General features: G+C 68.9%; 57 protein-coding genes (2 of these 57 cut by a window edge). 30 read left to right on the top strand and 27 right to left on the bottom strand.

The genetic code is table 11. The features are described 5' to 3' along the window. The 4 genes from AORI_RS74990 to rsgA form a co-directional block, all read right to left on the bottom strand. Positions 1 to 134, bottom strand: the 5' end (the start) of a protein-coding gene (locus tag AORI_RS74990) for an SCO4651 family lipoprotein (protein WP_016337076.1). 547 nt of this gene lie to the left of the window's left edge; 134 of the gene's 681 nt are visible here — the first part of the coding sequence; the start codon lies at positions 132 to 134; the stop codon falls past the left edge of the window. Positions 135 to 292: 158 nt separating this feature from the next. Next, positions 293 to 1,168 carry an SCO4651 family lipoprotein gene (locus AORI_RS74985; RefSeq protein WP_016337075.1) on the bottom strand — a complete coding sequence of 292 codons (876 nt, stop codon included), beginning with the start codon at positions 1,166 to 1,168 and terminating at the stop codon, positions 293 to 295. Further along, entirely contained in the window at positions 1,169 to 2,071 is a 903-nt protein-coding gene (locus tag AORI_RS74980; RefSeq protein ID WP_016337074.1) for an SCO4651 family lipoprotein, read from the bottom strand. Positions 2,072 to 2,131: 60 nt separating this feature from the next. Next, the gene (gene rsgA / locus AORI_RS74975; RefSeq protein WP_016337073.1) at positions 2,132 to 3,142 is read right to left on the bottom strand and encodes a ribosome small subunit-dependent GTPase A; all 1,011 of its coding nucleotides are present in this window, start codon (positions 3,140 to 3,142) and stop codon (positions 2,132 to 2,134) included. Between the two features lie 101 nt (positions 3,143 to 3,243). Here rsgA and AORI_RS74970 point away from each other — a divergent pair, with 101 nt between their 5' ends. Next, positions 3,244 to 4,002 (top strand): SOS response-associated peptidase, encoded by a 759-nt coding sequence (locus AORI_RS74970; protein ID WP_016337072.1) that lies wholly within the window; start codon positions 3,244 to 3,246, stop codon positions 4,000 to 4,002. Next, on the top strand, positions 3,999 to 4,607 hold the full coding sequence (locus tag AORI_RS74965; RefSeq protein ID WP_016337071.1) for an alpha/beta hydrolase family protein: 609 nt from the start codon (positions 3,999 to 4,001) through the stop codon (positions 4,605 to 4,607). Before AORI_RS74970 ends, AORI_RS74965 begins: the two co-directional genes overlap by 4 nt. Here the strand turns inward: AORI_RS74965 and AORI_RS74960 are convergent. Together AORI_RS74960 and ybaK are read right to left on the bottom strand one after the other, a co-directional pair. Next, positions 4,557 to 5,120, bottom strand: a complete 564-nt coding sequence (locus AORI_RS74960) for a hypothetical protein (RefSeq protein WP_043848367.1) — start codon at positions 5,118 to 5,120, stop codon at positions 4,557 to 4,559. The two genes, AORI_RS74965 and AORI_RS74960, sit on opposite strands and share 51 nt — an antisense overlap. A 105-nt stretch (positions 5,121 to 5,225) precedes the next feature. After that, positions 5,226 to 5,702 (bottom strand): Cys-tRNA(Pro) deacylase, encoded by a 477-nt coding sequence (gene ybaK, locus AORI_RS74955; RefSeq protein ID WP_016337070.1) that lies wholly within the window; start codon positions 5,700 to 5,702, stop codon positions 5,226 to 5,228. A gap of 189 nt (positions 5,703 to 5,891) precedes the next feature. On the opposite strand from ybaK, the gene AORI_RS74950 reads away from it, so the two are divergent. Together AORI_RS74950 and rsrA are read left to right on the top strand one after the other, a co-directional pair. Further along, entirely contained in the window at positions 5,892 to 6,530 is a 639-nt protein-coding gene (locus tag AORI_RS74950) for a sigma-70 family RNA polymerase sigma factor (protein ID WP_026466946.1), read from the top strand. Continuing rightward, positions 6,527 to 6,850: a mycothiol system anti-sigma-R factor gene (gene rsrA, locus AORI_RS74945; RefSeq protein WP_016337069.1), complete on the top strand. Its 324-nt coding sequence runs from the start codon at positions 6,527 to 6,529 to the stop codon at positions 6,848 to 6,850. Before AORI_RS74950 ends, rsrA begins: the two co-directional genes overlap by 4 nt. Positions 6,851 to 6,919: 69 nt before the next feature. Here rsrA and AORI_RS84805 read toward each other — a convergent pair whose 3' ends face one another. After that, complete coding sequence (locus AORI_RS84805; protein ID WP_369299112.1) at positions 6,920 to 6,994, bottom strand: 50S ribosomal protein bL37; 75 nt, start codon at positions 6,992 to 6,994, stop codon at positions 6,920 to 6,922. Between the two features lie 106 nt (positions 6,995 to 7,100). On the opposite strand from AORI_RS84805, the gene AORI_RS74940 reads away from it, so the two are divergent. Further along, positions 7,101 to 8,624, top strand: coding sequence for a sensor histidine kinase (locus AORI_RS74940; RefSeq protein ID WP_016337068.1), 1,524 nt, complete (start codon positions 7,101 to 7,103; stop codon positions 8,622 to 8,624). A gap of 295 nt (positions 8,625 to 8,919) precedes the next feature. Here the strand turns inward: AORI_RS74940 and AORI_RS74935 are convergent, their stop codons facing one another. Together AORI_RS74935 and AORI_RS74930 are read right to left on the bottom strand one after the other, a co-directional pair. Beyond that, on the bottom strand, positions 8,920 to 9,174 hold the full coding sequence (locus tag AORI_RS74935; RefSeq protein ID WP_007028999.1) for a WhiB family transcriptional regulator: 255 nt from the start codon (positions 9,172 to 9,174) through the stop codon (positions 8,920 to 8,922). A gap of 274 nt (positions 9,175 to 9,448) precedes the next feature. Next, the gene (locus AORI_RS74930; protein WP_016337066.1) at positions 9,449 to 10,375 is read right to left on the bottom strand and encodes a diacylglycerol/lipid kinase family protein; all 927 of its coding nucleotides are present in this window, start codon (positions 10,373 to 10,375) and stop codon (positions 9,449 to 9,451) included. Positions 10,376 to 10,620: 245 nt separating this feature from the next. On the opposite strand from AORI_RS74930, the gene AORI_RS74925 reads away from it, so the two are divergent. Beyond that, positions 10,621 to 11,160 carry a hypothetical protein gene (locus AORI_RS74925; RefSeq protein ID WP_016337065.1) on the top strand — a complete coding sequence of 180 codons (540 nt, stop codon included), beginning with the start codon at positions 10,621 to 10,623 and terminating at the stop codon, positions 11,158 to 11,160. A 5-nt stretch (positions 11,161 to 11,165) separates the two neighbouring features. Here the strand turns inward: AORI_RS74925 and AORI_RS74920 are convergent, their stop codons facing one another. Next, positions 11,166 to 11,645, bottom strand: coding sequence for a GNAT family N-acetyltransferase (locus AORI_RS74920; RefSeq protein ID WP_016337064.1), 480 nt, complete (start codon positions 11,643 to 11,645; stop codon positions 11,166 to 11,168). Between the two features lie 2 nt (positions 11,646 to 11,647). After that, complete coding sequence (locus AORI_RS74915) at positions 11,648 to 12,241, bottom strand: acid phosphatase (protein ID WP_016337063.1); 594 nt, start codon at positions 12,239 to 12,241, stop codon at positions 11,648 to 11,650. 62 nt (positions 12,242 to 12,303) lie between these two features. Here AORI_RS74915 and AORI_RS74910 point away from each other — a divergent pair, with 62 nt between their 5' ends. Beyond that, the gene (locus tag AORI_RS74910; RefSeq protein WP_016337062.1) at positions 12,304 to 12,774 is read left to right on the top strand and encodes a hotdog fold domain-containing protein; all 471 of its coding nucleotides are present in this window, start codon (positions 12,304 to 12,306) and stop codon (positions 12,772 to 12,774) included. Between the two features lie 308 nt (positions 12,775 to 13,082). On the opposite strand, the gene AORI_RS74905 is transcribed toward AORI_RS74910, so the two are convergent. Next, positions 13,083 to 13,754 (bottom strand): hypothetical protein, encoded by a 672-nt coding sequence (locus tag AORI_RS74905; RefSeq protein WP_016337061.1) that lies wholly within the window; start codon positions 13,752 to 13,754, stop codon positions 13,083 to 13,085. Positions 13,755 to 13,921: 167 nt separating this feature from the next. Between AORI_RS74905 and AORI_RS74900 the strand changes: the two genes are divergently transcribed. Next, a complete protein-coding gene (locus tag AORI_RS74900) occupies positions 13,922 to 15,529 on the top strand; it encodes a GMC oxidoreductase (protein WP_016337060.1) in 1,608 nt (535 codons plus the stop codon). A 1-nt stretch (position 15,530) separates the two neighbouring features. Here the strand turns inward: AORI_RS74900 and AORI_RS74895 are convergent, their stop codons facing one another. Continuing rightward, positions 15,531 to 16,136 carry a dTDP-4-dehydrorhamnose 3,5-epimerase family protein gene (locus AORI_RS74895; RefSeq protein ID WP_016337059.1) on the bottom strand — a complete coding sequence of 202 codons (606 nt, stop codon included), beginning with the start codon at positions 16,134 to 16,136 and terminating at the stop codon, positions 15,531 to 15,533. Positions 16,137 to 16,531: 395 nt separating this feature from the next. Between AORI_RS74895 and AORI_RS74890 the strand changes: the two genes are divergently transcribed. Continuing rightward, complete coding sequence (locus AORI_RS74890; protein ID WP_228688242.1) at positions 16,532 to 17,692, top strand: NAD(P)-dependent malic enzyme; 1,161 nt, start codon at positions 16,532 to 16,534, stop codon at positions 17,690 to 17,692. A 96-nt stretch (positions 17,693 to 17,788) separates the two neighbouring features. Here AORI_RS74890 and AORI_RS74885 read toward each other — a convergent pair whose 3' ends face one another. Next, entirely contained in the window at positions 17,789 to 19,192 is a 1,404-nt protein-coding gene (locus AORI_RS74885) for a bis-aminopropyl spermidine synthase family protein (RefSeq protein ID WP_016337057.1), read from the bottom strand. A gap of 91 nt (positions 19,193 to 19,283) precedes the next feature. Here AORI_RS74885 and AORI_RS74880 point away from each other — a divergent pair, with 91 nt between their 5' ends. Genes AORI_RS74880 through AORI_RS74865 form a run of 4 tightly spaced genes read left to right on the top strand, consistent with a single transcriptional unit; the run spans position 19,284 to position 22,637 of the window. After that, on the top strand, positions 19,284 to 20,372 hold the full coding sequence (locus AORI_RS74880) for an ABC transporter ATP-binding protein (protein WP_016337056.1): 1,089 nt from the start codon (positions 19,284 to 19,286) through the stop codon (positions 20,370 to 20,372). Next, complete coding sequence (locus tag AORI_RS74875; protein WP_016337055.1) at positions 20,372 to 21,055, top strand: ABC transporter permease; 684 nt, start codon at positions 20,372 to 20,374, stop codon at positions 21,053 to 21,055. The genes AORI_RS74880 and AORI_RS74875 overlap by 1 nt, the downstream gene beginning before the upstream one ends. Beyond that, positions 21,052 to 21,741, top strand: coding sequence for an ABC transporter permease (locus AORI_RS74870; protein ID WP_016337054.1), 690 nt, complete (start codon positions 21,052 to 21,054; stop codon positions 21,739 to 21,741). Before AORI_RS74875 ends, AORI_RS74870 begins: the two co-directional genes overlap by 4 nt. Before the next feature lie 8 nt (positions 21,742 to 21,749). Continuing rightward, the gene (locus tag AORI_RS74865; protein ID WP_016337053.1) at positions 21,750 to 22,637 is read left to right on the top strand and encodes an ABC transporter substrate-binding protein; all 888 of its coding nucleotides are present in this window, start codon (positions 21,750 to 21,752) and stop codon (positions 22,635 to 22,637) included. 22 nt (positions 22,638 to 22,659) lie between these two features. On the opposite strand, the gene AORI_RS74860 is transcribed toward AORI_RS74865, so the two are convergent. Next, positions 22,660 to 23,175, bottom strand: a complete 516-nt coding sequence (locus tag AORI_RS74860; RefSeq protein ID WP_016337052.1) for a GNAT family N-acetyltransferase — start codon at positions 23,173 to 23,175, stop codon at positions 22,660 to 22,662. A gap of 393 nt (positions 23,176 to 23,568) precedes the next feature. Between AORI_RS74860 and AORI_RS74855 the strand changes: the two genes are divergently transcribed. Both AORI_RS74855 and AORI_RS74850 read left to right on the top strand, forming a co-directional pair. After that, on the top strand, positions 23,569 to 25,134 hold the full coding sequence (locus AORI_RS74855; RefSeq protein ID WP_016337051.1) for a S8 family peptidase: 1,566 nt from the start codon (positions 23,569 to 23,571) through the stop codon (positions 25,132 to 25,134). Between the two features lie 132 nt (positions 25,135 to 25,266). After that, a complete protein-coding gene (locus AORI_RS74850) occupies positions 25,267 to 25,983 on the top strand; it encodes a hypothetical protein (RefSeq protein WP_016337050.1) in 717 nt (238 codons plus the stop codon). Between the two features lie 76 nt (positions 25,984 to 26,059). Here AORI_RS74850 and AORI_RS74845 read toward each other — a convergent pair whose 3' ends face one another. After that, a complete protein-coding gene (locus AORI_RS74845) occupies positions 26,060 to 29,764 on the bottom strand; it encodes a multifunctional oxoglutarate decarboxylase/oxoglutarate dehydrogenase thiamine pyrophosphate-binding subunit/dihydrolipoyllysine-residue succinyltransferase subunit (protein WP_081809737.1) in 3,705 nt (1,234 codons plus the stop codon). A 371-nt stretch (positions 29,765 to 30,135) separates the two neighbouring features. Between AORI_RS74845 and AORI_RS74840 the strand changes: the two genes are divergently transcribed. Next, a complete protein-coding gene (locus AORI_RS74840) occupies positions 30,136 to 30,402 on the top strand; it encodes a hypothetical protein (RefSeq protein ID WP_016337048.1) in 267 nt (88 codons plus the stop codon). Here AORI_RS74840 and AORI_RS74835 read toward each other — a convergent pair. After that, entirely contained in the window at positions 30,399 to 30,968 is a 570-nt protein-coding gene (locus tag AORI_RS74835; protein WP_016337047.1) for a DUF4291 domain-containing protein, read from the bottom strand. The two genes, AORI_RS74840 and AORI_RS74835, sit on opposite strands and share 4 nt — an antisense overlap. Before the next feature lie 74 nt (positions 30,969 to 31,042). Here AORI_RS74835 and AORI_RS74830 point away from each other — a divergent pair, with 74 nt between their 5' ends. Then, positions 31,043 to 31,354 carry a hypothetical protein gene (locus AORI_RS74830; protein ID WP_016337046.1) on the top strand — a complete coding sequence of 104 codons (312 nt, stop codon included), beginning with the start codon at positions 31,043 to 31,045 and terminating at the stop codon, positions 31,352 to 31,354. Between the two features lie 116 nt (positions 31,355 to 31,470). On the opposite strand, the gene AORI_RS74825 is transcribed toward AORI_RS74830, so the two are convergent. From AORI_RS74825 to AORI_RS74815, 3 genes are all read right to left on the bottom strand, one after another. Further along, complete coding sequence (locus tag AORI_RS74825; RefSeq protein WP_016337045.1) at positions 31,471 to 35,136, bottom strand: ABC transporter ATP-binding protein; 3,666 nt, start codon at positions 35,134 to 35,136, stop codon at positions 31,471 to 31,473. Between the two features lie 188 nt (positions 35,137 to 35,324). Beyond that, positions 35,325 to 36,209 (bottom strand): ABC-2 transporter permease, encoded by an 885-nt coding sequence (locus tag AORI_RS74820; protein ID WP_016337044.1) that lies wholly within the window; start codon positions 36,207 to 36,209, stop codon positions 35,325 to 35,327. After that, positions 36,209 to 37,372: an ABC transporter ATP-binding protein gene (locus AORI_RS74815; protein ID WP_016337043.1), complete on the bottom strand. Its 1,164-nt coding sequence runs from the start codon at positions 37,370 to 37,372 to the stop codon at positions 36,209 to 36,211. The genes AORI_RS74820 and AORI_RS74815 overlap by 1 nt, the downstream gene beginning before the upstream one ends. 577 nt (positions 37,373 to 37,949) lie before the next feature. Here AORI_RS74815 and AORI_RS74810 point away from each other — a divergent pair. Genes AORI_RS74810 through AORI_RS74795 form a run of 4 tightly spaced genes read left to right on the top strand, consistent with a single transcriptional unit; the run spans position 37,950 to position 39,586 of the window. Next, positions 37,950 to 38,252, top strand: a complete 303-nt coding sequence (locus tag AORI_RS74810) for a YbaB/EbfC family nucleoid-associated protein (RefSeq protein WP_016337042.1) — start codon at positions 37,950 to 37,952, stop codon at positions 38,250 to 38,252. Continuing rightward, the gene (locus AORI_RS74805) at positions 38,249 to 38,521 is read left to right on the top strand and encodes a hypothetical protein (protein WP_016337041.1); all 273 of its coding nucleotides are present in this window, start codon (positions 38,249 to 38,251) and stop codon (positions 38,519 to 38,521) included. Before AORI_RS74810 ends, AORI_RS74805 begins: the two co-directional genes overlap by 4 nt. After that, positions 38,521 to 38,850 (top strand): hypothetical protein, encoded by a 330-nt coding sequence (locus tag AORI_RS74800; protein WP_016337040.1) that lies wholly within the window; start codon positions 38,521 to 38,523, stop codon positions 38,848 to 38,850. The genes AORI_RS74805 and AORI_RS74800 overlap by 1 nt, the downstream gene beginning before the upstream one ends. Beyond that, complete coding sequence (locus AORI_RS74795) at positions 38,843 to 39,586, top strand: WXG100 family type VII secretion target (RefSeq protein ID WP_016337039.1); 744 nt, start codon at positions 38,843 to 38,845, stop codon at positions 39,584 to 39,586. The genes AORI_RS74800 and AORI_RS74795 overlap by 8 nt, the downstream gene beginning before the upstream one ends. A gap of 34 nt (positions 39,587 to 39,620) precedes the next feature. On the opposite strand, the gene AORI_RS74790 is transcribed toward AORI_RS74795, so the two are convergent. Both AORI_RS74790 and ald read right to left on the bottom strand, forming a co-directional pair. Then, the gene (locus tag AORI_RS74790) at positions 39,621 to 42,347 is read right to left on the bottom strand and encodes an AfsR/SARP family transcriptional regulator (protein ID WP_016337038.1); all 2,727 of its coding nucleotides are present in this window, start codon (positions 42,345 to 42,347) and stop codon (positions 39,621 to 39,623) included. Positions 42,348 to 42,475: 128 nt separating this feature from the next. After that, on the bottom strand, positions 42,476 to 43,591 hold the full coding sequence (gene ald / locus AORI_RS74785) for an alanine dehydrogenase (protein ID WP_016337037.1): 1,116 nt from the start codon (positions 43,589 to 43,591) through the stop codon (positions 42,476 to 42,478). Positions 43,592 to 43,757: 166 nt separating this feature from the next. On the opposite strand from ald, the gene AORI_RS74780 reads away from it, so the two are divergent. The 3 genes from AORI_RS74780 to AORI_RS74770 all read left to right on the top strand — a co-directional run bounded on the left by AORI_RS74780 (position 43,758) and on the right by AORI_RS74770 (position 45,463). Next, positions 43,758 to 44,699: a zinc-binding dehydrogenase gene (locus AORI_RS74780; RefSeq protein WP_043848365.1), complete on the top strand. Its 942-nt coding sequence runs from the start codon at positions 43,758 to 43,760 to the stop codon at positions 44,697 to 44,699. After that, positions 44,699 to 45,118, top strand: a complete 420-nt coding sequence (locus AORI_RS74775) for a pyridoxamine 5'-phosphate oxidase family protein (RefSeq protein WP_016337035.1) — start codon at positions 44,699 to 44,701, stop codon at positions 45,116 to 45,118. The genes AORI_RS74780 and AORI_RS74775 overlap by 1 nt, the downstream gene beginning before the upstream one ends. Positions 45,119 to 45,235: 117 nt before the next feature. Beyond that, positions 45,236 to 45,463 carry a hypothetical protein gene (locus AORI_RS74770; protein ID WP_016337034.1) on the top strand — a complete coding sequence of 76 codons (228 nt, stop codon included), beginning with the start codon at positions 45,236 to 45,238 and terminating at the stop codon, positions 45,461 to 45,463. A gap of 121 nt (positions 45,464 to 45,584) precedes the next feature. On the opposite strand, the gene AORI_RS74765 is transcribed toward AORI_RS74770, so the two are convergent. Genes AORI_RS74765 through AORI_RS74755 form a run of 3 tightly spaced genes read right to left on the bottom strand, consistent with a single transcriptional unit; the run spans position 45,585 to position 47,959 of the window. After that, positions 45,585 to 47,138, bottom strand: a complete 1,554-nt coding sequence (locus AORI_RS74765) for a PucR family transcriptional regulator (RefSeq protein WP_016337033.1) — start codon at positions 47,136 to 47,138, stop codon at positions 45,585 to 45,587. A 36-nt stretch (positions 47,139 to 47,174) separates the two neighbouring features. Then, positions 47,175 to 47,612 (bottom strand): VOC family protein, encoded by a 438-nt coding sequence (locus AORI_RS74760; RefSeq protein ID WP_016337032.1) that lies wholly within the window; start codon positions 47,610 to 47,612, stop codon positions 47,175 to 47,177. Continuing rightward, a complete protein-coding gene (locus tag AORI_RS74755; RefSeq protein ID WP_043848364.1) occupies positions 47,609 to 47,959 on the bottom strand; it encodes a PadR family transcriptional regulator in 351 nt (116 codons plus the stop codon). The genes AORI_RS74760 and AORI_RS74755 overlap by 4 nt, the downstream gene beginning before the upstream one ends. Positions 47,960 to 48,017: 58 nt before the next feature. Between AORI_RS74755 and AORI_RS74750 the strand changes: the two genes are divergently transcribed. The 3 genes from AORI_RS74750 (at position 48,018) to metX (ending at position 50,888) form a co-directional block, all read left to right on the top strand. After that, positions 48,018 to 48,416, top strand: a complete 399-nt coding sequence (locus AORI_RS74750; RefSeq protein WP_016337030.1) for a VOC family protein — start codon at positions 48,018 to 48,020, stop codon at positions 48,414 to 48,416. Positions 48,417 to 48,495: 79 nt separating this feature from the next. After that, positions 48,496 to 49,797 (top strand): bifunctional o-acetylhomoserine/o-acetylserine sulfhydrylase, encoded by a 1,302-nt coding sequence (locus AORI_RS74745; protein WP_016337029.1) that lies wholly within the window; start codon positions 48,496 to 48,498, stop codon positions 49,795 to 49,797. Beyond that, positions 49,794 to 50,888 (top strand): homoserine O-acetyltransferase MetX, encoded by a 1,095-nt coding sequence (metX, locus tag AORI_RS74740; RefSeq protein ID WP_016337028.1) that lies wholly within the window; start codon positions 49,794 to 49,796, stop codon positions 50,886 to 50,888. Before AORI_RS74745 ends, metX begins: the two co-directional genes overlap by 4 nt. Before the next feature lie 116 nt (positions 50,889 to 51,004). On the opposite strand, the gene AORI_RS74735 is transcribed toward metX, so the two are convergent. Together AORI_RS74735 and AORI_RS74730 are read right to left on the bottom strand one after the other, a co-directional pair. Next, entirely contained in the window at positions 51,005 to 51,502 is a 498-nt protein-coding gene (locus tag AORI_RS74735; protein WP_016337027.1) for a hypothetical protein, read from the bottom strand. A gap of 57 nt (positions 51,503 to 51,559) precedes the next feature. After that, a complete protein-coding gene (locus AORI_RS74730; protein ID WP_016337026.1) occupies positions 51,560 to 52,150 on the bottom strand; it encodes an SACE_7040 family transcriptional regulator in 591 nt (196 codons plus the stop codon). Positions 52,151 to 52,301: 151 nt separating this feature from the next. Between AORI_RS74730 and AORI_RS74725 the strand changes: the two genes are divergently transcribed. The 3 genes from AORI_RS74725 to AORI_RS74715 form a co-directional block, all read left to right on the top strand. After that, positions 52,302 to 53,111 (top strand): SGNH/GDSL hydrolase family protein, encoded by an 810-nt coding sequence (locus tag AORI_RS74725; RefSeq protein WP_016337025.1) that lies wholly within the window; start codon positions 52,302 to 52,304, stop codon positions 53,109 to 53,111. A 144-nt stretch (positions 53,112 to 53,255) separates the two neighbouring features. Further along, positions 53,256 to 54,869 carry a carboxyl transferase domain-containing protein gene (locus tag AORI_RS74720; protein ID WP_016337024.1) on the top strand — a complete coding sequence of 538 codons (1,614 nt, stop codon included), beginning with the start codon at positions 53,256 to 53,258 and terminating at the stop codon, positions 54,867 to 54,869. A gap of 2 nt (positions 54,870 to 54,871) precedes the next feature. After that, positions 54,872 to 55,006, top strand: the start of a protein-coding gene (locus AORI_RS74715) for an acetyl/propionyl/methylcrotonyl-CoA carboxylase subunit alpha (protein WP_016337023.1). It continues 1,851 nt past the right edge of the window; only the first 135 of its 1,986 coding nucleotides appear in the window; its start codon is at positions 54,872 to 54,874; its stop codon lies off the right edge, out of view.

The raw sequence follows: 55,006 nt of genomic DNA, 5'->3' as shown, positions 1-55,006 counted from the left end.
TGCGTGCCCGCGGCGGCGACCGTGGCCAGCTGCGCCGCGTCGTTCACCGGTTGCGCGGCCGGTTTCTCTTCGCCGGAACAGCCGGTCAGGAGCAGGAGAGCGGTACAGACGACGGCGAATCCGGTGGCACGCATGGGACTCCCTCGGGTGAATGGTCTGTACCACCACCGTAGTGCCATTCGCGTGAATTTCCACCGTCCGAATGTCGGGGTACGCGTGAAGGCCCCCTTCCCTCGCTCAGCCGAGGGAAGGGGGCCTTCACGCGCAAAGCGGGGCTAGTTGCCCGCCTTCTTCAGTTGCCCGCCTTCTTCAGCAATTCGGTGTAGTCGGACACCTCGGCGGCCGGCGGCGCGGTGACATTCACCGGCGTGCCCCAGTCGCTGTAGGTGTAGGTCGACTTCACCTCGCCGGTCTGCGGCCCTCCCGCCGACTTCATGAACGAGGTCATGTCCATGGTCATCTTCAACGGAAGCTGCTCGGCGTTGATCCACAGCTCTGCCGGAATCCGCAGATCCCTGCCTTCGAGCCGCTTCTCGACCTCCGCCCGCTGGTCGGCGGGGACGTCGTCGCCGAGGAACAACTCGATCTGTTTCTTGACGTCGTACTCGACGAAGTAGTGGTTCACCGGGACGCCGTTCAGCTGGGTCTGCTCGGAACGGACGATGCGACCGGCCTTTTCGACCAGCTCCAGCTGTTTCGCCGGATCGCCCATCTCGAACGACCGCAGCAAGGCCTTCCCCATGGCCTTCGCCCGGGGATCCGTGCTGTTCAGGTCGAGCTTTCCCCAGGCCTTGTCCGTCTTGAGTTCGGCCTGTTCCGCCGGGGGCAGCTTGAGGTACAGCGTCTGGTCGACCAGACGCAGGATGCCTGCTTCGCCCGCGATGGTCATGTTCGCCTCGATCTTCGAGGCCGGACCGTCGTAGTACGCCAGCAGGGTGCCCGTGACCTTGGCGTCTTTGGTGACGGCGTCGATGGTCGTCTTGGAGGACTTGGTCTTCCGCGTCCCCTGCTTCGCGGCCTCGACGAGGCCGGACGCGTCGGTGAACGGGGTGGCCAGCGCGAGCTCGCCGCCCTTGTTCTCGGCCGTGGTGGCCGGGCGGGTGCCGCAGCCCGTGACCACGAGGGTCAGGGCCGCGGCCACCGCGATCACCTTGTGGGTGGCACGCATCTACCGGCCGCCGGCCTTCTTCATGATCTCGGCCAGGTCGCCGACCTGGTCGGCGGGCGGGGCGGTGACCTCCACCGGGCTGCCCCAGTCGGTGTACTTGACCGTGGTCTTGGCGACGCCGTCACCGGGGACGCCCATGGCCTTCATGAACGCGGTCTGGTCCGAGACGACCTGCACCGGCAGCTGCTCGGCGTTGAGCCACAGCTCGGTGGGGATGGTGACGTTCTTGCCCTTGAGCTTCGCGTCGAGCTGCTTCTGGACATCCGCCGGGAACGGGACGCCCACCTCGCCCGCGATGAGGGCGATGGCCTTCTCGACCTCGATCTCGACGACGTAGTGGTTGGTGAGCTCACCGTTCAGCTCGACCTGGTCCGACTTCGTGATCTTGCCCGCTTTCGAGACCTGCTCGAGGGTGCGCGACGGGTCACTGTCCTTGATGGCCTTCGACATCATCTTGCCGAGCATCTGCGAGATGGGGTCCTGGCCGTCGGCGGAGATCTTCACGTACGACTTGTCCGTCTTCATCTCGGCCTTGTCGGAGGCGTCGAGCTTGAAGTACAGCGCGCTGTCGACGAAGAGGACTTCCAGCTTCTTGCCGTCGCTGTCCATGGACATCGAGAACTTGGTGTTCTCTCCGTCGTACATGCCCTGCCCGGTCGCGGTCTGCTTCTGGGTGCCGGCGACGCTTTCCATCGTCACCTTGGACGACTTGGCCTTCTTGGTGCTCTCGCGGGTCAGCGCCGCGAGCTGGATCGGGTCGCCGAGCGGCGACGCGAGCAGGCTCTTCTGCTCGGAAGGAGCAGGAGCGGGAGCAGCCGCGCCGGACTGCTTCTCGCCACCGCAGGCGGACAGCGCCAGGACGGCGGCCGTGGTGACGGCGGCGAGTGTGGTTACGCGCTTCAAGAGGACCCCTCAGAGAAGTTGATCTAATCCGAACGGGGTATCGCACTGGAGCGAAATTAGTTACCGATCGTCGTCGTGTCCGGCTCGGGAACCCAAAAGGCGGCGTAAAGAGTCCAATCGTTCGTGACTAGCGTCACCATCGGTGACCACGTCGTCGAGCGCGCAGTCCGGGTCCGAAGGCGGTCCGAGGTGACCGCAGCCGGAAGGGCACTCTTCGGCGGCCGCGGCGAATTCCTCGAACGCGAGCACGATGTCGTCGGCGGTCACATGTGCCAGCCCGAACGAGCGGACGCCGGGGGTGTCGACCACCCAGCCGCCGCCGGGCAGCGGGAGCGCGACCGCCGCGACGGACGTGTGCCTGCCCTTGCCGACCGCGCTGACCACACCGGTCGCCAGTCCCGCGTCGGGCACCAGCCGGTTGACCAAAGTGGACTTTCCGACGCCGGAGTGCCCCACGAGCGCGGTGACCCGGCCCTTGAGCCGCCCGGTCAGTTCTTCCGGATGCTCGTCGTGCCGGGTGACCACGGCCGGGATGTCGAGGCCCGCGTAGCCGGCGAGGAGTTCGTCGGGGCTGGCGAGGTCGGCCTTCGTCAGGCAGAGGACCGGTTCGAGACCGCCCGCGTAGCAGGCGACGAGACAGCGGTCGATGAAACCGGTGCGCGGCGGGGGATCGGCCAGCGCGGTCACGATCAGCAGCTGCTCGGCGTTCGCGACCACCACTCGTTCGAAGGGGTCGGTGTCGTCCGCGGTCCGGCGCAGCACACTGGAGCGCTCGTCCACCCGGATGATGCGGGCGAGGGTGTCCGGTTTGCCGCTCACGTCGCCGACGATGCCGACGGTGTCGCCGACGACGACCGGGACGCGGCCCAGCTCACGGGCCCGCATGGCGGTGACGACGCGGTCCGGATCCGAGTCGATCGCGCAGGTCCAGCGGCCGCGGTCCTTGCCGATGACCATCGCCGTGGAGGCGTCCGCGTGCTCGGGACGGCGTTTGCTGCGCGGCCTGGTGCCCTTGCCGGGACGGATCCGCACGTCGGATTCGTCCAGCCTGCGCCAGTCCTTGCCCGCCAAACCGCCTCCTGCTCTTCGAACACCGCGGAACAATGATCCCATGCTGCTCGCCATCGTCTGGCCGGCGTGTAACGATGGCTGTCGATTAGGGAGGTTTTCGCATGTGCGGGCGTTATGCCGCCACCAAGGACCCGGCGGCGCTGATCGACGAGTTCGCCGCGGTGGACCTGACCGAGGGCCGGATCCGGACCGATCACAACGTGGCGCCGACCAAGGACGTGCCCACCGTCGTGCAGCGGCATCCGCGCGACGCCGACGGCGCGGTGCTGGAAGACGAGCCCGCCGTCCGGTCGCTGCGCATGATGCGCTGGGGCCTGGTCCCGTTCTGGGCGAAGGACCCCGGCGTCGGCTCGAAGATGATCAACACGCGCGCCGAGACGGCCAAGGAGAAACCGTCGTTCAAGAAGGCGGTCTCGGCGAGGCGCTGCCTGGTCCCCGCCGACGGCTGGTACGAGTGGCGGCGTGACGGCAAGGAGAAGCAGCCCTTCTTCATGACCGGGCCAGGTGACGGATCGCTCGCGTTCGCCGGGATCTGGGAGACCTGGCGGCCGAAGGACGACAAGGACGCCGATCCGCTGATCACCTTCTCCGTGATCACCACGGATTCGGTCGGCAGGCTCACCGACATCCACCACCGCATGCCGCTGCTGATGCCGCGCGAGAAGTGGGACACCTGGCTCGACCCCGACCGGCCCGACGTCACCGAACTGCTCGTCCCGCCCCCGGTGGACCTGGTCGACACGATCGAGCTGCGGCCGGTGTCCAGCCTGGTCAACAACGTCCGCAACAACGGCCCGCAGCTGGTGGACCGCGTCGAACCCGCCGCCGACAGCGCGCTCTTCGAGCTGCCGAACTCATGACGAAGCTGGAGATCGACACCGCCTACGGCCCCGCGCGGGCCGAGCTGCACTGTGCCGAGGAAGGGGTCGCGGTCCTGATGCTCGGCCACGGCGCGGGCGGCGGGATCGGCGCGAAGGATCTGGTCGCGGTCACCCGCGCGGCGCAGGCGGCCGGTGTCCACGTCGCGCTCGTCGAGCAGCCGTACCGGGTGGCGGGCCGCCGGGCGCCCGCCCCCGCCACCCAGCTCGACACCGCCTGGCTCACCGTGGCCGACGAGATCTCCGAACGCTTCGACGACCTCCCGATCGTGTTCGGCGGCCGGTCGTCCGGGGCCCGCGTCGCCTGCCGGACCGCCGCGGCGGGGCAGGCGGTGGCGGTGCTTTGCCTGGCCTTCCCCGAGCATCCGCCGGGAAAGCCGGAGAAGAGCAGGCAAGCCGAATTGGACGCCGTCGAGGTCCCGACCCTGGTGGTGCAGGGTGAACGTGACCCGTTCGGCCTGCCCAAGGCGGGGCCGCATCACGAGATCGTGGTGCTCCAGGGGGATCACAACCTCAGCGCCGACCTCGAAGGCGTGTCACGCGCGGCCGCCGAGTGGCTGCAGCGTGTGCTGCGGCCGCTCACCTGAGAACCGCCGCCGGGCGTAGTGCACGGTGACCGCGGCCAGCAGCGGGCCCCAGAGCAGGAGCGGCGCGTAACAGGCCGCCATGACGACGCCGTAGACCGGTGACGCCTCCCAGCTGCCCGGCGACATCGAAGAGCCGGCCTCTCCCCAGCCGAACAGCCCCTGGATCCCCAGCAAGGTCAGCGCGATCGCGCCCGCGGCCGCCGGGAGGATCGCGGCGAGCGGCGGGATCCGGCGGCCGCGCAGCCCCGGGATCCAGCGCGGCCACACCTCGCCCCACGGCCGGACCAGCCCTAGGGTGAGGAACGCGAGCGCTTCGGCGAGCAGGCTCAGACCGAAGACGTAGGCCGTGCCCCAGCCGGGGATGCCGAATTCGTCGAGCCCTTGGGCGGTGAACCCCACGGGGAGGCCGAGGCCCATCGCGATCCGCCACAGCCCGGAGGGCAGGGTCACCAGCAGCGTCGCGTGGGCGGCGAGGTTCGCCCACTTCGGCACGTCGGGCAGGGTCTTGGCCATTTCGTCGCTCCCGGGAGTCGTCTTTCACTTGCGGATGACGATTCCCGAGCGCGGCCTGGTGATCTTCCCGCCGCGGGCCGACTCCACTCCCTCTCGCGGGTGAGGTCAGCCAGCGATCGGGGCGACCACGGCACCGGTGAGCCGCGCCAGGTCACCGGGCGCGAGTTCGACCTCCAGCCCACGGCGCCCGGCCGAGCAGTGCACGGTCTCGAACTTCTCCGCCGACGAATCGATCACCACCGGCAGTCTGCTCCGGTGCCCGAGCGGCGAGATCCCGCCGAGCACGTATCCCGTCGCGCGCTGCGCGGCGGCGGGGTCGGCCATCTTCGCCTTCTTCCCGCCCGCGGCGGCCGCCAGCGCCTTCAGGTCCAGCTGGCCGGTGACCGGGACCACACCGACGGTCAGTTTCCCGTCGACCTCGGCGACCAGTGTCTTGAACACGCGCGCGGGGTCGAGTCCCAGCGCTTCGACGGCTTCGAGGCCGTACGACTCGGCCCGCGGGTCGTGGTCGTAGGCGTGCAGAACGTGTGCCACTTTCTGCTTCGCCAGCAGCGCCGTCGCCGGGGTTCCCTTGCCTGCCATGGGCGAAGTCTACGAGCGGGCGGGAATGCCCGAATGGGCGTCGCTGTTGAAAGGCACGTGTCCACCACACTCGAAGCCCCCCGAATCCTGATCCCGCGCACGCCGGGCGGCCAGGTGATCCGTCCGCGCGTAAACTCGACGACGTCTCATGCGCACAAGCGCATCGACGCCGATCGGGAAGGGAACGGTTTGCCGAGCACGCAGAATCCCGCGCCGGACACGGGCACGGACGCCGAAGAGGCGGCCGCGCGGGCCGAGCGCTTCGAGCGGGACGCGATGCCCCTGCTCGACCAGTTGTACTCGGCCGCCATGCGGATGACCCGGAACCCCGCCGACGCGGAGGACCTCGTCCAGGAGACGTACCTGAAGGCGTACGCGGCCTTCGCGTCTTTCAAGGCGGGTACGAACCTCAAGGCGTGGATGTACCGCATCCTCACGAACACCTACATCAACGGCTATCGCAAGCGTCAGCGCCAGCCGGTGCAGCAGCCCACCGAGGAGATCACCGACTGGCAGATCGCCAAGGCGGAGAGCCACACCTCCAGCGGGCTGCGCTCGGCCGAGGTCGAGGCGATGGACAACCTGCCCGACGCCGACGTCAAGGAAGCGCTGCAGAAGCTGCCCGAGGAGTTCCGCCTCGCGGTCTACCTCGCCGATGTCGAAGGTTTCGCGTACAAGGAGATCGCCGAGATCATGGACACGCCCATCGGCACCGTGATGTCCCGGCTGCACCGCGGCCGCGCCCAGCTCCGTGACCTGCTCGCCGACGTCGCGCGCGAGCGCGGCTTCATCCGCGCGGGCAAGCAGCAGGAGGTGGCGGGGCGATGAGCGAGGACTACTGCGCCGGAGCGGACGACAAGGTCAGGTGCGAGGAAGCCCTCGCCGACATCTACCTGCTCCTGGACAAGGAGTGCAGCGCCGAGCGCGACGCCGCCCTGCGCAAGCACATCGAGGACTGCCCGCCGTGCCTCGAGGAATACGGCATCGACGAGCACATCAAGCAGCTGCTCGCCCGCAAGTGCGGTGGCGACCACGCGCCGGACGACCTCAAGTCCCGGCTGCGGGCCTCGATCCGCCAGACCGTGCAGACCAAGGGCTCGATCACCATCGAGCGCACCGAGGTCAAGGTCGAGCAGACCTTCGAGTAAGCGCGGCCCAGGACACACGAAGGCCCCCGTACCGGATCGGTGCGGGGGCCTTCGTCGTCTGATCGATGATCAGGAGTTGGGCTTCTTGCCGTGGTTCGCGCCGTTCTTCTTACGGTCGCGACGCTTGCGGGCGCGCTTCGACATGTTTCACTCCTCGTCCGAGTGGCCCGCGCGGGGTGATACGACACCGCTGGGCCAGGGTCAACCTCTCCAGTGTGTCATGCGGCCCTCACCCTGCTTGGATGGGGACGTGTCCACCCTTTCCGATCTGCTCGCGGAGAACACCGGCCTGTCCGGTCAAGCCGCGGACCATCTCCAGACCGTGGTCGCCGAATGGCAGCTGCTGGCCGACCTGTCCTTCGCCGACTTCCTGCTCTGGGTCGCCGTCTCGGAGGAACTGCAACCCGACGGCGGCGACTTCGTGTGCGTCGCGCACGCGCGCCCGACGACGGCGCCGACGGCCCATCCGGAGGACGTCGTCGGCTCCCGGTTCACCGAGGACGAGCATCCGCAGCTGGCCAAGGCGAGCCGCGAGGTGCGGATCTGCCGCGAAGAGGACCCGCATTGGTACCGCGACCTGCCGATGCGGCGTGAAGCCATCCCGGTGGTGTTCGGCGGCACGGTGATCGCCGTGCTCAGCCGCGAGACCAACTTGGCCGCCTCGCGGGTGCCCAGCCCGCTCGAGATCGCCTACCTCGGCAGCGCGGGTGACCTGTGCCAGATGATCGTCGACGGCACCTTCCCCAGCCCGGGGAACCAGACGGACACCCACACCAGCCCGCGGGTCGGCGACGGCCTCATCCGCCTCGACCCGACCGGCACGGTGGTCTTCGCCAGCCCGAACGGGTTGTCGGCCTACCACCGGATGGGGCACGAATCGGACCTCGTCGGCCAGCGCCTCGCGCCGCTGACCAGGTCGCTCATCCGTGACCCGTTCGACGCGACCGAGGTGTCGCACCGGATCATCGAGGCGCTCGACGGCAAGCCCAGCAGCCGGACGGAGGCGGATTCCCGGCGCGGCGCCGTCGTGCTGTTCCGTGCGCTGCCGCTGCGCCCCGCCGGGCAGCCCGCCGGCGCGCTGGTGCTGGTGCGCGACGTCACCGAGGTGAAGCGCCGTGACCGTGCCCTCCTTTCGAAGGACGCGACCATCCGCGAGATCCACCACCGGGTGAAGAACAACCTGCAGACCGTCGCCGCGTTGCTGCGGCTCCAGTCGCGCCGGACCTCCAGCGAGGAGGCGCGGCTCGCGCTCGGCGAATCCGTGCGCCGGGTCTCGTCGATCGCGATGGTGCACGAGGCGCTGTCCATCTCGGTGGACGAGCGGGTCGACCTCGACAAGCTGCTCGACAATGTCCTCCCGATGGTCGGCGAGGTCGCGACGGCCGAATCGCAGGTCGGGCTGTCGCGCACGGGCTCGTTCGGCGTCGTCGTCGCCGAGATCGCGACGCCGTTGGTGATGGTGCTGGCCGAGCTGGTCCAGAACGCCATCGAGCACGCCTTCCCCGACGGACGGCCGGGCAAGGTCGAGCTCGTGGTGGAGCGCTCGGCGCGCTGGCTCGACGTCGTCATCCGCGACAACGGGCGCGGGCTGCCTTCGGGCTTCTCGCTGGAACGCAGCGACGGCCTCGGGCTCCAGATCGTGCGGACCCTGGTGGAGTCGGAACTGCGCGGCTCGCTGTCGATCCGGGGACTGCGCGGGGATTCCGAGGAGGCGGGCGGCCGCCGGCTGGGTACCGAAGCCGCCTTGCGCATCCCGCTGTCGCGACGTCTGTAGTGGACTGTCCCTTTTGATCGTCCTCAATGGACAGTCCCACCCGGACACGTTTTAGGGCCGGCGCCCGAAGAGAAGATGGCGCCGGCCCTGTAACGGTTCCGCGGGAGGACTTGTGAAAAGTCCGCTGAAGCCACACCCCCTCGGGGGCGTGTCGGCCTCGCTTGTTAAGCTCAAGTCGGGTACGTGTCACCTCGCGGCGCAGGGCCATAGAGCCACTGCACCGCGGGATTACCCGAAGCTTGGGGGTGCTACTCGGTTTTCGGTGATGCGATGAAGCGTGCGTGAGTTGAAAAACTCAGGCGGAGGTACGCGTGCCGATGTGCGTACGACGGCGCTTCAGGGCCCGTCGCTCGTCCTCGCTCATCCCGCCCCAGACGCCTGCGTCCTGCCCGCTGGCCAATGCCCAGGCCAAGCAGTCGGAAGCGACGGTGCAGCGGTGGCACACGGCCTTCGCCTGCGCTACCTGCGACAGAGCAGGACCGCTGGTTCCCACGGGGAAGAACAGCTCGGGGTCCTCGTCTCGGCAGGCCGCGTCGTGGCGCCAGTCCATGTTTCTGAGCTCCTTCATAACGGCGCGGTACTCCGCGCCATAGTCGTCATGGCGGTCGTTTTTTTGGGTGCTTGTGAATGCTTTCACGAAGCACCCGTTTCGACAAGGGTTTTCTGAAGATCGGTGAGTCAGCTCACCCGGCCGAGCGACGCTCCTGACCTGCGGTTTCGTTCCGAAACGGCCTTCCGATGGGAAGGCCGATGCGGTGAGCGGAGGTTCTGCGTCGATGAGCGGCAGTTCGTACTTTGCCGCAGGCGATCAGCGGTCCCGGTCGTCAGACGATTACCGTCAGTGCTTCCGGGACGCTGAAGAACTCCACCCTCTTCCGCTGGCCGACGAGGTCGCCGTCCACCTGGAAGTTTACCGGTTCAGCAGCGTCTATGCGGATCATCGGCAGGTCATCGTGACGAAGGAGACGTCGTCCGCGTTGGTCGCTCTTCGTGAGCAATGCCTGCCGTACATGCTTGAACACGGTGGGCAATCCCAGACCGCTCAACGCGAAAAGGCCCAGTCCGGTGTCGAACGAGCTCTCCGGGTTCAGGTGGACGGGACGGTCGCCCAGGTAGCTCCACGGATCGGTGTTCGACACGAAAGCGGTCAGCACTTCGGTGGGCTCTTCACCCGGGATGCGGACCGTGAGAGGCGGGCGGCCGAGCGGAGGCCGCAGATGCGACGCCACCGCGGCCCTCAGATAGAGCCCCGCCGTGGTCTGCTTGCCCCGGCGCTTGGCCACGCGGCCGACGACGTCGGCGTCCCAGCCCAGGCCGGCGTTGAAGGTGAACCAGTGGCCGTCGGCGATCCCGAGGCCGACTTTGCGGCTTCGGTCGTTCTCGATGGCGTTGAGGAGCTGATGCGTCGCTTCCACGGGATCGTGCGCGATCCCGAGCGCGCGGGCGAAGACGTTCGCCGAGCCGCCCGGTACGACACCGAGCATCGGGACGTCGCCGACCCGTGCCGGATCGCCGTCGCTGTCCGCGAGGAGACCGTTGACCACCTCGTTGACCGTGCCGTCGCCGCCGTGGGCGACCACGAGGTCGATCCCGTCGCGGGCGGCGGACCGCGCCACGGCCATCGCATGGCCGCGGTAGTCGGTCTCCACCACGTCGAGTTTGACCTGGCTGGCCAGTGCGTGCGCCAGCACGTCACGGCCACCGGCGGTGGTCGAGGTGGCCTGGGGATTCACGACGAGGATGGCACGCACATACCGCAGGGTAAGTGACTCCGGCCCGAAGAGGGGAGCGTCAGGTGACGCGAAGCTCAGTGGCCCGTGCGTCCTCGAAGCAGCACCTTGTGACCCCTGTGGCGGGCGGCCCTCCTCATCGCCGGCAGCTGTCGCGCGTCGTGACAAGTGCACCCGGGCCGACCGCCCGCTCATCGACGACACCGCCAATTCTTCCCATGTGGCGGCGAGGGGAAACCGGCCGACCGGGTGGCATACGATCGAAAGTGCTCACGTACGGTGACCCGCCCTGGTGGGGCGCCGTGTCCGGAAGCCTGGAAGGCTGTTTCGCCGTGTCCATCGCCGACAAGCTCTCGCCCGCGCCCCGTGAAGTCCGCCTCGCCGGCGCCGTCACCGCGCTGCCGGGGCTCGCCCTGATCGTGTTCGCGATCCTGCTCCTGGTCAACGGCCGGGCCGGACCGGAGAACCTCCTGGCCGAAGTCGCCTACTACCTCGTCCTCGCCGCCGGGACGCTGGCCTGCGCGGCCGGGCTGATGATGGGGAAGACGTGGGCGAGGTCGCCCGGCGTGGTCGTCGCGCTGATCCTGGTGGGTGTCGGCTGGTACGGCGCGGGCCCGTCCGGGCAGCCGTTGTGGGGCGTGCCGCTGGGGCTGGTCGGCGTCGCCGTCATCGTGCTGCTGTTCCGCCGCCCTTCGCGCGCGTGGGCGCTCGGGATGCAGGAGGGCGAGACCGAGGAAGAGGCCGCGGAGCGGGACGGCGCCGCGGGCCGCGCGGCGCGTCGTGAACGCGAGGAACGCGACTCCTGACGCCGCTAGACCTGCGCGGCGAGCGCCTTCAGGGGTTCGTCGGTGAGGCGGTCGACGGTCCATTCGTCCATCGGCACCGCGCCGAGCGACTTGTAGAACCCCTGAGCCGGGTTCCAATTGAGCACCGACCATTCGAGACGGGCGTAGCCGCGCTCGACGCAGACCGCCGCGAGGGTGGCCAGGAGCGCCTTGCCGAGGCCGGAGCCGCGCCGCTCGGGGCGGACGTAGAGGTCCTCCAGGTAGATGCCGTGCACGCCGCGCCAGGTGGAGAAGTTGAGGAACCAGAGCGCGTAGCCGACGATCTCGCCGTCGACCTCGGCGACGTGCCCGAACAGGCCCGGCGCCTCGCCGAACAGCGCGACGCGCAGCTGCTCGGGCGTGAGGTGGCATTCGTCCGGGGCGCGTTCGAATTCGGCGAGGTCGTAGACGAGCTGAACGACGGCGTCCACGTCTTCTTCGCGGATACGCCGGATGCGGTCGTCCATTTTCAGTCCTCTGTGGTGGGAAGCAGGTTGAGGTGTTCGATCTGCGGCTCGCCGCGTTCGTCGCCGAGCACCGCGACGCCTGCCGGGTCGAGTCCGAAGTGGACGCCCGCGGTCGACGGGAGACCGATCCAGCGCGCGACCAGGACGCGGCTGAAATGCCCGTGGCCGACGAGGATGACGTCACCCTTGCCGAGCGGCTCGCGGATCCGGTCGATCAGCTTGTCCGCGCGGGCGTTGACGTCTTCCGCGCTTTCGCCGCCGGGGATCGGGTGTGACCACACCGTCCAGCCTGGGACGGTCTCGCGGATCACCGGGGTCGTGACGCCCTCGTAGTCGCCGTAGTCCCATTCGGACAGCTCTTCGGTGACCTCGTCGACGCGCAGTCCGGCCAGCTCGGCCGTGCGCAGTGCGCGGGTGCGGGGGCTGGAGAGGACGAGCGCCGGGCTGCCGCCGAGTACCGCGCGCAGGGTGCCACCCGCGGCGCGGGCCTGTCCTTCGCCCGCGGCCGTGAGCGGGATGTCGGTGCGTCCGGTGTGCCGCCCGTTGACGGACCACTCGGTCTGACCGTGCCGGAGGAGGAAGAGCCGATGTGCCACGTTGCGAATATAGCCTGCCGTCCGGTTATGCTACTGGTGAGTAACATGATGAGGAGACCGTGATGGCGCAGAATCCGACCTACGCGATGTGGAACCGGCTGGCGGGCAAGCCGGTCGGCAAACAGCTGTTCTCGGCGGCGATGTGCCTGCGTGTGCCGTACTTCCGGACGGTGCTTCCGTCGGTGCGCGACCTGCGTCCCGGCCGGTGCGAGGTGACCTCCCCGAAGTGGTGGGGTGTTTACAACCACATCAAGACCTTTCACGCGATCGCGGCCTGCAACCTCGCCGAGATCGCGATGGGCATGCTCGCCGAGGCGACCGTGCCGACGACGCATCGCTGGCTGCCGAAGGGCATGACGGTCGCGTACGTGGCGAAGGCCGAGACGAGCCTGCGCGCCGTCGCGGAGCTGCCGGAGTTGCCGGAATTCGGCGACGAGGGCTTCGAGCTCCCCGTGCCGGTGACGATCACGGACACGAACGGGAAGCCCGTCGTGACCGCGACCATCACCATCTGGGTGACGAAGAAGAAGTAGGACTCCGGGCCCCCTCAGGCATTTATTGAGGGGTAAGTCAAATGTGGCGCGTTGTGCCGTCTGGGGCTTTTGGTGTCCACAGTGGTCACTTCCGGGTGGCATGCGCCTGTGTTGTGCCTGTATGTCCGGTTTCGCGGGGGAGTCGTGAGTGGCAAAGAGGGTTAGAACGAGCATCGCCACTCACGACCCCGGGTCGAAGGCGGAGGCCTCGATCACGAACACGACACGTTTGACTTGCCCCTCAATAGTCCTCTGAATGCGGTCCTTGCGCGTGCAACTACCGCATTCAGAGGACGAAATGCGGGTGGTCAGAGGGGTTTGAACTGTACGTAGGTCGCCATCGTGAAGGTGTTCTTCCCGCTCGCCGAGGGGAGACCGAGCACCTCGTCGGTCACTCGCGTCAGCGGGCCGCAGCCGCTGGTGCCGGGCAGCGCGAGCTGCGAGTCGACGACGCCGAATTTCACCGTCGTCGGGTTCTGCGAGATCACCTCGAAGGGGACCGCGGGATCGTCCTTGACCACCGAGTGCAGCGGCGCGCCGAGGGTGCCGATCGTGCATTCCTTGGGCAGCAAGGGATGCCGCAGGGCGGCGTAGAGGTCCAGTTCGCCGCGGCGCTCGTCATCGGACTGGAAGTCCGAGTAGCCGCCGTACTTCAGTTGGATGGCCGCGCCGAAAGTGCCGCGGATCCGGGCCGGAGCGTGCCGCAGTTCGCCGAACACCTGCGCGTATTTCCCGTCCACCTTGCCTTCGGAGAACGTCAGCCGCATCTCCCCGAGCGGGATCGCGCGGTCGCCGATGGTAAGGACTCCTTGGGCGACAAAGGCTTCACAACGCCACGTGCCGGGGTCGGCGTCGGCGGGCGGAGCGGGGCAGGCGGAGAAGTCGAAGTCGGGCAACCCCGCCGCGGAGGCGTGGCCGGGGAAGACGAAGAGGGCGGCTGCGGACAGGGCGGCCGCGGTCGCGGCGAGGAGGCGTCTCATGCCTCGAAAGAGTGGTCTGTGCCGGTTTGAGCCACATCGGGGAAGCCACCCAAGGGACCCCTGAATCGCCACGTTCGAGTGAAAATAAACGGTGTTTACCCAGCTGACGCGAATCCGCTTCGGATTCGCTCTTGAAGGCGGCTCGAACAGCGGGCGATCATCGGCGCATGTCCCCACTGTCGCGCCGCAAGTTCCTCGGGTACACCGCGCTCAACTCCGCCGCCGCTCTCGGGCTGACCACGATTTCCACCGCACAGGCCGAAGAAGCATCGCCGGGCTTCTCGACGGCCGTGGTCATCGGCACCGGCTACGGCGCCGCGGTCACCGCGCTCCGCCTCGGCGAGGCCGGGATTCCCACGGTCATGCTCGAAATGGGCAAACTGTGGGCCGACCCGGGCCCGGACGGCAAGGTCTTCTGCGACATGCTCCGGCCGGACCGCCGGGCCGCGTGGTTCAAGAACCGCACACAGGCCCCGCTCGCGTCGTTTCTCTGGATGGACCTGGCGAACCGCGACATCGGGCGGTACCCCGGTGTCCTCGACCGGGTGAGCCACGGCGACATGTCCGTCTACGTCGGACGCGGCGTCGGCGGCGGTTCGCTGGTCAACGGCGCGATGGCCGTGACACCGAAGCGGTCGTACTTCGAGGAAATTCTGCCCGCCGTCGACTCGGACGAGATGTACGGCAAGTACTTCCCGCGCGCCAACCAGACCCTCGGCGTGAACCACATCGACCCGAGCTGGTTCGAAACGTGCCGTTCCTATCGCTACGCGCGGGTGTCCCGGAAGGCCGCGGCGCGCGCGGGACTCAAGACGGTGTTCGTGCCCAGCGTTTACGACTTCGAGTACATGAAGCGCGAAGAAGCGGGCAAGGTGCCGAGGTCGGCGCTCGCGTCCGAGGTCATCTACGGCAACAACCACGGCAAACGGTCCCTCGACAAGACCTACCTCGCGGCCGCGCTGGGCACCGGGAAGGTGACCATCAAGACGCTGCACGAGGTCCGCGGGATCACCCGCCAGACCGACGGCACGTACGTCCTCACCGTGCACGAGACCGCCGAAGACGGCGCGATCGTGGCGAGGAAGCAACTCGGCGCGAAATACCTGTTCCTCGGCGCCGGCAGCCTCGGTTCGACGGAGCTGCTCGTGCGGGCACGCGAGACGGGGACGCTGCCGAGGCTGAACGACGAGGTCGGGCGCGGCTGGGGCACCAACGGCAACGTGATGCTGGGCCGTGCCAACCACGCGTGGGACGTCGGCGGATCGCTGCAGTCGGGCATGCCCGCCCTCGGCATCGACGCGTGGGACGACCCGGTGAACCCGGTCTTCGCCGAGGTCGCGCCGGTGCCTGCCGGAGTCGAGACCTGGCTGAGCCTGTACCTGGCGATCACGAAGAACCCCGAACGCGGCCACTTCACCTACGACGCCGCGAGCGACTCCGCGCGGCTCCACTGGAACGCTTCGCAGGGGAAGCCGTCGATCGACGCGGCGAAATCGTTGTTCGACAAGGTCAACCGGGCCAACCGCACGATCTACCGCAGCGACCTGTTCGGGGATACGCGGTCGTTCGAGAACCGGTTCACCTATCACCCGCTGGGTGGTTTGGTGCTGGGTGAGGCCACCGACCTGTACGGCCGTGTGAAGGGTTATCCGAATCTCTACGTGACCGACGGTTCGCTGATCCCGGGCAGTACCGGGGTGAACCCCTTCGTCACGATCGCCGCGCTCGCGGAACGGAACGTGGAACGGGTGCTGGCCGAAGACGTGGCGCGCTAGCTCAGTTCGCGGTCCGCAACTTCTCGTAGTACGCGACACAGTCGTCGTACCGCGGCAGCAATCCCTGCTCCAAGGCCTCTTTCAGGTAGGGCGCCGCGGTGTCCTTTTCGGACACGACGGGTTCGATGTCCCGGGGCCAGGGCAGGGCGAGCTCGGCGTCCATCGGGTTGACGCCGTGCTCGCCCGCCGGGTTGTACGGCTCGGAGCAGAGGTACGCCATGACGGTTTCGTCTTCGAGCGCCATGAAGGCGTGGCCCACGCCTTCGGCGATGTAGACCGCCTTGTACTCGGCGCTGTCGAGCAGAACGGACGTCCATTCGCCGAAAGCGGGCGAGCCGACCCGGAGGTCCACGAGGACGTCCAGCAGCGAACCGTTCGGGCAGTACACGTACTTCGCCTGCCCGGGCGGGGTGTCCGCGAAATGCACGCCGCGGATGGACCCGCGGCGCGACACGCTCGTGTTGGTCTGCCCGAGACGAAGCCGGTGCCCGACCGCTTCGACGAACGCTTCTTCCTGGAAAGGCGCCACGAACAGGCCGCGGTGATCGGGGAAAACCCGCGGGGTGAACTCGAAACAGTCGGGGATGCTGAGGCGCCTGGCGTGCATGTCCTCAATGCTAACGAGCGCATCCCAAGCCGGACGGACGTCTTGCGAAACCTCTTCTGAGCTGCGGAAAACCGGGCCGGTTTGTGACATCAACCGCACCAGAGGGGCGTACTGGTCCGCACGCCTGTCACAATGATCTGACCGCTGCGTCCGCGGCCGTCGCCACACCCACGGCACCGATGGCCGATTGGACGCTTCGCCGACAGGCCGGCGCTACCGCGCTGGGCTGCCGTGTCGGAGGACGAGTTACCCCAGGTGGCCGGGCCATGCCCAATTTGGCCTGCTCACCGGCCAGTTCCCCCGCTCGCAGTCCCAGGAGAATTCCAATGACCTTCGCTCGAATCGAGACTTCGCCGTCCTTAGACACGGCGGAAGCAATGACGGGAACCACCACGATGACCACGCCAGTGACGGACACCGAGATCTTCGAGGGGCACGAGGGCGGCAAGCTCTCCGTGGCCGCCACGCGACCGATCTCCTCGCCCCGTGACCTTTCGGTCGCGTACACGCCTGGGGTGGCGAAGGTGAGCCGGGCGATCGCCGAGGACGCGGCCAAGGCGAAGCGGTACACGTGGGCGGACAGGCTGGTCGTGGTGGTCAGCGACGGTACGGCGGTGCTCGGCCTCGGTGACATCGGCGCGAGCGCTTCGCTGCCGGTCATGGAGGGCAAGTCGGTCCTGTTCAAGACCTTCGGCGGGCTCGACTCGATCCCGCTGGTGCTCGACACCACCGACGTCGACGAGATCATCGAGACCCTGGTCCGGCTGCGCCCGTCGTTCGGCGCGGTGAACCTGGAGGACATCTCGGCGCCGCGCTGCTTCGAGCTGGAGGACCGCCTCAAGGAGGCCCTCGACTGCCCGGTCATGCACGACGACCAGCACGGGACGGCGATCGTCACGCTGGCCGCGCTGCGCGGGGCGAACCAGGTCCTCGGCAAGGACATCTCCGGCCAGCGCGTGGTCGTCTCGGGGGCGGGCGCGGCGGGGGTGGCCTGCGCCAAGATCCTGCAGAACGCGGGCGTCGCGGACGTCACCGTGCTCGACTCGCGCGGCATCATCCACTCCGGTCGTGAGGGCCTGAACCCGATCAAGCAGAAGCTCGCCGAGACCACGAACACGGCCGGCCTGCGCGGCGGCCTGGGTGAGGCGCTGAAGGGCGCCGACGTCTTCCTCGGCCTGTCCGGGGCGACCATCGACGAGACCCTGCTGGCCGGGATGGCCGACGACGCGATCGTGTTCGCGCTGTCGAACCCCGACCCGGAGGTGCACCCGGTCGCGGCGTCGCGGTACGCCAAGGTCGTGGCGACCGGGCGCAGCGACTTCCCGAACCAGATCAACAACGTGCTGGCGTTTCCCGGCGTCTTCCGCGGCGCGCTGGACTCCGGTGCGCGGGCGATCACGGAGAACATGAAGCTGGCGGCGGCCGAAGCGATCTTCGCCGTCGCGCAGGACGACCTCGGGCCGGACCGGATCGTCCCGAGCCCGCTGGACCCGCGCGTCGCGCCCGAGGTGGCCGCCGCGGTCGCGAAGGCCGCGGAGGCCGACGGCGTGGTGTGACGGTCCCTTTCACGCGCTCGCGAGTGCTAGGAACGGTCCTTTCCTTGCGAATTTCGCAAGGAAAGGACCGTTCCTGGCATCTGGGGGTTGACACGCTCAGCCGAGCAGCTCCGCCAGCCGATGCCGCGGCAGGTCGATCAGCCGCGCGTCCGTCAGCTCCGGCGGAACGTCCAGCGAGACGTTCGCCAGCCGCGCGTGCGCCCTGGTCAGCAGCTCTTCCTGGTGCTCGACGGCGTCCGCGACGACGATGGCGTGCCGGTTGTCCGGGGTGCTCCGCAGCAGCCGCAGCCGGTACTTCGCCCCGACCAGCCGGTTCAGCGCGCCCTGCGCCTCGGCGTTCGTCAGATCGGGATGCGAGTTCGGGACCAGCAGCGCCAGCCGTCGCGCGTTGGTGCCCAGCAGGGTCCGCAGCAGCCACGGGCCGGGGTCGGCCGAGAGGTCCATCGCGACCGCGTCGCCTTCCGGCCCGGAGACGGACCAGTCGACCGGACGTGACTCCAGCGCCAGCCCGCCTTCGGTGGCGATCTCGTGCAGCTTGTCCAGCAGCGACGGCTTGGCCGCGCCGGCGGACTCCACCGACTGCGGGCCGTGCGTGTAGATCGCGGCCTTCCCCTTGCCGCCACGGTTCTTCTTCGACTTCGCGGTCGGCTGGCAGACGTAGAGGTCCGCCGCGCTCCCGATCGCCTGCGCGCCGAAGTAGCGGTTGAAGTCCGGAAGGATCGCTTCGAAGGTCAGCCCGAGCGTCGCGAGCGCCCGCTGCACCTGCGCGCCCAGCGCGGGGTGGCGCGGGCTGTAGCCGTAGGCGAGCAGCAGCCGCCCATCCGAGGGTTCGGCGAGCGCCTGCACCCCGCGCGCCGCGAAGAGGCCCATTCCCTCGGGGGTGTAAGGCGGATCACTGAACACGAGGTCCATCCGCCCGGTCACCGACGGCGGCAGGCCGACCCGCAGATCCGTGTGCAGCGTGCGGATGGAGCGCTCGCTGAGTTCGTCGATGTAGGAGAGCACGCGGTCGTCGAGATCGACGACGGTGAGGTCCGCGTCCGGCCGCAACGCGCGCACGGCCAGCGAAGTGAGGTCGTGGTCGCCCAGGAACAACAGCTTCGCCGTGGCGAGGTCGTAGCGCTCGTCCAGCCACAGCGCCCGGTTCAGCACCGTCTCGGGCGTCGCCTGCACGTGATCGAGCGCGGCCAGCGGCGCGGGCACGTTCTCGACGTAGCTGGTGATGGTCTTCAGCAGGCCGGGATCGGATTTCCGGTCCCGCGCCCCGAAGCGCGCGTACTTCTCCCGGGTGGCGGGGGCCAGCCGGAAGCGGGACTCGTTCCGCTCCAAGTCGTCGCCGAGCGCGTTCAGGACGTCTTCGACGCTCCGGCGTGGCGCGGTGCTGACGCGGACCAGCTCGCCGAGGTCACGCCAATCCGTCCGGAGCAGGGAAATCACCTGATGGAGCGGTCGCACGTGGACACCGTGCGCCGCGAAGACGTCATCGACGGAAGGACTCACGGCACGCAGCCTAGTGACCCGGTCCCTGAGACACCGTGCCAACAGGCAGGATCTGGGCTACGGTTTTTCGACCAGACATGGGGAGAGACACGTGACTATCGAGTTCCGTGGCGTGACGAAGCGGTATCCGGACGGGACGGTCGCGGTCGACGACCTGAACCTCACCGTGGAGGACGGCACCATCACCGTCTTCGTCGGGCCGTCCGGCTGCGGCAAGACCACGTCGCTGCGGATGATCAACCGGATGGTCGAGCCGACTTCGGGCACGGTGCTGCTCGACGGCAAGGACGTCAGCGACGGCGACCCGGCGCTCCTGCGCCGCGGCATCGGTTACGTCATCCAGCACGCCGGCCTCTTTCCACACAGGACGGTCCTGGACAACGTCGCCACCGTGCCGCTGCTGTCCGGCTGGGACAAGGGCAAGGCACGCAAGCGCGCGGCGGAACTGCTCGAGACCGTCGGCCTGCCCGCGGAACTCGGCAAGCGGTACCCCGCCCAGCTTTCCGGCGGCCAGCAGCAGCGTGTCGGTGTCGCGCGGGCGCTCGCGGCGGATTCGCCGGTGCTTCTGATGGACGAGCCGTTCTCCGCCGTCGACCCGATCGTCCGCGAGGAACTGCAGGACGAACTGCTGCGCCTGCAATCGCAGCTGGGCAAGACGATCGTGTTCGTCACCCACGACATCGACGAGGCCGTGCGGCTCGGCGACAAGATCGCGGTGCTCCGCGTCGGCGGGGTGCTCGCGCAGTACGGCACGCCGTCGGAGGTGCTGCGGCATCCCGTCGACGATTTCGTCGCGTCGTTCGTGGGCAAGGATCGCGGCTACCGCGGGCTTTCCTTCCTTTCGGCGGAAGGGATCGTCGTCGAAGAGGTCAAACGGGTCGAGGTCGGCAAACCCGCCCCCGGCCCGTCCGACGACTGGCAGGTCGCGGTCAACGCCGAAGGACAGCCACGCGGCTGGCTGCGCCCGAAGTCCACTGTGGACGGAGAACTCGCGGAGACCGATCTCGTCGCCGGTGGTTCGCTGTACCTTCAGGGATCGCCGATCCGGGGCGCGCTCGACGCGGCGCTTTCGTCGCCCGCGAGCCTCGGTGTGGTGGTGGACGCCGACCAGAAGGTCCTCGGCGTGGTCAGAGCCCAGCAAGTCCTCGAAGTGATCGAAGCGCCGTCGCCGAGTTCCTGATGGGGGACTTCTTCGCGGAGCTCGGCCGCTACCTGGGCAGCGCCAACAACAGGTCGCAGTTCTTCGGCGACCTGCTCGACCACATCTATCTCTCACTGGTCCCGCTGGTGCTGGGCCTGGTGATCGCGGTACTGGCGGGCTGGCTCGGCCACCGGTTCCGGTCCGTGTGCTCCGTACTGCTCGTCCTGTCGAACCTGCTGTACACGATCCCGTCGCTCGCCTTGTTCGTGGTGATCCCGGGCATCATCGGCTCGAAGATCCTCGACAGCGTCAACGTCATCGTGGCGCTCACCGTCTACACCGCCGCCCTCCTGGTGCGCCCGGTGCTGGACGCGCTCGACGCCGTCCCGCCGCATGTCGTCGCCGCGGCCACGGCGATCGGCTACAAACCCGCGCGCCGGTTCCTCACCGTGGAGCTGCCGCTTTCGGTGCCGGTGCTCGCGGCGGGCGTCCGGGTGGCCTCGGTCAGCAACATCAGCCTGGTCAGCGTCGGCGCCCTGATCGGCACCGGCGGGCTCGGCGTGCTGTTCACCGACGGCTTCCAGCGCGAGTACTTCTCGCCGATCGTCGTCGGGATCGTCGCGACCCTGCTGCTGGCGCTGATCGTCGACCTGCTGCTGGTCCTCCTGCGTAATGTCCTCACACCCTGGGATCGGGTGGCGACCACGGCGGGGGCGAAATGATCGTCGACGTGCTGAACTGGTTCGGCGACCCGGCCCACTGGCAGGGCCCGGACGGCGTCCCGGCCCGGCTGCTGCAGCATCTCGGCTACACCGCGCTGGCGCTGGTCTTCGCGCTGATCATCGCGATCCCGCTCGGCCTCTACGTCGGGCACACCGGTCGCGGCGCGGTGCTGCTGGTGAGCGGCGGCAACGCCATCCGCGCGCTGCCGACGCTGGGCCTGGTGACCTTCCTGTTCCTGCTCTTCACCGAAAGCGAGCTCTCGACGATCATCGGCCTCGTTGTGCTCGCCGTCCCGCCGATCCTCGCCGGGACGTACGCGGGCCTGCAGGCGACCGATCACGGCGTCGTCGACGCGGCGCAGGGCATCGGAATGACCGGCTGGCAACGGTTGTGGAAGGTCGAGGTGCCGATCTCGCTGCCGCTGGTGCTCGGCGGCGTGCGGAACTCGGTGCTGCAACTGGTGGCGACGGCCGCCGTGGCCGCGTACGTGGGGCTCGGCGGGCTCGGCCGGTTCCTCCTCGACGGACTGGCCATTTTGGACTATCCGCAGGTGGTCGCGGGCGCGTTGCTGACGACGTTGCTCGCCGTGGCGCTGGACCTCGCGCTGGCGGGTGTCCAGCGAATGCTGGTGCCCAAGGGAGTTCGGCTGGCACAGGCCGCGAGCGGGAAGAAGGCGCGGGTATGAGGCGGAGGATGGCGGCGCTGTTCGCCGGGATCGCTTTGCTGACGGCGAGCTGTGGCAACCCGCTCGCCGGCGGCGCCGAGGGCGGTGCGACCGGGGACATCATCATCGGCGCGTCCGATGTCGGGGAAAGTCTTCTGCTGGCCCAGATCTACGCGGGCGCGCTGCGCAACGCGGGCGCGGAGAACGTGACCGTGCGCCCGCCGGTCGGCAGCCGCGAGGTCGTCGTCAAGGCACTCCAGGACAAATCGCTTTCGGTGGTGCCGGACTACAGCGGGAACCTGTTGCGCTACTTCGACAAGGACACGCAGGCGACCACGCCGCAGGACGTCTACGCGCAGCTGAAGCAGAAGCTGCCGCCGGGATTCGAAGTCCTCGAACAGGCGCCCGCGGAGGACAAGGACCTGCTGGTGGTGCACAAGGAGCTCGCCGATTCGGGGATCCGGACCTTCTCCGATCTCGGCAAGCGGTGCGGGGAATTCGTCTTCGGCGGTCCCGGCCAGTGGAGCAGCCGCTGGAAGGACAAGATCAAGTCGCTCTACGGCTGCGAGTTCGCCGAGATCCGCACCACCGACACCGGCGGCCCGGTCACCGTCGCGGCGCTGAAATCCGGCGACATCCAGGTCGCCGACCTGTTCAGCACGTCGTCGTCGATCGCCGCCAACGGGTTCGTGCCGCTGGTGGACGACAAGAACATGTTCCCCGCGCAGAACATCGTCCCGCTCGCGGCGAAGGGGACGTTGTCGCCGAAGGAGGTCGACGCGCTGAACCGGGTTTCGGCGGCGCTCACGACCGACCAGTTGACCGAGCTGAACGTCCAGTTCAGCGAAGAGAAGCGCAACCCGCTCGATGTCGCCGAGGAGTTCCTGCGCCGGAACAACCTTCTCGCGCCGGCCTGACCCCCGGGGCATGCGGGAGGGGCTAGAGGCGGTCGAAGGCGGCCGAGTAGCGGAACTCGCCCTGGAGCTCCGGCGTGTACGCGCGAAGGGTGCGGACCTGGAAGTGCGGAGCCCATTCCGCGACCGGCGGCGTGATCCCGTGCTGTGCGGCGAGCACGAAACCGAAGCGGGAGTAATAGTTCGGGTCGCCCAGCAGGACCACCGCGCCGTAGCCGAGCGCGTCCGCCGCGCCGAGCACGGCGTGCACGAGCGCGGAGCCGATGCCGGAGGCGTGGTACTCGGGCAGGACGCCGAGCGGGCCGAGACCGACCGTCGACTTCTCGTCGTCGCCGAGCTTCGCCGGGCTGCAGCAGACGTGCCCGACGACCTTCCCGTCGCGTTCGGCCACGATGGACAGTGCGCCGATCAGGTCGCCGTCCTCCCGTAGCTCGTCGACGAGTTTCGCCTCGACCACCGGGACACTGAGTTTCGCGAACGCGGCCAGATGCACGGCGTGGATCGCCTCGCGGTCGGCCGGGATTTCCTGTCGGAGCAGCATGCGCCCGAGTGTGCTCCATCCGAAGGTAGGATGGAAATCGTTTTCCGCCCGCCGACGTCACGACTTTAGTAGGCGGCCATCCGTGTGTACTTCCACGCGCGTGAAACGCGGGGAGGGCGGGAAAACGACCACCAGATGTGCGGATCCCCAATTCTTCGTGGGCCGTACGGGCGCAAAACGCGACTAAAGGCGGGGGCTGAACGGTGCCCGAGCTGCGCCGACGACATGCCCATTACTACCGGGATGTCCGTAATGCAAGGTCTTCCTTGGGGTGAAAACGCGACTTAGTCTCAGCCTGCGCTCCTAAGTGGAACGCGGTTCACCTCTGATTCACCCCAACGATCCGGCGGGCCTCTTCATGTCCGTGGGTCGACCCTGCCTGGGAGGAATATCTTGAACAATTCCCTGGGAACCTTGAAGAGACGACTGCCCGCCTTCGGTGTGGCCGCGGCCGTCGCGGTACTCACGGCGCTCGGTGGCACCACCGTCGCGTCGGCGGCGGAAGGTTCGATCGTCAACGCGGGTAGCGACAAGGCGATCAAGGACAGCTACATCGTCGTGCTGAAGGACGGCTCCTCGGTAGAAGCCACCGCGAAGAGCGTGACCCAGCGCCACGGCGGCACGGTCGAGAAGACCTTCGCGTCTTCGGTCCGCGGCTTCTCCGGTGCGCTGACCGAAAAGCAGGCGAAGCGCGTCGCCGCCGACCCCGCCGTCGCCTACGTGGAGCAGAACCAGACCGTCTCGATCTCGGCGGACCAGCTGAACCCGCCGTCGTGGGGCCTGGACCGGGTCGACCAGCAGAGCCTTCCGCTGGACCAGAAGTACAGCTACAGCACCACGGCGTCCAACGTCACCGCGTACGTCGTCGACACCGGCATCCTCACCACGCACCCGGACTTCGGCGGGCGCGCGACCCACGGCCGTGACACCGTCGACAACGACAACGACGCCACGGACTGCCAGGGCCACGGCACCCACGTCGCCGGCACCATCGGCGGTACCGCGCACGGTCTGGCCAAGGGCGTCAAGCTCGTCGCCGTCCGCGTGCTGAACTGCTCCGGTTCCGGTACGACCGCCGGCGTCATCGCCGGTGTCGACTGGGTGACCGCCAACGCCGTCAAGCCCGCCGTCGCGAACATGAGCCTCGGTGGCGGCGCTTCGACGACCCTCGACCAGGCCGTCCAGCGGTCGATCGCGGCAGGCATCACCTACGGTGTCGCGGCCGGTAACGACAACGGTGCCAACGCCTGCAACACCTCGCCCGCCCGTACGCCGGAAGCCATCACCGTCGGCTCGACGACGAACACCGACGCGCGGTCGAGCTTCTCCAACATCGGCACCTGCCTCGACATCTTCGCGCCGGGCAGCGGCATCACGTCGACGTGGCTGAACAACGGCACCAACACCATCAGCGGCACCTCGATGGCGACCCCGCACGTCGTGGGCGCGGCGGCCCTGTACGCCTCCGCCAACCCGTCGGCCACGCCGAAGCAGGTCCGTGACGCGCTGGTCGCCAACGGCACCAAGGACAAGGTGACCAACCCGGGCACCGGTTCGCCGAACGTGCTGCTCTACACCGGTACCGGCGGTGGCCCCGGCCCCGAGCCGACCCCGTGCGGCACGCAGACCAACAGCGGCGTCGTCGCCATCCCCGACGCCGGTGCCGCGGTGACCAGCACCATCACGGTCGCCAACTGCGCCCGCAACGCCTCGGCCACCACCAAGGTCGCGGTGAACATCACGCACACCTACGTCGGTGACCTGGTCATCGACCTGGTCGCGCCGGACGGCAGCTCGTACCGCCTGAAGAACTCGAGCAACGACTCGTCCGACAACATCAACACCACCTACACCGCCAACGTCTCGTCCGAGGCCGCGAACGGTGCCTGGAAGCTGAAGGTCCAGGACGTCTACCGGGTCGACACCGGCTCGCTCAACAGCTGGTCGCTGACCGTCTGATCCACCCCTGGAGTACGTGAAGGCCCCCTTCCTCCTGCTGGGAAGGGGGCCTTCCCGTCTCCGGAGAGTGATTCGGCGCCCAGTTGCGCCGTTCGTCCACTAAGGACCTTCGCGAGGCTTTACCCTCTCCGCATGCAGCCCGGACCGCCCTATCAGCAGGGACCTCAGCAGCCGTATCCGCCGCAGGGATATCCGGGGTACCCGCCGCCCGGATACGGGCCGCCGCCCAAGAAATCGAACACCGGGCTCATCGTCGGGCTCATCCTCGGCGCGGTCGTGCTGCTCGGTGGTGGCGGGGTCGCGGCCTTCCTGCTGCTGTCCGACTCCGGCTCGTCGTCGACCGCTTCACCGACCTCGTCCAAGAAGAGCGGCCCGCCGGACAAGTACACCTCGATGCCCGCCTGCGAGAAGATCGGGACCAAGGTGCGGAATCTGCCGCCGCTCGAAACCCCGAAGGGCGAGGAGCCGGCGAGCACGTCGAACGACGAGATCACCTACACCCGTTCGTCCTGCTCCTGGCGGGAACCGAACGCGCCGTCTGCGACCGTCTCGATGTACCTGTCGAAGTCGAAGGAGCCGGGTTCGGGCGCGGGGGAGGCCTGGGCCAAGGCCGGGGTCGAGAACGCCGTGACCGATGGCGGGGTGCTCATCCCCAGCATGGCGAAGTCCACCAAAGCCGTGCACACCAAGCTCGATTCGCCGAGCCAGTGCCAGATCAAGTTCTATCAGGGCAACGTCGAGGGCGAGATCATCGTGACCGGCCCCGACCCGTCCGGGACGGTCAACCAGACCGTGTGCAAGGAGAACGCCCTGAAGATGGCCAGGGCGACCTCCGAAGCGATCGGCTAGCTTCCCCGAACTACGTGAAGGCCCCCTTCACCGCGTCTAGCGCGGTGAAGGGGGCCTTCACGTACTACTCAGGCGATCAGTCGAACGCCCGCGCGATCAGCGCCTTCTGCTCGACCTCGTGCACCTTGGACGAACCGGCCGACGGGGCGGCCATCGGACGACGCGACACGACGTCCAGGCTGGAGAACACCTCCGGGAGCTTCCGCGGCAGGTTCAGGCCGAAGAACGGCCACGCACCCTGGTTCTCCGGCTCCTCCTGGACCCAGACCGCGGGAGCGCCGTTGTAGCGCTCCAGCGCCGCCAGCAGCTTCTTCTTGGGCAGCGGGTAGTACTGCTCGACACGCACGATCGCGACGTCGTTCGCCTCGCGCTTCGTGCGCTCGGCCACCAGCTCCCAGTACAGCTTGCCCGAGGTCAGCAGGACCTTGCGGACCTTCGACGGGTCGACGACGGCGTCGTCGATGACCGACATGAACTTCGTCTGGCCGGTGAAGTCCTCGACCTGCGAAGTCGCGGCCTTGTTGCGCAGCATCGACTTGGGGGTGAAGACCACCAGCGGCCGGTTGACCCCGTCGAGGGCGTGGCGGCGGAGCAGGTGGAAGTAGTTCGCCGGGGTGGACGGGACCGCGACGGTCATCGAGCCTTCGGCGCACAGCGAGAGGAAACGCTCGATGCGGCCGGAGGTGTGGTCCGGGCCCTGGCCTTCGTGGCCGTGCGGCAGCAGCAGCACGACGTCGGAGAGCTGGCCCCACTTGGCCTCGCCGGAGGAGATGTACTCGTCGATGACGGTCTGCGCGCCGTTGACGAAGTCACCGAACTGCGCTTCCCACATGACCAGCGCTTCGGAGTTGGCCACGGAGTAGCCGTACTCGAAGCCGACCGCCGCGTACTCGGACAGTGCCGAGTCGTAGATCATCACGCGGCCCTGGTTTTCGGCGAGGCTGGCCAGCGGGGAGTACTCCTGGCCGGTCTTGCGGTCGATCAGCACCGAGTGGCGCTGGGTGAAGGTGCCGCGGCGGGAGTCCTGGCCGGACAGCCGCACGAGGCGGCCTTCCATGGCCAGCGAACCGAAGGCGAGCAGCTCACCGAAGGCCCAGTCGATGCCGCCTTCGCGGGACATCTTGTGACGGCGCTCCATGACCGGCTTGACCCGCGGGTGCGGGGTGAAGCCCTCGGGCACGTTGAGGAACGCGTCGCCGATGTGCTCGATGACCTCGGTGGTGGTCGCGGTGGGCACCTTGGCCGGGACCTGCTGCTCCTCCTCGACCGAGGGGCTGGCCTTGGCCGGGTGCTTCTCCAGCTCGCGGACCTCGTTGAACACGTGCTCCAGCTGGCTGGAGAAGTCGCGCAACGCGGCTTCGGCCTCTTCGACGGAGATGTCGCCGCGGCCGATCAGCGATTCGGTGTAGGTCTTCCGGACCGAACGCTTCGTGTCGATGATGTCGTACATCGCCGGCTGCGTCATCGAGGGGTCGTCGCCCTCGTTGTGGCCGCGGCGGCGGTAGCAGATCAGGTCGATCACGACGTCCTTGTGGAACGCCTGGCGGTAGTCGACGGCCAGCTTGGCCACCCAGTGCGCGGCCTCGGGGTCGTCACCGTTCACGTGGAAGATCGGCGAGCCGATCATCTTCGCGACGTCGGTGGCGTACTGGCTCGACCGCGAGTGCTCGGGCGCGGTGGTGAAGCCGACCTGGTTGTTGACGATGACGTGCACGGTGCCGCCGGTGCGGTAGCCGCGCAGCAGCGCCAGGTTCAGGGTCTCGGCCACGACACCCTGGCCCGCGAAGGCCGCGTCGCCGTGCATCAGGACGGGGAGGACGGTGAAGCCCTCGCCACCCTTGTCGAGGATGTCCTGCTTCGCGCGGACGATGCCCTCGAGGACCGGGTCGACGGTCTCCAGGTGCGACGGGTTCGCGGTCAGCGACACCTTGGTCTCGCCGTCGCCGAACATGCGGAAGTACTTGCCCTCGGCGCCGAGGTGGTACTTCACGTCACCGGAACCGTGCGCCTGTCCCGGGTCGAGGTTGCCCTCGAACTCCTGGAAGATCTGCGCGATCGGCTTGCCGACGATGTTCGCGAGCACGTTCAGGCGGCCGCGGTGCGGCATGCCGATGACGACCTCGTCGAGCTCGTGCTCGGCGGCCTTGTCGAGGATGGTGTCCAGCAGCGGGATCGCCGTCTCGCCGCCTTCGAGCGAGAACCGCTTCTGGCCGACGTACTTGGTCTGCAGGAAGGTCTCGAACGCCTCGGCGGCGTTGAGCTTCGAGAGCACGTACTTCTGGACCGCGGGGTCCGGCTTCTCGTGCGGGATCTCGACGCGGTCCTGGATCCAGCGGCGCTCCTCGGGGTCGAGGATGTGCGTGTACTCGATGCCGACGGTGCGGCAGTAGGAGTTGCGCAGCACGCCGAGGATGTCGCGCAGCTTCATCCGCTCCTGGCCGGCGAAGCCGCCGACCGGGAACTCGCGGTCCAGGTCCCACAGGGTCAGGCCGTGGGAGAGGACGTCGAGGTCGGCGTGGCTGCGCTGCCGGTAGTTCAGCGGGTCGGTGTCGGCCATCAGGTGACCGCGCATGCGGAAGGCGTCGATCAGCTCGATGACGCGCGCGGTCTTGTCGACCGGGCCGTCCGGGATGTCGGCGACCCAGCGGATCGGCTCGTACGGCAGGCGCAGGCTGGTGAAGACGTCGTCGTAGAAGCCGTCCTCGCCGAGCAGCAGCTCGTGGATGCGCTTGAGGAACTCGCCCGACTCCGCGCCCTGGATGATGCGGTGGTCGTAGGTCGAGGTCAGCGTCATGATCTTCGAGACGCCGAGGTCGACCAGCGCCTTCTCGCTAGTGCCCTCGAAATGCGCCGGGTACTGCATGGCGCCGACGCCGATGATCGCGCCCTGGCCCGCCTGCAGACGCGGCACCGAGTGGTTGGTGCCGATACCGCCGGGGTTGGTCAGCGAGATCGTGGTGCCGGAGAAGTCGTCGGCGGTCAGCTTGCCGTTGCGGGCCTTCTTGACGATCTCCTCGTAGGCCTGCCAGAACTGCATGAAGGTCATGTTCTCGGTGGCCTTGATGGAGGCCACGACGAGCGTGCGGGCGCCTTCCTTGCCCTTCATGTCGATCGCGAGACCGAAGTTCACGTGCTCCGGCGTGACCGCGAACGGCTTCCCGTCGATCAGCTGGTAGTGCCGGTTCATGTTCGGGAAGTTCTTCAGCGCCCGGACCATCGCGTAACCGATGAGGTGCGTGAAGGAGATCTTGCCGCCGCGCGTGCGCTTGAGGTGGTTGTTGATGACGATGCGGTTGTCGGCCATCAGCTTCGCCGGGACGGCACGCACACTCGTGGCCGTCGGCACGGACAGCGAGGCGTCCATGTTCTTCGCGATCGCCGCCGCGGCGCCGCGGAGCTGCTTCGACTCCGCCTCGGCGTCCTTCTCGGCCGGCTTGGCGGGAGCCTTCTCCGCTGCCTTGGGGGCGGCCGCCTTCGGGGCGGGCTTCGCCTCGGTCTTCGGGACGGCCTTCGCCGGGGCTGCCTGCTTCGCGGTGGGCTCGGGCTTCGGGGCCGGCTTCGTGGCCTGGCCGTTGGAGGCCGCGCTGTCCTTGGCGGGAGCCGCGGGGGCCGGACGTGCCTCGTCAGCCTTGGCCTGCGCGTCCTGCGTTGGCTTGAAGTCCGCGAAGAAGTCGTGCCAGGCGGCATCGACTGAGCTGGGGTCGGCAAGGAACTGGTCGTACATTTCCTCGACGACCCACTCGTTGGGGCCGAATTGTGACGCAGGGCTGCTGCTGGACACGGCTTGGACTCGCCTCTATCCGTCTCGAGATCTTGAACACCGCTGATGCGCCTACCAGGCTAACCCCCTCGGTCGCAGCCGTGTGATGGAACTGGCCTGTGTGAGGCGTGGCGCACTAGGTGATGGGTCACTGTCTCGATCAAGAGACCGAAAATAGGCCACTCGCCGCCCCGTCGGCCGCCACTCGGGGGAGCAAGGGACCTTTGCTACCACTTTCACTGTCCGTGCAGGTCAGGTCACTATCCCGTCGGAAAAGGTTGGCTGGGTCGTCGTGCCCGGACAGCCTGGAGTTCACGTCGGGGCGGTTCGCTGGGTGAAGGATGCGGCCGGTGTCGTGCCGGCCGCCGGTCCCCGCGAGGTGGTGGCGGCCCATGTGGCTGGACGAGTGCCCGTCGTTCTGGGACGAGGGGCGCGTGCGCCCGCTGGTCACCGAGTCCGGCAAGGTCGTGCTGATGTGCGACTCGTGCTCGGCGGTCTGGCCGACGCTCGCCGACTTCAAGGAGATGGAGCACGTCGAGCCCGACGAACCGGACTGGACGGTGGCGTCCGGCGTGCACGTCCGGCCGGGAACCGTCCGCTGGGCTTCGGCCCAGGACCTCGAGGTCGCCGGGATGGGCGGCCTCAAGTGGCGCGCCTAAGCGGGGTACGGACGCTCCGCGGGTAGCAGCGCTTCGGCGTCTTCGATGCGGTTCGCCGCGACGAGGGCGCCGACCTCGCGCATGACCGAGGTGACGTCGGTGACCGCCGTGATCCATTTGTCGACATAGCGATCGACGGCCTCGCCGCTCAGTCCCATCTGGAGCGAACGGTGCTTCAGCGGGCCGAGCCGGATGCTGCGTTCCGGATCCCACTGGATGCGGACCGGGCTGGTCTTGACCTCGTGCTGCCACGTTTTCCGGTCGGGATGGACGCTGGGGTCGTAGTGGCTGAGCGCCGCGTGGTCGAGCGCCCAGGCGAAACCCTCGCGAGTGATGTCGAGGGCGAGTACGCGCTTCTGGCCGGGCTTCGCGGCCCAACCGCAGCGGTATGCCATCCAGAGGAAGGACGGCTTGATCCAGGTCATGCGTTCGCGTTTGAACGGCGGCACGAAGGTGCCCGCCTTCAGCGCGGCGTCGGCGATGGCCGGGGCGTACGCCTGATAGACGCGGATCGTGGTTTCGGTGTACAGGGCGCGGATCTGCCGCGCCGGGATCTCTTCTTTCATTTCCCGGTCAGCGTGACAGGTGCCGTGGGCGTGCGCGACCGAAATTCCCTTGCCCGCCGGTTCATGCTGGCTTCATGGCATTGCTGCGCAAGGGATCGCGACGGATCGTCGTCGATGACACCGCTTACCGGTGGATCGTCCGGCGGAAGCCCACCTACGCACAGGACGGCGGGTATTTCCTTTCGTACGGGGTGGAATCGGAGGACGCGCGGGGTGCGGTGCTGGTGGTCCGGACGGATCACGCGCACCCGTTGAACCACATGGGGGTGCCGTCGAAGGCCGTGCTGCCTTCGGACGTCGAACGGGCGATCCGGCTGGCGCTGGCGCGTGGGTGGGAGCCGGAGGCTCCGGGGGCGCAGTTCCAGCTCGATCTCGCGGCTGGGTGAGGGGCTACGGCGTCGTGAGTGGCGTTCGACGTGCTTGAAGGCGCGACTCGCGTGATTGGGGGCGCGACTCGCGTGATTGGACGGACGACACGCGTGATTGGGGGCGCGACACGGGGTCAGCCGAGGGACCAGAGGCGGGCATAGTGGCCGCCCGCCGCGACGAGTTCCGCGTGCGTGCCCTGCTCGATGATCCGCCCGTGGTCCAGCACCACGATCCGGTCCGCCTTGGCGGCGGTGGCGAGGCGGTGCGCGACCACGAAGGTCGTGCGGCGGCGCGCGAGCTGTTCGGTGGCGCGCAGGACGGCGGCTTCGGTGGACGGGTCGAGGGCGGCGGTCGCCTCGTCGAGCAGGAGAACGTCCGGGTCCACGAGTTCGGCGCGGGCGAGGGCGACGAGTTGCCGTTGCCCGGCCGAAAGCGACCGTCCGCGTTCACCGACGGGCTGGTGGAAACCGGCCGGGAGCGCGGCGACACCGTCGAGCGCGCCGACGGACCGGACCGCTTCCTCGACCTCCGCGTCCGTCGCGGAAGGCCTGCCGTAGCGCACATTGTCCGCGACGGTTCCCGAGAACAGATGCGCTTCCTGCGGTACCACGCCCATTCGCGTGCGCAGGGCGGCCAGGTCGTACTCGCGGATGTCCGTCCCGTCGATCCGGACCACGCCGCCTGTCGCGTCGTAGAAACGCGCGACGAGCTTCACCGCGGTCGACTTGCCGGCGCCCGTCGCGCCGACCAGTGCGACGGTCTCGCCGGGCGCCACCTCCAGTGAGAACTGTGAAAGAGCGGGCTCGTCCGTTGCGGTGTAAGCGAAATCCACGTCCTTGAAGGAGACCTCGCCGCGCAGGCGCTCCGGCATGGCGACCGGGTTTTCCGCCTGCGGAACGGAAGTCGGCGTGCGCAGCAGATCGCCGATCCGCGTCAGGCCGACCCGCGCCTGCTGGTAGCCGTCGAACACCGAGGACAGTTGCTGGATCGGCGAGAAGAACTGGCCGAGGTACAACAGGAACGCCACCAGCACACCGGCCGACAGCGTGCCAGCCGCGACCCGGTTCGCGCCGACGATCAGCACGACTACCTCGGCCAGCCCGGAAAGCATTGCCGCGAAAGGGAAGTACGTCGCGACATAGCGTTGGGCGCGCAGCCGCGAACGCCGGTACTCGTCGCTGCGGGAAGCGAACTTCTCCGCCGTCCGCTCTTCGCGCGTGTACGCCTGCGCGACCCGCAGCCCGCTCACGTTCTCCTGCATGTCCGCGTTGACGACACTGACCCGTTCCCGGGCTTCGGTGTACGCCTTGGACGACGCGCGCCGGAAGATCACCGTCGCCACGACGAGGATCGGCAGCACCGCGAGCGCGTACGCCGCGAGCCCGATGTCGGTGATCATCAACGCGGCCGCGATCCCGACCAGCGTCAGCGCACTCACCACCGCCTGCGCGACACCGGTCTGCAGGAACGTCGAGAGCGCGTCGACGTCGGTGGTCATCCGGGTCATGATCTTCCCGGACAGTTCGCGTTCGTAGAAGTCGAGCCCGAGCCGTTGCAGATGGGCGTAACTGCGCACGCGCAGCGAGTACAGCACCGTCTCGCCGACCCGCGCCGTCATCTTCGTCTGGAGGTAGACCACCAGCCAGTCGGTGAGGATCACCAGGGCGCCGATCCCGGCGGCCAGCCAGATCACCGCCTCCACGCCGGCGCGCACACCGTTGTCGATGCCGTGCTGATACAGCGCGGGCATCGCGATGGTGGCCAGTGCGTCGGCCGCGACCAGGCCGATCACCACGGCGAGCGGGCCTCGCACCGGTTTCAGCAGGCGGCCGAGGCGGAACTTCGGTTCGGGCGCGGTGACATCCGTGCCCGGCAGGCGCGGGACGTCCGTGGCGGGCGGCAGTTTCCGGACGCCCTCGATGAGTTCCTCGCTCGGCGGCAGGTCGACGTCCCATTCGCCGCCCGAGCCCTTCCGTTCGCCCGACAGCTCGTCGGCCTTGTCCTGCTCCGGCCACAGGGCGGGGGTGATCCCGGCGGGACCGCAGTCGAGCCCCTCGCAGCGATGCGGCTCCTCGACGCCGTCACCCGGGCCCGCGACGAGTTCGCGGAACAACGGGCAACGCGCGAGCAGCTCCTCCTCGGTGCCGACGTCGACGACGCGGCCCTTGTCGAGCACGGCGATCCGGTCGGCGAGGGCGAGGGTGGAGCGGCGGTGCGCGATCAGCAGGGTCGTCCGGCTCGCGGTGACCGAGCGCAGCGTGTCGTGGATCGCCGCCTCGGTGACCGTGTCGATGGCGGAGGTCGCGTCGTCGAGGACCAGCACGCGCGGATCGGTCATCAGCGCCCTGGCGAGGCCGAGCCGCTGCCGCTGACCGCCCGACAACGTGAGACCGCGCTCGCCGACGAGCGTGTCGTAGCCGTCGGGGAGGCGCTGGATGAACTCGTCCGCCTCCGCCGCCCGCGCGGCCGCGCGGATCTCTTCGTCGCTCGCGTCCGGCCTGCCGTAGGCGATGTTGTCGCGTACCGACGAGGAGAAGAGGAACGCCTCTTCGAACACGACGCCGATCGCGCCGCGCAGATCGTGCTGCCGGACGTCGCGGACGTCGAGGTCGCCGACCTGGACCGAGCCGCTGTGCACGTCGTAGAACCGGGGCAGCAGCAAGGAGATCGTGGACTTGCCCGAACCGGCCGTGCCGACCAGCGCGAGTGTTTCGCCCGGCCGCGCCTCCAGGGTGAGCCCGTCGAGCACGGGATCCGACCGCGTGTAGCCGAAGGAGACGTCCTCCAGCCGGACACCGAGCGGGCCGTCGGGCAGGGGCCGCGCGTCCGGGCTGTCGACGACGTCGGGCTGCGCGTCGATGAGTTCGTTGACCCGTTCCGCGCCCGCCCTGGTCAGCTGTGCCTGGACGACCAGGCTGGAGATCATCCGGGCGGGGCCGATCAGGATGGACAGATAGGTCGCGAAGGCCAGGAAGGTGCCGAGGCTGACTTCGCCCTTCAACGCCAGGATGCCGCCGACCGCCAGCACCGCGACCTGGCCCGCGGCGGGGAGCGCCGCCGTCGTGGCCGTTGGCAAGGACGACAGCCGCGCCGCACGCATGCGCTCGGCGAAGAGCTTCCTCGCCGTCTTCTCCAGCTTCGCGACTTCACGCGCTTCCTGGCCGAAGCCCTTCACGACGCGTACGCCGGTGACGGTTTCCTCGACCTGCTGTGCGACGTCGGCCGCGCGCTGCTGTGCCGCCCACGTCGCCGGGAAGAGCCGCTTCCGGCTGACCGCCATGATGATCGCGATCGCCGGGGCGACCACCATCGCGATCAGGGTCAGCGTCGGCGACATCCACAGCATCGCGCCCAGCGACAGCAGCGCGAAGATCACCGAACCCGCCGAGAGCGGCACCTGCATCAGGACCGACGTGACCAGCTGAAGATCCGAGATCGCGCGCGAGGCGACCTGGCCGGTGCGCAACGCGTCCTGTTTGCCGCCGTCGAGCCGCGAGACCGCGCCGAACACCTGGCGGCGCAGGTCGTGCTGGACGTCGAGGGCCAGCCGCCCGCCGACGTACCGGCGGGCGAAGGCGTTGCCGAACGTCAGCACCTGCAGCAGCGCCATCACGGCGGCGAGCAGGCCGAGCCGGGAGGTGTCGCCCGCGACGGCGTCGTCCAGCGCCTCGCGGATCAGCAGCGGGCCGGCGGCCTGGAGCCCGACGCCGATGATCGCCGCGCCCAGCGAGAGCACGACGAGCCACGGATGTTTCCAGCACGAAGCGGCCAGGCGGCGGATCCAGCCTCCGGTGGGCACCGGGGCCGTCTCACGTGCCGGACTGGCTTGACGGGGACGAGGTGGAGCAGTGGTCACTCCGCAAGCCTATGCGTCCGCACCGACAGGACCGGCCGGTTCGCGCAGGGCCGAACGCCATGAAAGGTCCTTTCCTTGCGAAATTTGCAAGGAAAGGACCTTTCATGGCGCTTGGGTGGGGCAGGTGTGACCTACGTGATGTCCTTCTTCTGGTTCACGGCCCAGCCCGCCAGGAAGAAGATCATCGTCCAGCCGAAGAAGATGAGCGCCGAGGCCCACCACGAGAACGCGCCGGGCGCACCGGCCGCGTACTGCAGCGCCCACGCCGTCTCGTCCTGCAGGCCGGGCACCTTCACACCGGCGGCGCCGAACGCCTCCGCGCCGATGGCGCCCACGATGCCGTTCACCGTGCCGTTCGGCAGGACGCCGCCCAGCCAGGTGATGTCCGCGGCGCCGAACATGACGAACACCAGCACGTTCTCGACCACCAGCATCCAGATGGTCAGCGTGATGATGCTGCCGACCACGCTGCGCCAGACCGCGCCGACGCCGATACCGAACAGGGTCGCCAGGATCGTCGCGAGGACACCCGCGCCCAGCACGCCCAGCCACTGGCCGGCGGTCGGCAGGCGCTGGCTGTCGACCGTGATGACGGTGCCGAGGCTCGCCGCGGCCACGATGATGACGCCGTAGATCGCGCCCCAGACGATGTAGGTGATCATTTTCGCGCTCAACGCCGAAACCCGGTTCGGGGCGGTGAGGAACGTCGTCGTGATCGTCTTCTTCGTGTACTCGCCGGCGAGGGCGAAGACACCGAAGATGATCGGGATCATCGTGCCGATGTTGATGCCGTGCCCGAGGGCGAGCAGGCCGACGGGCAGCTCACCGGTCGAGATGCCGAGCGCCTCGGTCAGCTCACGGGTGTCCGAGCGGCCCAGGAAATCGCTGAAGTCGTTGGTGACCATGCCCCAGAACAGGGCGAACGCGAAAGCGAAGACCACCGCGGGGATCATCAGCGCCCACCACGCCTTGAGCGTGAGCGTCTTGCGGAACTCCGCCTTGATCAGGTTGCCCATCAGCCCTGGCCTCCCCAGCCCTCGTTCTGGCCCTGCTGCTGCGCCTGCTGCTGAGGCGGCGCCTGCTGGTACTGCGGTTGCTGCGGCGGCTGACCCTGCTGCTGGAACTGCTGCGGCGGCGCGAAACCGGGCGGCGGGGTGTTCTGCGGCGCGTAGCCGGGCGGCGGACCCTGATATCCGGGCGGCGGGCCCTGATAACCCGGAGGCGGACCCTGGTAGCCCGGCGGCGGGCCCTGCTGGAACCCGGGCGGCGGCGCGGCGTACTGGCCCTGCGTCAGCTGGAAGAACATGCGCTCCAGATCCGCCGTCTCCTCCTGCATGCCGTAGACCGCGATGCTCGCCTTCGCGGAGACGTCACCGATCTGCTGCACCGTCGCGCCGGAGACCGCGACCCGGCCGTCCGGCATCGGCGCGACCTGCGTGATCCCGGCCTCCTGCAACGCCGAGACGAGGCCGCTCGCGTCGGCGGACTGCACCAGCACCCGCGACTGGTTGCTCTTGCGCAACTGGTCGAGCGAGCCGTTGTAGCGCGTCATGCCCTGGCTGATGATCACGACCTGGTCGATCGTCTGCTCCACCTCGTTCAGGAGGTGGCTCGAGACCAGCACCGTGCGCCCCTCACGCGCGTACGCGCGCAGGAAGTTCCGAAGCCACAAGATGCCTTCGGGGTCGAGCCCGTTCGTCGGCTCGTCCAGCACCAGCACCTGCGGATTCCCCAGCAACGCCGTCGCCAGCGCCAGCCGCTGCCGCATACCGAGCGAGAACCCGCCCGCCTTGCGGTCCGCCGCCGACGAAAGACCCACCAGCCCCAGGACCTCGTCCACCCGCTGATCCGGCATCCCGATCGCCGCCGAGTACACGCGCAGGTGATTCCGCGCCGTGCGTCCCGGGTGGAACCCCTCGTTCTCCAGCACCGAACCGACGACCCGCGCCGGATTACCCAGCTGGTCGTGCGGGCGCCCGTTGATGGTCGCCGTGCCGTTCGTGGGCGTCACCAGCCCGAGCAGCATCCTCAGCGTCGTGGTCTTCCCGGCCCCGTTGGGCCCCAGGAAGCCGGTCACCGAACCGGGCTCCACCGTGAAGCTCAGATTCTGGACCGCGTTGACCGCACCGAACTGCTTGCTCAGGTTCTGCACCGCGATGCGGCCACTGCCGTCGTGCATACCGTCCCCTTTTGTTGACGAAGGCCGATCACGCGACATCCTGCCTCACGGGGTGAGTCCGCACCCGAGGAAGGGGTCAATCCACCGAAAGCGACCTTCGTCACGTTCGACCGGGTGACGGATCCGCCCTCCAGTGCACCCGCTGCTGCGCCGAATGGCCGCTGACTACCGGATATACGACGCAGAGCGCGGAAAATCACCGACCGCGCCAGGGGTCTGTGAAGAAATAATTCGGAAGACATGGCGGCCCCATGCAGCGCGACGGCGACTTATTACCTACGATGTAGGAGGCGGCCCGCTCCCAGTGACCCCCAGGCTGGTCGAGCGGGCCGCCCTCAGCCCCTTTGCCCCACCTTGGTCAGTGCTTGCGCACCTTCCCCGAGGTGGGGCTTCGTCGTATCACCCGGGGGCCGAGCCCCCGGACCCCCGCGGTGCGGTCGGCGCCGGTTCGCGAGGTGGTCGGCCTAGGGCGCGGGGCGCCCTGGCCTGGTCGTGATCAGGGCACTTGTCAGGAAAGGTTCGGGAAAGGTCGGGGCGTGATCCTGTCGTCGTTCAGGTGACGAGGGGAGAACGACCGGTGGACACCGATCCGGTACGGAAGATCAGAGAGTTCGCGGCGCTGCTCGCGAGGAGCAAGGCCGCGCTCGTGCAGGCCGAGGGGGAACTGGCGGGACGGCACTACACCGCTTCGGCACGTGGGGGACTCGTGCGGGCGGAGGTGGACCATCGGGGCGGGCTCGTCGGGATCCACGTCGATCGTGCCGCCGTCGCCCGCAGCCGCGGCGGCGAACTCGGCGCGTACATCGTCGAGGTGGTCGGCCAGGCCAGGCGTGAGGCCCGCGCCGAATACCGGCGGCTGATCCAGGCGGGCGTCCGATGAGCGGCCTGCTGCGGCTTCACGACCTCGACGACGAGGAAGACGACCGCCGAGCCGCCACCGCACGAGAAGAGCATTTCGCCGGCGCGGACATCGACGCCGGTCTCGGCAGGGTCCACGTCGACGAGGCCGGTGACCTGGTCGCCGTCGACCTCGACGAACGTGCGCTGCGCGCGATGAACCCGGCCGCGCTCGGCGGCCACCTCCTCGCGGCGATCGAGCGCGCCGAACAGGCCGCCAGGGCCGGGCGAATCGAACGGAGAAAGCTCTGATGGCAGAGGGAACCGGCTACGAGGTCGTCCCGGAATCGCTCGCGGACATGGCGACTGAGTTCCAGACCGCGGTGGAATCGTGGACCACGCTCAAGGACACGGTCGGCGGGCTGACGATGCAACCGGGCGACCTCGGTCTGCTCGCCACCGGCGCGGGATACATCGAGGCGTACAACGACGCGTGCAAGCTCGTCGTCGAGAAACTCGGCGAGGCGATCAAGAGCTTCGAGGACACCGAGTCCGCGCTCGTCACCGTCGCCAACACCTACGCGGCGCAAGACGCCGAGTACTACGAGCAGTTCGGCTATCTGGGGAGCGACGATGACTGAACCCGCGCCGTATCCGGAAGATGACGCGGCGACCGTGCAGGACGCCGCGGATTTCGTGGGCATCGTCTGCGGTCCCGCGGTCGGCACCGGGGTGAAGGTGGTGCTCGAGGAGATCCGCGACATTCTCGGCGACCACACGATCCCCTCGTCGCGAGCCAGGCAATGGGGTGAAGCACAGAAGACACCGAGCACGGTCGCCGACGGGCTGAACACGAAGCTGGGTTCACTGGACGCGTACTGGCAGGGAGGCGCGTTCGACGCGTTCAAGACCCACACCGACCGGATCATCCAGGAATGCGAGCTGACGGCCACGAAGCTGGGAGAAGTGGGCACCCTGCTCGCCCAGACGATCGCCTTCGTGCACGAGACGTGGGGGATGGCCATCGGGTTCATCACGAAGGCGGCCGCCGGCTGTGCCAGTCTTCTCAACCCGGGCGACGTGATCGACGCGATCAACGATCTGGTCACCAGCTACGCCGATCTCATCGAGAACGCCTTCTCGACGATGGGCGAGTTCGCGGCCAACGTGAAGGCCATCGAGATCTCCGCGCTCGGCTTCCCGGCGCCGGGAACGCTGCCGGGCGAAGTGAGCAACCCCGACAAATGGGTTCTCGAACCGGCGCCCGAACACCCGCCGGAGGACAAGAAGCTGCCTGCCGAAGCCGGGATGGGTGAATCACAAGGCGGCGTCACCACCCCCGACGAACCGGACACGGCCGAAGCGGAACCCGCCTGATCCGAGGAACCCGGCCGCCTCGGCGCGTGAACCCTCACGTGCCGAGGCGGGCCCGGATCTTCTCGGCGATCGGGTCGCCGGTGGCCGTGCACAGGCCGAGCGCCTCGTGGAGGTGGTCCCGCGCCTCGGTTTCGCGTCCGGCCGCCGCCGACAGGTCGGCGAGCTGCACGAGCAGCCGGGCCGAGCCCCACCGGTCGTCCAGTTCGCGCGTGATCGCGAGCGCGTCCCGATACCGTTCGCTCGCCTGCTCACGCAGCCCCATGTCCCGGTAGAGGTCGCCGAGCGTGCGCAGGGTGAACCGCAGCGACGTGCGATCGCCGGTGCTCCGCTGCAGTTCGACGGCGTCCCGCAGATGGCGCAGGGAGTCGTCGAACAAGCGCTGCTGACGGCGCAGATCGCCGAGGTTGTTCAGCGCGATGCCCTCGCCGTGACCGTCGCCGTCCGCCTGGAACATCTCCAGCGCGGCCGTGTAACTCTTCGCCGCTTCGGCGAAGCGGCCCATGCTGTCCTGTGTCACGCCGAGGTTGTTCAACGTCCACGCCTGCCCGTGCCGGTTGCCGAGCTCGTGGAACACCTCCGCCGTGGTGCGGAAGTACTCGATGGCCTTCTCGAAACCGCCGACGTCGTCGTGCGCGATCCCGAGGCCGAGCAGCAGGTACGCCTCGTCGACGCGCCTTCCCGACCGCCGGGCCGCGGTCACCGCGATCTCGTGGGTGACCAGCCAGTCGTCCCAGTGTTTGGTCAGGTAGAACAACCGCATCAGCGCGGCGGCCAGCAGACAGCAGATGTCGTCGGCGCCCTGTTCCGCCGCGGTCCGCACCAGGGTCACCAGGTTCGCGCGCTCGGCGGCGAACCAGGCGAGCGCCTCTTCGCGGGTGTGGAACGGTGCTTCGGTCCGTGTCTCCTCCACACCGCTCAAGTCGATCACGCGTGCCTTCGGGTCGACGAACGCGCGGGCCGCGATCACCGTGCGCAGGAACCACACGAACAGCCGCCGCATGGCCGCCTCACGGCAGGCGGGCTCGACCTCGTCCGCGAGCTCCCGTGCGTAGGCGCGGAGCAGGTCGTGCGTCCGGTACCGCCCGGCGAAGCCCTCCTCGACGAGGTGCGATCGGGTGAGCGCGTCGAGAGCCCTCCGGGTGGCGCGTAGGTCTTCGCCGGAAAGCGCGGCGAACGCGGACGCCGTGAGGTCGTGCCCCGGATGGAGACCCCACAGGACGAAGAGGCGCGCGGACGACGGCGGCAGGTGATGGAAGGACCGGGAGAACACCGAGCGGATCGCGGTGTGCGCGTCGCCGTCGGCGTCCATCAGGTCGAGGCGCCGATGCTCGTCCGCCAGTTCGGCGGCCAGATCGGCGACGCTGATGTTGTCGCGCGCACGGAAGATCTCCGCGGCGACCCGCAGGGCGAGCGGCAGCCGGACGCACTGCCGCACCACCTTGTCGATCGCGCCGGCGGCGTCGTCCGTCCGTTCGCCCGCGAGGCCACGGAACAACTCCCGCGCGTCGGAAGGCGGCAACCGTCGCAGGACGATCCGGTTCGCGCCGTCGCGGGCCACCAGACCGGCGAGTGAATCCCGGCTCGTCACGACTACGTGGCAGGACGAACTCATCGGCAGCAGGGGCCGGACCTGCTCGCAGGTCCGCGCGTTGTCGAGCACGACGAGCAGGCGGCGGCGGGCGGCCAGCGCCCGGAACCGGGCCGCCCGCGCGGGGAGGTCGCGAGGGATCGCCGGGCCTTCGACCCCCAAAGCCTGGAGGAACCCTTCGAGCACGTTCGCGGCCGAAGGCGGCTGCTCCGGCCCGTAACCCCGGAGGTCGACGTACAGCTGGCCGTCGGGGAAGCGGGGACGGACCCGGTTCCCCCAGCGGACCACCGTCGCGGTCTTGCCGACGCCCGCGGTGCCCACCACGACGCACACCGGGGCCGAATCCCGGCCGGACTGGGCGAGCTGATCGTCCAATTCGGACAGTTCCGCCGTTCTGCCGACGAAGTTCCGTACGGTGCGGGGCAGTTCCGACGGCACGACCGCCGGTGACGGCGAGCCCGCCGGTTCGATCGGTAGCCCGGCGAGGATTCGTCTTTCGGCTTCGCGAAGCTCCGGGCCCGGTTCGATCCCGAGCTCCTCGACGAACAGTCTTCGTGCCGCGCGGTAGACGGCCAAGGCCGCCGTGCGCCGCCCCGCCCGGTACAGCGCGATCATCAGCAGTTCGTGCAGTCGTTCCCGGAACGGGTGACGGCGGATCAGTTCGGTCAGCTCGTCGACCAGGGACGAATGCCCGCCGTCGGCGAGTTCGGCCTGGCACAGCGTCTCGATCGCGGCCAGCCGGCGCTCGGTGAGCAGCCGTGCCCGCTCGGCCAGCTCTGGCGAGTCGACGCCGTCGTACGGCTCACCGCGCCACAGGCCGAGCGCCTCACGCGACAACTCGGCGCATCGCCGCGGATCGCTCGCGGCGGCCTCGTCCACGAGCGACTCGAACCGCTGGGCGTCGAGTTCCCCCGGCGACACCCGCAGGTGGTAGCCGCCTTCCCCGCTCACCAGCCGATCCGGTTCGCCGAGCAGCCGCCTCAGCTTGTGGACGTGCAGGTACAGCTTCGACGCGGAGTCGTCGGCTTCCCCCGGCCACAGCACGTCGGCGAGCGCGCTCGCCGGAACGTCGCGGTTGGCGTTCGCCAGCAGCGTCCCCAGCAGGATCTTCTGCAGACGTCCGGTGACGGTGACGGATCGGATGCGGATCGGCCCCAGTACCTCGAATTCCATTCGAGTACCTCCCCGCGGACAGTGTGCCGCGACCGCGGGGACCAAGGGGCCGGAAAGGCGCAAAAAGGAGCGAGGGACCTTTGCACTGGGGTGGCAAAGGTCCCTCGCGTGGGAGTGTGGCTTGGGGGTCAGGCCAGGACGGCGGCCAGCTCCGTGGCGGGCAGGTCGTGCGCGGCCGCGACCGGGGCGTTGGTCAGCGCGCCCGCGTGCGTGTTGAGGCCCTTCGCCAGGGAAGCGTCGGCCTGCAGCGCCTTCTGCCAGCCGTGGTCCGCCAGCTGCACGGCGTACGGCAGCGTCACGTTGGTCAGGCCGTAGGTCGAGGTACGCGGCACCGCGCCCGGCATGTTCGCGACGCAGTAGAACACCGACTCGTGGACCTTGTAGGTCGGCTCGTCGTGCGTGGTCGGCCGCGAGTCGGCGAAGCAGCCGCCCTGGTCGATCGCGATGTCCACCAGCACGCTGCCGGGGCGCATCCGCGAAACGAGGTCGTTCGAGACCAGCTTCGGGGCCTTCGCGCCGGGCACGAGCACCGCGCCGATGACCATGTCGGCCTCCAGCACGGACTGCTCGACCGACAGCGCGTTCGAGGTCACCGTGCGGATGCGGCCGCCGAAGTCGTTGTCGATCTGGCGGAGGCGGTCGACGTTGGTGTCGAGGATCTCGACGTCCGAGCCGAGGCCGAGGGCGACCCGCGCCGCGTTGAGGCCGGCGACACCGCCGCCGATCACGACCACGCGCGCCGGGTGGACGCCGGGGATGCCGCCGGGCAGCACGCCGCGGCCACCGCTCGGCTTCATCAGGGAGAACGCGCCCACCTGCGGCGCCAGCCGTCCGGCGACCTCGGACATCGGCGCGAGCAGCGGCAGCGCGCGGTTCGGGGTCTGCACCGTCTCGTAGGCGATCGCGGTGGTGCCCGCGGCCAGCAGCGCGTCGGTCAGCGGCCGGTCCGCGGCGATGTGCAGGTAGGTGAACAGCACCTGGTCGGCGCGCAGCCGCGGGTACTCCTCGGCGATCGGCTCCTTGACCTTGAGCACGAGTTCGCCCTCGGACCAGGTCTCCTCGGCGGTGGCGAGGATCTTCGCGCCCGCGGCGACGTACTCGTCGTCGGAGATGGACGAGCCGACGCCGGCACCGGTCTCGACGAAGACGTCGTGGCCGCGCCCGGTCAGTTCGTGCACGCCCGCCGGGGTGAGCGCCACCCGGTATTCATGCTTCTTGATCTCACGGGGGACGGCGATACGCACGGAAAGCCTCCTGGCGACGGTTCTGCGAACAAAGGTGCTGCCACTCACGGTGAGCCACCCGGACGGCGGTGTCATCGTCCGCCGGAGACAGTGTTGAGAACCGATCATGGTTTTCCCGGCACAATCGCTTGACCTCCAGTCAACTGGAGCTTGCACCTTGGGTCACATGAGAGCCGTGTGGTTGAAAGAGTTCGGCGGGCCCGAAGTGCTCGTCGCGGGCGATGCCCCGGATCCGGTGCCCGCAGCGGGCCAGGTCCTGATCGAGGTGGCCTTCGCCAACATCACGTTCGTCGAGACGCAGTTCCGGGCGGGCGGGGGCGGGCCGTTCCGCGCCGAGCCGCCGATGATCCCCGGCAACGGTGTCGGTGGCGTGATCAGCGCGGTCGGTGAAGGCGCCGACCTCGGCCTGGTCGGCAAGCGCGTCGTGACCTCGACCGGCGGTTCCGGGGGCTACGCGGAACGGGTCGCGGTCGACGCCGGCGCAGTCTTCGAGGTGCCGGACGGCCTGGCCCTCGACGCCGCGGTGGCGATCCTGGCCGACGGCCGCACGGCGACCGCGCTGGTGACCGCCGCGCGGATCCGGCCGGGGGAGCGCGTGCTGGTCGAGGCGGCGGCGGGCGGGGTCGGCGGGCTGGTCGTCCAGCTCGCGAAGGCCGCGGGTGCCGAGGTCGTCGGCGCGGCGGGCGGTGCGGCGAAGGCCGAGCACGTCCGGGAGCGCGGCGCCGATCTGGCGGTCGACTACCGGGAGCCCGGCTGGGCGGAGAAGGCGGGAGAGGTCGATGTCGTGTTCGACGGTGTCGGCGGTGAGATCGGGACGGCGTCGTTCGGCTTGCTGAAGCCGGGCGGGCGGATGCTGATCTACGGCCTGTCGAGTGGTTCGTGGACGGAGGTGTCCGAAGAGGACGCCGCCGCGCGCGGGGTCACGGTGATCCGGGGCCTCGGCGGACCGGAGCAGATGCGGGCGTTCACCGAGTCCGCGCTCGCCGAAGCGGCCGCCGGACGCCTGGAACCCGTGATCGGCCAACGGTTCCCGCTCGAGCGGGCGGCGGACGCGCACGCGGTCATGCAGTCGCGGGGCGCGCTCGGCAAGACGTTGCTCGAAATCTGATGTTCGACGTCGACGAATTCCTCGCCGGTCCGCTGACGGCCAGGGTCGCCGCGGCCGGGCCGACCGTGCGCCCGGTCTGGTACCTCTGGGAGAAGAAGGCCTTCTGGATCCTCACCGGGCCGTGGGCGCGGCTGGCCGGGCTCGTCCGCGAATCGCCGTCGATCGCGGTGACCGTGGACGTGTGCGACGTCGGCACCGGCCTGGTGCGGCAGGTGCTCGCGCGCGGTGAGGCCGAGGTGCTGCCGTTCGACGTCCCTCGTGGACAGCGGCTGCTGAGCCGGTATCTCGGTCCCGACGAGAGCAAATGGGATGCGCGTTTTCGTTCTTACCTGCACGATGATCCCGAGGTGAAAGGGACGGTCTGGGTCCGGCTGGTGCCGAAGAGATTCGTCGCCGAAGACCTCGGTTATCGGGTATGACGTACGGCCGCGTTCGCTGGGGGTGGGCGCGGTCGTGCAACCTGCGGATCGGTAAATGCAGCACGATCGAGTCAAGATGTTGATCTTACTGGCCGGTAAGCTGCCATTCTGTTCGGCATGACAAAACAGGACTGGCGGCGGGAGCGGCGTGTCCGCACCGTCGACACCGAAGGCAATCCGGCCGATGTCATCGTCGGCCTTGTCGAAACCCCCGGGCACGGATACGAAGCCGCGCTTCGGGTCGACGGGGGCCCCGGTGTTCTTTTGCCGCTTTACCCCGGTGCCGATCTGCTCGCCGCGGTACGGCAGACCATTGAGGACGGATATCGCGCCAGCGCGCACTGAACCGTCGAATGTCATGAAAGGGTCTTTCAAGACGTTTTCCGTCCTGAAAGACCCTTTCCTGACGTCCGGACGCGGAATGTCGCGCTACAAAGTATTCGTCATCGAGCAGTTTGTAGTGGAATCAACTCCACCGCAGGGAAACGAGTTGCGTGATCAGTGCCAGCCGGACGTCGGGATCGTCCAGATCCAGCGGGACGAGGTCGAGCAGCCGTCGCATCCGATATCGGAGGGTGTTGGGATGGATCCGGAGTTCCTTCGCGGCCGCGCGCGGGTCTCCCGGATGCCGCAGCCACTGGTAGAGCGTGTCGACGTAGCCGCTCTCGTGGGCTTCGTCGTGCGCGCGCAGCAGGCCGAGCGGCCCGAGCTCGGCGACCTTCGAGGTGCTCGCCGCCGTCGCGCCGCGGTGCAGCGAAAGGGCCGTCCACGCCTCGTCGAAGACCACGACGCGGCCAGGGACGAGCTTCGCGCGAAGCAGGCCGAGCGCCTCGTCGGCCTGGAGCCGTGAAGTCGCGAGCTCGCCGATTTCGCAGGCCGAGCCGGCGGCCGCCCTCGGTGTCCCGCCCTTCCGCGACGACGGCAGGGCTTCGAGGGCCGCCCGGAGTTCCTCCCAGCCGTCGCCGTCCGGCACGACGGCGTAGAGGACACCGCCGAGTTCGGTGGCCACCGGCCGCCTGCCGACACCCTGCGAGATCCGTTCGAGCAGCGCGAGGCGCAAGCCCTCGTCGTCACGGCCGTCGCCGCCGGAGACCTCGATGACGACCACGCGGTGCGGCTCCTCGGACAGGTCGAGTTCCGCGATCGCCTTGCGCGGGCTGGCCTTCCCTTCGAGGAGCGCGCGCAGGAGCTCGGCCGAGACCCGGCGTTGCGAATCGGTGTGCGCGCGGCGGCGCAGCAGGTGCAGCGCGACGACGGGGGCCGCGTCGGCGAACGCTGCCGCGCGTTCGTCGGAGACCGGGCCCGCGACGACCGCCCACATCGACCCCAGCAGTTCGCCGCCCATCCGGATCGGCACGATGAGCCGCGGCAGGGTGCCGTCGCGTTGCGCGGGCACGAAGATCGTCTGCCGCCCACGGGAAAGCTCGCGGAACACCCCTCGCGACCGGAACCGCGCGAGCACGTCGTCCGGGATGCGGCGGCCCATGATCGTGGACACGCGCGCCGAGTCGGTCAGGTCCTGCCGGGCCGAGTAGGCGAGCACCCGCGAGTTGGTGTCCTCGATGGTGACGGGCGCGTCGACCACCGAAGCGACCGCGTCCGCGAGCCGGAACAGGTCGCCGGAACCGGGGCCGCCGCCGTCCTCCAGCGCGTCCGACTCGTCGGCCAGCGCGTCGAGGACCGTCCTGAGCAGCCAGACGAGCTGGGCCCACGAAGTCGCGGACCGCACCTCGATCAACGCGATGTCGGCCGATTTCGCCGCCCGTTTCACCGAGGGCTTCGCCGCGAGCGGGGGTTTCAGCAGGACGGCGGCGGCGCCTTTGGCCGCGCTGAGCTTGACGAGTTCGGCGGCCTCCGGTGTTTCGGTGATCGCGACGCCGAGGACGAGGTCCCCCGCGGCGAGGGTGTGGCCGGGTTCGGCGATGACGACGTCGCCGACCGCGGGGGACTCCTCGGGGACCTGGAGGGCGTGCAGCAGCGTCGGCCCCACCCGGTCGACGACAGTGCGCACCGAAACCATGGGGCGATTGTCCAGCAGGCGGGACCGCCGCACACGTCAGACCTCGCGGGGTGTCCTCGCGTCGATGTCCTCGGGTGTGAACCGCTCGCGTTTCGTGGTCAGCGCCCACCGGTGGCCGTCGGGGTCGACGATCCGGCCGTAGCGCTCGCCGAAGAACATCTCCTCGACCGGCGCCTCCACCCGCGCGCCCGCGAACACCGCACGCCGTACGAGGTCGTCGGGGTCCTCGGTCTCCAGTACCAAGAGCATCGGCGTGCCGCCCAGTGTCGACGGGGCGAGCGCGTCGAGCTGCGGGATCTCCTGGCTCACCAGCAGCCGCGCGTCGCCGACGGCGACCTCCACGAACAGCACGACACCGTTCGGCAGGACGTTGCGGAACAGCTCCACGGCGCCGAACGCCTTGCCGTAGAAGGAAAGCGACGCGTCGACATCCTTGACGAACAGATGCGGCACCAAGCCGAGCGCCCGGCTCACGCCGACTCCGCGCGCTTCAGCAGCCCGGTCTGGTCGGCGACCGCGACGAGCCTGCTCAGGAACTCGGCTTCGCGGGCGGCGACTTCGCGGCCGGCGCGGGTCAGCCGGTAGTAACGACGGCGAGAGTCGTGCGGCTGGTCCTCGCTCGCGTCCGGGGCCTCCTCGACCAGGCCGTCGGCGACGAGCCGGGCGAGTGTCCGGTACAGCGTGCCCGGGCCGAGTTGTGCGGTGCCGCCGCTCACCTCGTCGACGAAACCCATGATCGCGTAGCCGTGCGCGCGCCCCTTCGCGAGCGCCAGCAGGGTCTGGAACGCCGCGGGGGTGAGCTGCGGGTTGCCGTCGGCCATCCGCGAAGCATACACTCCGATCTCGTTATATCCATGGTGGATACAAAGGAGTGGGGACGTGGCGATTCGTGGCGTGCACAAGATCGTGGTCGGAGTACGGGACCAGGAACGGGCGAAGCGGTTCTGGTCCGAGGTCGTCGGATTCGAGATCACCACCGACGTGCCGTACGACGACGAAGGGAACCGGTGGGTCGAGGTCACTTCAGCCGATGGGGTGACGTCGCTCGTCCTGAGCACCGCTCCGGAGGACCTCAAACGCTTCGAGGTGCGGGACGAACTCCCGACGGGCAATTTCTTCTTCTACGCCGACGACATCGAAAGGACGTATGAGGAGCTTTCGGCGAAAGGCGTCGAGTTCCCGGCCAGGCCGGAGAAGCAGCCGTGGGGCTGGTGGGCGATGTTCACCGATTCGGAGGGCAACAGGTTCGCTCTCCAGGAAAGGAATCCCACCTCCTGAGAGCAGTTGGGTGCCCCGTCCGGCGGAGCTAGCTTCGGTGCCAACAGCCGAAACCCCTTGAGCCGCTAGGAGAATCGCGATGAGCGCGGACGGATGGTCGTTCGAGACCAAGCAGATCCACGCGGGTGCGGCGCCGGACACCGCCACCGGCGCGCGGGCGACCCCGATCTACCAGACCACCTCGTACGTGTTCCGCGACAGCCAGCACGGCGCCGATCTCTTCAGCCTCGCCGAGCCCGGCAACATCTACACCCGGATCAACAATCCCACGCAGGACGTGCTGGAGCAGCGGCTCGCCGCGCTCGAAGGCGGGGTCGCGGCGCTGGCGTTCGCGTCAGGGACCGCGGCCACGACGGCGGCCATCCTCAACCTCGCGAACTCCGGTGACCATTTCGTCTCCAGCCCGGCGCTTTACGGCGGCACCTACAACCTCTTCCACTACACGCTGCCGAAGCTCGGCATCGAGGTCTCGTTCGTCGAGGACCAGGACGACATCGAGCAGTGGAAGGCCGCCGTCCGGCCCAACACCAAGCTGTTCTTCGCCGAGACGCTGGCCAACCCGGGCAGCAACGTCCTCGACATCCGCAAGGTCGCCGACGCCGCGCACGAGTCGGGTGTCCCGCTGGTCGTGGACAACACCGTGCCGACGCCGTATCTCGTCCGGCCGATCGAGCACGGCGCCGACATCGTGGTCCACTCGGCGACCAAGTACCTCGGCGGGCACGGCACCACGGTCGCCGGGGTGCTGGTCGACGGCGGCACCTTCGACTTCGGCAAGGACCCGGCGCGCTTCCCCGGGTTCAACGAAGCCGACCCGAGCTACCACGGCCTCAAGTACTGGGAGGCGCTCGGCCCGGGCGCGTACGCGGCCAAGGCGCGCGTCCAGATCCTGCGCGACACCGGAGCCGCGATCGCGCCGCTCAACAGTTTCCTCATCCTGCAAGGGATCGAGACACTTTCGCTCCGTTTGGAGCGGCACGTGTCCAACGCGCAGGCGCTGGCCGAATGGCTGGAGCAGCGCGACGAGGTCGAGAAGGTGTACTACGCCGGGCTGCCGTCGAGCCCGTACTACGAGGCCGCGAAGAAGTACCTGCCGAAGGGCGCCGGCGCGGTGCTTTCGTTCGACCTGCGCGGCGGCGTCGAAGCCGGACGGGCCTTTGTGGACGGTACGGAACTGCACAGCCAGCTGGTCAACATCGGCGACGTGCGCAGCCTGATCGTGCACCCGGCCTCGACGACGCACAGCCAGCTCACGCCGGAGGAGCAGCTGTCGAGCGGTGTCACGCCGGGCCTCGTGCGGCTCGCCGTCGGCCTGGAAGGGATCGAGGACCTCAAGGCCGACCTCGAAGCCGGATTCCGGGCGGCCAAGGCCGCTCTGTGACCGGTGCTTGGCGAGAGGGAGAGCCGCCTGGACGTCGCCGCTTCGTCGGCGGCGTCCAGGCGCTCGAAACCGGCGGGACCTTGCCGTTCACGCTCGCCTATGAGACCTGGGGGACGCTGAATCCCAGTGCCTCCAATGCGATCCTCGTCGAGCACGCCCTGACGGGGGACAGCCACGCCGTCGGCCCCGCGGAGGAAGGTCACGTCAGCCCCGGCTGGTGGGACGGCCTGATCGGGCCGGGCAAGGCGATCGACACGGACGCGTTCTTCGTCGTGGTCCCGAACGTGCTCGGCGGCTGCCAGGGCTCGACCGGCCCGTCCTCCGCGCATCCGGACGGAAGTCCTTGGGGCAGCAGGTTTCCCGCCGTGACGGTCCGCGACCAGGTGGGGGCGGAGGTCGTCCTCGCCGACGCGCTCGGCGTCGGGCGGTGGGCCGCGGTGATCGGCGGCTCCATGGGCGGGATGCGGGCGCTGGAATGGGCGGTGAGCGAGCCGGAGCGGGTCGCGGCGCTGCTCGTCCTCGCGTCGACCGCGCAGGCGTCGGCCGACCAGATCGCCTGGGCCGCACCGCAGCTGCACGCCATCCGGTCGGATCCGGGCTGGCACGGCGGAGACTACTACGACCTTCCCGGCGTCGGCCCGGACGCCGGACTCGGCATCGCGCGCCGCATCGCGCACGCGACGTACCGCAGTGAAGCCGAGCTGGCGCAACGCTTCGGCCACCGCCATCAGGACGGTGAAGACCCGCTGCGCGGCGGGCGGTTCGCCGTCGAGTCCTATTTGGACCATCACGCCGGGAAGCTGTCGCGCCGGTTCGACGCGGGCAGTTACGTGGTGCTCACCGAGTCGATGAACACGCACGACGTCGGCCGCGGGCGGGGCGGCGTCGCGAACGCGCTCGGCCGGGTCACCGCGCGGACGGTCGCGGCCGGGGTGGACAGCGACCGGCTCTACCCGCTGTACCAGTCGCGGGCCATCGCGGACGGGGTCGCCGGGGCGGAATTCGCCGTCATCGCTTCGCCTTACGGGCACGACTCGTTCCTGATCGAGACCGAGCAGATCGGGCGGCTGGTGAAGCTGCTGCTGGGTTAGCCGCCTCGCGTGATCAGACGGACGACTCTCGTGATCAGCCGGACGACACACGCGACGTCCGGCTGATCACGCGTGTCGTCCATCCAGTCACGCGAGGCGGCCACGAGCGCGAGCGGCTAGTCCGCGACGGCGTCCGAGATCCAGGGCGCCACCGGCAGATCCCGGTCAAGGCATTCCGCCGACAGCCGGATCGTCCACCGCAGCGCCTGCAGCACAAGACTGTCGACCTCGTCCGGCGCGGCGTTGGCGAGCGCGATCTCGACCTGTTCCTGCGCGGCCTCGCTGTTGCCGTGCACCTCGGCCAGCAGGGTGCGGACGGCCGTCCGCACGGGCGGGTCCGCCTGGTCGATCGAGACCTCTTCGCCGTCCTCGTCGAACACCTGCACCTTGACCGGCGCACTTCCTCCATCACCCAGCGTCGACACCATGGCGCTGCATTCGCCGAACAGCATCATCACGAGCTCTTTGGTCTCGTCGGAGCGCGCCTGCGGCTCGGCGGCGGTCGGCATGAGCTCGTCGAGCGCCTCGGCGTCCTCCCCGAGGCTGATCGCCACGAGCGCACGCTGCGCCTTTTCGACGAGCCTCCGCTCGTACTCGCTCCTGTCCGGCTCCACGTGCCTATCAAACACCAGAGGACGGAAAAGTGGGGATAGGCCGAAACCCGGTCGTGGTCACTTGGCGGAGTGCAGTGCACCCAGCGCGAGACGGCAGAGCATCTCGGCCAGTTCGCTGTCACCGAGATGGCGGTTGTACGGCGTCGAGTTGATCAACCCGAAGACCGCGTGCGCCGCCGAGCGCGCCTGCCGTTCGCCGATCCCGGGGACGGCGTCGCTGATCGCGCGCACCCAGACCTCGACGTACTGGCGCTGCAGGGCGCGGACCTGCTTGCGGTCACTGTCGGTGAGATTGGCGAGATTGCGTTCCTGGACGGTGATCAGCGCGGGATGCGTGAGCGCGAAATCGACGTGAAAATCCACCAGTGCTTCGAGAACCTCGCCCGGCTCGTCCCGCTGGCTCGCCCTGGCCGTCCCGCCGTCGAGGAGGTAGCGGCTGATCGAGTTCAGCATCTCGCCGAGAATGGCGTCCTTGCTGCGGAAATGCCGGTACAACGCCGGGCCGGAGATGCCGACGGCCGCGCCGATGTCGTCGATGCCGACGCCGTGGAAACCGTGGTGGGCGAAGAGCTCGGCGGCGGCGGCCATGATCTGTTCGCGCCTGTTCGCCTTCTCGCCGTTCACGAGTGGGGTGGGGTTCGCCGGCATCTGGCCATATTAAGGCCGCGTGTTAGCGAGCGCTAACACGCGGCCGTACTTCCAGCCTGAGCCAAGTGGGCTACCTGGGGAAATGACCCTTTTGTGTGGGGTTACCACCTGGTAATGCTGTCTCTCGTCAACTTGTCACGAAGGAGTGACCATGGCCGTCCCTGCTCGGATCAAAGCTCTTTCCTTCACTCGTTTAGGTGCGGCCCTGGGGGTCGCTGTCCTTGCCACGCTCGGTCTCGCGGGCACCGCCCAAGCGGCGACCAACTACGTGGCGCTCGGTGACTCGTACTCGTCCGGCGTCGGTGCCGGCAGTTACGGGAACTCGGGCGACTGCATGCGCAGTGCCAACGCCTATCCCCAGCTGTGGGCCAACGCCCACGCCGGGACCACCTTCAAGTTCGTCGCGTGCTCGGGGGCGCGCACCGGCGACGTCCTCAACCAGATCGCGAACGTCACCTCCAGCACCACGCTGGTGACGGTCTCGGTCGGTGGCAACGACGCCGGTTTCGCCGACGTCATGACCACCTGCACCACCGGCAGCGACCAGACCTGCATCAACCGGGTCAACACCGCGAAGACCTACGTGAACAACACGCTTCCCGGGTTGCTGGACAACGTCTACAGCAAGATCAAGGCGAAGGCGCCCAGCGCGAAGCTGGTCGTCCTCGGGTACCCGCGCTTCTACACGGTGCCGGGTTCGTGCTCGGTCGGGCTGAGCGACACGAAGCGCACCGCGATCAACTCGGGTTCCGACGCGCTGGCGTCGGTGCTCTCGGCCCGCGCCGCGGCCAACGGCGCGAAGTTCGTCGACGTGCGGCCCGCGTTCACCGGGCACAACATCTGCTCGTCGGCCGACGACTACCTGCACAGCCTCACCTGGCCGATCGTGAACTCGTACCACCCGACGGCCGCCGGCCAGCGGGGCGGCTACTACAACCCGCTGGTCTCCGCGATCGGCTGACCGTTTCGCGCGTGAAGGCCCCCTTCCCTCGGCTCAGTCGAGGGAAGGGGGCCTTCACGCGCTTAGGGGAGGTGGACAGAGTGGGTTAGTGGGCGTTAACCTGACGGCGCGAGTTAACGACGGCTAACTTGGCGACGAGGAGCCATGGACACACCCGTACTGAGCACTTCGGCCGATCCGGGCAGCGACGAGTACGCCCGCAGCGTCACCTCCCATGCCGAGCTGGTCGAAGACCTGCGCAAGCGGCTCGCCGCCGCCCGGCTCGGGGGCCCGGAGAAATCCCGCACCCGCCACGTCGAGCGGGGCAAACTCCTGCCACGCGACCGGGTCGACACCCTCCTCGACCCGGGTTCGCCGTTCCTGGAGCTGTCCCCGCTGGCCGCCACCGGACTGTACGACGACGAGGCGCCGTCGGCCGGGATCATCACCGGGATCGGGCGGGTCTCGGGCCGCGAATGCGTGATCGTCGCCAACGACGCGACGGTCAAGGGCGGCACGTACTACCCGATGACGGTCAAGAAGCACCTGCGCGCGCAAGAGGTCGCGCTGCACAACAACCTGCCGTGCATCTACCTGGTGGACTCCGGCGGCGCGTTCCTGCCGAGGCAGGACGAGGTCTTCCCGGATCGTGAGCACTTCGGCCGGATCTTCTACAACCAGGCCACGATGTCCGCGCGGGGCATCCCGCAGATCGCCGCGGTGCTCGGCTCCTGCACCGCGGGCGGCGCGTACGTCCCGGCGATGAGCGACGAAGCGGTCATCGTGCGGAACCAGGGCACCATCTTCCTCGGCGGCCCGCCGCTGGTGAAGGCCGCGACGGGCGAGGTCGTCACGGCCGAGGAACTCGGCGGCGGCGACGTCCACTCGCGCCAGTCCGGCGTCACCGACCATCTGGCCGAAGACGACGCCGACGCCTTGCGCATCGTTCGCTCGATCGTGTCGACCTTGGGCCCGCGTACGCCGCGGCCGTGGGACGTCCTCCCTACGGAGGCCCCGGTCGCCGACCCGAACGAGCTGTACGGCGTCGTCCCGACCGACCCGCGCGTGCCCTACGACGTCCGCGAGGTCATCGCGCGGATCGTCGACGGCAGCCGGTTCGGCGAGTTCAAGAAGGAGTACGGCTCGACGCTGGTCACCGGGTTCGCCCGGATCCACGGCCACCCCGTCGGCATCATCGCGAACAACGGCGTCCTGTTCGCCGAGTCCGCGATGAAGGGCGCGCATTTCATCGAGCTGTGCGACAAACGCTCGATCCCGCTGCTGTTCCTGCAGAACATCACCGGTTTCATGGTCGGCCGCGCCTACGAGGCGGGCGGTATCGCCAAGCACGGCGCGAAGATGGTCACCGCGGTGGCCTGCGCGCGGGTGCCGAAGCTGACCGTCGTCATCGGCGGCTCGTTCGGCGCCGGCAACTATTCGATGTGCGGCCGTGCGTACTCGCCGCGGTTCCTGTGGATGTGGCCGAACGCGCGGATCTCGGTGATGGGCGGTGAGCAGGCGGCGTCGGTGCTGTCCACGGTCCGCCGCGACGCCATCGAGGCACGCGGCGGCGAATGGTCCACTGAGGACGAAGAGGCCTTCAAGGAGCCGATCCGCGACCAGTACGAAGCGCAGGGGAGCCCGTACTACTCGACGGCGCGGCTGTGGGACGACGGCGTGATCGACCCGGCGGACACCCGCACGGTGCTCGGCCTCGCGCTGTCCGCAACGGCCAACGCGCCACTTTCCGATGTCAACTACGGCGTCTTCAGGATGTGAGCATGTTCGACACGGTTCTGGTCGCCAACCGCGGGGAGATCGCGGTCCGCGTGATCCGCTCGCTGCACGGGCTCGGCATCCGTTCGGTCGCGGTGTACAGCGACGCGGACGCCGACGCCCGGCACGTCCGGGAGGCG

Origin of the sequence: Amycolatopsis keratiniphila (genome assembly GCF_000400635.2) — a bacterium.
Lineage (GTDB): Bacteria > Actinomycetota > Actinomycetes > Mycobacteriales > Pseudonocardiaceae > Amycolatopsis > Amycolatopsis keratiniphila.
This window is presented reverse-complemented; position numbering and strand designations above follow the sequence as displayed.

Excerpts from the sequence above, each read along its gene's own strand:
- AORI_RS74800 (WP_016337040.1), top strand. The coding sequence starts at position 38,521 with ATGGCAGAGGGAACCGGCTACGAGGTCGTCCCGGAATCGCTCGCGGAC.
- AORI_RS74875 (WP_016337055.1), top strand. The coding sequence starts at position 20,372 with ATGGGGGACTTCTTCGCGGAGCTCGGCCGCTACCTGGGCAGCGCCAAC.
- AORI_RS74895 (WP_016337059.1), bottom strand. The coding sequence starts at position 16,136 with ATGCACGCCAGGCGCCTCAGCATCCCCGACTGTTTCGAGTTCACCCCG.
- AORI_RS74745 (WP_016337029.1), top strand. The coding sequence starts at position 48,496 with ATGAGCGCGGACGGATGGTCGTTCGAGACCAAGCAGATCCACGCGGGT.
- AORI_RS74725 (WP_016337025.1), top strand. The coding sequence starts at position 52,302 with ATGGCCGTCCCTGCTCGGATCAAAGCTCTTTCCTTCACTCGTTTAGGT.
- rsrA (WP_016337069.1), top strand. The coding sequence starts at position 6,527 with ATGAGCGAGGACTACTGCGCCGGAGCGGACGACAAGGTCAGGTGCGAG.
- AORI_RS74870 (WP_016337054.1), top strand. The coding sequence starts at position 21,052 with ATGATCGTCGACGTGCTGAACTGGTTCGGCGACCCGGCCCACTGGCAG.
- AORI_RS74790 (WP_016337038.1), bottom strand. The coding sequence starts at position 42,347 with ATGGAATTCGAGGTACTGGGGCCGATCCGCATCCGATCCGTCACCGTC.
- AORI_RS74890 (WP_228688242.1), top strand. The coding sequence starts at position 16,532 with ATGACCACGCCAGTGACGGACACCGAGATCTTCGAGGGGCACGAGGGC.
- ybaK (WP_016337070.1), bottom strand. The coding sequence starts at position 5,702 with ATGGCAGGCAAGGGAACCCCGGCGACGGCGCTGCTGGCGAAGCAGAAA.
- AORI_RS74830 (WP_016337046.1), top strand. The coding sequence starts at position 31,043 with ATGGCATTGCTGCGCAAGGGATCGCGACGGATCGTCGTCGATGACACC.
- AORI_RS74765 (WP_016337033.1), bottom strand. The coding sequence starts at position 47,138 with ATGGTTTCGGTGCGCACTGTCGTCGACCGGGTGGGGCCGACGCTGCTG.
- AORI_RS74960 (WP_043848367.1), bottom strand. The coding sequence starts at position 5,120 with ATGGCCAAGACCCTGCCCGACGTGCCGAAGTGGGCGAACCTCGCCGCC.
- AORI_RS74920 (WP_016337064.1), bottom strand. The coding sequence starts at position 11,645 with ATGGACGACCGCATCCGGCGTATCCGCGAAGAAGACGTGGACGCCGTC.
- AORI_RS74840 (WP_016337048.1), top strand. The coding sequence starts at position 30,136 with ATGTGGCTGGACGAGTGCCCGTCGTTCTGGGACGAGGGGCGCGTGCGC.
- AORI_RS74850 (WP_016337050.1), top strand. The coding sequence starts at position 25,267 with ATGCAGCCCGGACCGCCCTATCAGCAGGGACCTCAGCAGCCGTATCCG.
- AORI_RS74795 (WP_016337039.1), top strand. The coding sequence starts at position 38,843 with ATGACTGAACCCGCGCCGTATCCGGAAGATGACGCGGCGACCGTGCAG.
- AORI_RS74935 (WP_007028999.1), bottom strand. The coding sequence starts at position 9,174 with ATGGACTGGCGCCACGACGCGGCCTGCCGAGACGAGGACCCCGAGCTG.
- AORI_RS74730 (WP_016337026.1), bottom strand. The coding sequence starts at position 52,150 with ATGCCGGCGAACCCCACCCCACTCGTGAACGGCGAGAAGGCGAACAGG.
- AORI_RS74985 (WP_016337075.1), bottom strand. The coding sequence starts at position 1,168 with ATGCGTGCCACCCACAAGGTGATCGCGGTGGCCGCGGCCCTGACCCTC.
- AORI_RS74775 (WP_016337035.1), top strand. The coding sequence starts at position 44,699 with ATGTTCGACGTCGACGAATTCCTCGCCGGTCCGCTGACGGCCAGGGTC.
- AORI_RS74780 (WP_043848365.1), top strand. The coding sequence starts at position 43,758 with ATGAGAGCCGTGTGGTTGAAAGAGTTCGGCGGGCCCGAAGTGCTCGTC.
- AORI_RS74835 (WP_016337047.1), bottom strand. The coding sequence starts at position 30,968 with ATGAAAGAAGAGATCCCGGCGCGGCAGATCCGCGCCCTGTACACCGAA.
- AORI_RS74815 (WP_016337043.1), bottom strand. The coding sequence starts at position 37,372 with ATGCACGACGGCAGTGGCCGCATCGCGGTGCAGAACCTGAGCAAGCAG.
- AORI_RS74860 (WP_016337052.1), bottom strand. The coding sequence starts at position 23,175 with ATGCTGCTCCGACAGGAAATCCCGGCCGACCGCGAGGCGATCCACGCC.
- AORI_RS74905 (WP_016337061.1), bottom strand. The coding sequence starts at position 13,754 with ATGAGACGCCTCCTCGCCGCGACCGCGGCCGCCCTGTCCGCAGCCGCC.
- AORI_RS74805 (WP_016337041.1), top strand. The coding sequence starts at position 38,249 with ATGAGCGGCCTGCTGCGGCTTCACGACCTCGACGACGAGGAAGACGAC.
- AORI_RS74755 (WP_043848364.1), bottom strand. The coding sequence starts at position 47,959 with ATGGCCGACGGCAACCCGCAGCTCACCCCCGCGGCGTTCCAGACCCTG.
- AORI_RS74910 (WP_016337062.1), top strand. The coding sequence starts at position 12,304 with ATGGCGCAGAATCCGACCTACGCGATGTGGAACCGGCTGGCGGGCAAG.
- AORI_RS74820 (WP_016337044.1), bottom strand. The coding sequence starts at position 36,209 with ATGGGCAACCTGATCAAGGCGGAGTTCCGCAAGACGCTCACGCTCAAG.
- AORI_RS74720 (WP_016337024.1), top strand. The coding sequence starts at position 53,256 with ATGGACACACCCGTACTGAGCACTTCGGCCGATCCGGGCAGCGACGAG.
- AORI_RS74770 (WP_016337034.1), top strand. The coding sequence starts at position 45,236 with ATGACAAAACAGGACTGGCGGCGGGAGCGGCGTGTCCGCACCGTCGAC.
- AORI_RS74970 (WP_016337072.1), top strand. The coding sequence starts at position 3,244 with ATGTGCGGGCGTTATGCCGCCACCAAGGACCCGGCGGCGCTGATCGAC.
- AORI_RS74900 (WP_016337060.1), top strand. The coding sequence starts at position 13,922 with ATGTCCCCACTGTCGCGCCGCAAGTTCCTCGGGTACACCGCGCTCAAC.
- AORI_RS74865 (WP_016337053.1), top strand. The coding sequence starts at position 21,750 with ATGGCGGCGCTGTTCGCCGGGATCGCTTTGCTGACGGCGAGCTGTGGC.
- AORI_RS74965 (WP_016337071.1), top strand. The coding sequence starts at position 3,999 with ATGACGAAGCTGGAGATCGACACCGCCTACGGCCCCGCGCGGGCCGAG.